The sequence below is a fragment of the Paenarthrobacter sp. 22069 genome (genome assembly GCF_052046035.1).
In the GTDB taxonomy this organism is placed as follows: domain Bacteria; phylum Actinomycetota; class Actinomycetes; order Actinomycetales; family Micrococcaceae; genus Arthrobacter.
Genome location: NZ_JBQEQF010000015.1, coordinates 1 through 56310, shown reverse-complemented (window position 1 = coordinate 56310; position 56310 = coordinate 1). Strand labels below are relative to the sequence as shown.

The 56310-nt window shown below is 65.5% G+C and carries 53 protein-coding genes, 7 tRNA genes and 1 riboswitch (1 of these 61 only partly in view); of the genes, 36 read left to right on the top strand and 24 right to left on the bottom strand.

Annotated features, from left to right (window positions below; translation table 11 throughout):
• The 3 genes from ACTJK0_RS13680 to ACTJK0_RS13670 all read left to right on the top strand — a co-directional run.
• Nucleotides 1-1510: the 3' portion of a succinic semialdehyde dehydrogenase gene (locus tag ACTJK0_RS13680; RefSeq protein WP_440745531.1), read on the top strand. Its footprint begins 59 nt before the window's first position; only the last 1510 of its 1569 coding nucleotides appear in the window; its start codon lies off the left edge, out of view; it ends in the stop codon at nucleotides 1508-1510.
• A gap of 34 nt (nucleotides 1511-1544) precedes the next feature.
• Nucleotides 1545-2354 (top strand): SDR family oxidoreductase, encoded by an 810-nt coding sequence (locus ACTJK0_RS13675; RefSeq protein ID WP_440745530.1) that lies wholly within the window; start codon nucleotides 1545-1547, stop codon nucleotides 2352-2354.
• A gap of 126 nt (nucleotides 2355-2480) precedes the next feature.
• Nucleotides 2481-4259 carry a multicopper oxidase family protein gene (locus ACTJK0_RS13670; protein ID WP_440745529.1) on the top strand — a complete coding sequence of 593 codons (1779 nt, stop codon included), beginning with the start codon at nucleotides 2481-2483 and terminating at the stop codon, nucleotides 4257-4259.
• A 24-nt stretch (nucleotides 4260-4283) separates the two neighbouring features.
• On the opposite strand, the gene ybaK is transcribed toward ACTJK0_RS13670, so the two are convergent.
• From ybaK to ACTJK0_RS13655, 3 genes are read right to left on the bottom strand one after another with little or no spacing between them, the layout of a single operon-like run.
• Nucleotides 4284-4796 carry a Cys-tRNA(Pro) deacylase gene (ybaK, locus tag ACTJK0_RS13665; RefSeq protein ID WP_440745528.1) on the bottom strand — a complete coding sequence of 171 codons (513 nt, stop codon included), beginning with the start codon at nucleotides 4794-4796 and terminating at the stop codon, nucleotides 4284-4286.
• A 10-nt stretch (nucleotides 4797-4806) separates the two neighbouring features.
• The gene (locus tag ACTJK0_RS13660) at nucleotides 4807-5256 is read right to left on the bottom strand and encodes a SufE family protein (RefSeq protein ID WP_110544473.1); all 450 of its coding nucleotides are present in this window, start codon (nucleotides 5254-5256) and stop codon (nucleotides 4807-4809) included.
• A gap of 29 nt (nucleotides 5257-5285) precedes the next feature.
• Nucleotides 5286-6212, bottom strand: coding sequence for a sulfurtransferase (locus tag ACTJK0_RS13655; protein ID WP_440745527.1), 927 nt, complete (start codon nucleotides 6210-6212; stop codon nucleotides 5286-5288).
• 215 nt (nucleotides 6213-6427) lie between these two features.
• Here ACTJK0_RS13655 and zapE point away from each other — a divergent pair, with 215 nt between their 5' ends.
• Nucleotides 6428-7465: a cell division protein ZapE gene (zapE, locus tag ACTJK0_RS13650; RefSeq protein ID WP_440170462.1), complete on the top strand. Its 1038-nt coding sequence runs from the start codon at nucleotides 6428-6430 to the stop codon at nucleotides 7463-7465.
• Here the strand turns inward: zapE and ACTJK0_RS13645 are convergent.
• The 7 genes from ACTJK0_RS13645 to ACTJK0_RS13615 form a co-directional block, all read right to left on the bottom strand.
• A complete protein-coding gene (locus tag ACTJK0_RS13645) occupies nucleotides 7462-8694 on the bottom strand; it encodes a benzoate/H(+) symporter BenE family transporter (protein ID WP_440745526.1) in 1233 nt (410 codons plus the stop codon). The genes zapE and ACTJK0_RS13645 overlap by 4 nt on opposite strands.
• A gap of 140 nt (nucleotides 8695-8834) precedes the next feature.
• Nucleotides 8835-9098, bottom strand: a complete 264-nt coding sequence (locus ACTJK0_RS13640) for an antitoxin (protein ID WP_440745525.1) — start codon at nucleotides 9096-9098, stop codon at nucleotides 8835-8837.
• 137 nt (nucleotides 9099-9235) lie between these two features.
• Nucleotides 9236-9310, bottom strand: a tRNA-Val gene (locus ACTJK0_RS13635).
• A gap of 33 nt (nucleotides 9311-9343) precedes the next feature.
• A tRNA-Gly gene (locus ACTJK0_RS13630) sits at nucleotides 9344-9416 on the bottom strand.
• Nucleotides 9417-9470: 54 nt separating this feature from the next.
• Nucleotides 9471-9542 (bottom strand) — tRNA-Val (locus ACTJK0_RS13625).
• A 38-nt stretch (nucleotides 9543-9580) separates the two neighbouring features.
• A tRNA-Cys gene (locus ACTJK0_RS13620) sits at nucleotides 9581-9651 on the bottom strand.
• A gap of 47 nt (nucleotides 9652-9698) precedes the next feature.
• Nucleotides 9699-9771: transfer RNA gene (locus ACTJK0_RS13615), tRNA-Gly, on the bottom strand.
• Between the two features lie 317 nt (nucleotides 9772-10088).
• On the opposite strand from ACTJK0_RS13615, the gene ACTJK0_RS13610 reads away from it, so the two are divergent.
• The 14 genes from ACTJK0_RS13610 (at nucleotide 10089) to hisF (ending at nucleotide 21405) form a co-directional block, all read left to right on the top strand.
• Nucleotides 10089-10160 (top strand) — tRNA-Val (locus tag ACTJK0_RS13610).
• Between the two features lie 104 nt (nucleotides 10161-10264).
• A complete protein-coding gene (locus ACTJK0_RS13605) occupies nucleotides 10265-11125 on the top strand; it encodes a cytochrome (protein WP_440745524.1) in 861 nt (286 codons plus the stop codon).
• Between the two features lie 77 nt (nucleotides 11126-11202).
• Nucleotides 11203-11805 carry a peptide deformylase gene (gene def / locus ACTJK0_RS13600; protein WP_110544464.1) on the top strand — a complete coding sequence of 201 codons (603 nt, stop codon included), beginning with the start codon at nucleotides 11203-11205 and terminating at the stop codon, nucleotides 11803-11805.
• A complete protein-coding gene (fmt, locus tag ACTJK0_RS13595; RefSeq protein WP_440745523.1) occupies nucleotides 11802-12722 on the top strand; it encodes a methionyl-tRNA formyltransferase in 921 nt (306 codons plus the stop codon). The genes def and fmt overlap by 4 nt, the downstream gene beginning before the upstream one ends.
• The gene (locus ACTJK0_RS13590; RefSeq protein WP_440745522.1) at nucleotides 12719-14308 is read left to right on the top strand and encodes an RsmB/NOP family class I SAM-dependent RNA methyltransferase; all 1590 of its coding nucleotides are present in this window, start codon (nucleotides 12719-12721) and stop codon (nucleotides 14306-14308) included. The genes fmt and ACTJK0_RS13590 overlap by 4 nt, the downstream gene beginning before the upstream one ends.
• A gap of 133 nt (nucleotides 14309-14441) precedes the next feature.
• On the top strand, nucleotides 14442-15119 hold the full coding sequence (rpe, locus tag ACTJK0_RS13585) for a ribulose-phosphate 3-epimerase (protein ID WP_440745521.1): 678 nt from the start codon (nucleotides 14442-14444) through the stop codon (nucleotides 15117-15119).
• Nucleotides 15120-15158: 39 nt separating this feature from the next.
• A riboswitch (FMN riboswitch) is annotated at nucleotides 15159-15307 on the top strand.
• A 242-nt stretch (nucleotides 15308-15549) separates the two neighbouring features.
• Nucleotides 15550-16617, top strand: coding sequence for a bifunctional diaminohydroxyphosphoribosylaminopyrimidine deaminase/5-amino-6-(5-phosphoribosylamino)uracil reductase RibD (gene ribD, locus ACTJK0_RS13580; protein ID WP_440745564.1), 1068 nt, complete (start codon nucleotides 15550-15552; stop codon nucleotides 16615-16617).
• A complete protein-coding gene (locus ACTJK0_RS13575) occupies nucleotides 16617-17279 on the top strand; it encodes a riboflavin synthase (RefSeq protein ID WP_440745520.1) in 663 nt (220 codons plus the stop codon). The genes ribD and ACTJK0_RS13575 overlap by 1 nt, the downstream gene beginning before the upstream one ends.
• The gene (ribB, locus tag ACTJK0_RS13570) at nucleotides 17276-18019 is read left to right on the top strand and encodes a 3,4-dihydroxy-2-butanone-4-phosphate synthase (RefSeq protein ID WP_440745519.1); all 744 of its coding nucleotides are present in this window, start codon (nucleotides 17276-17278) and stop codon (nucleotides 18017-18019) included. The genes ACTJK0_RS13575 and ribB overlap by 4 nt, the downstream gene beginning before the upstream one ends.
• Nucleotides 18016-18750, top strand: a complete 735-nt coding sequence (ribA, locus tag ACTJK0_RS13565; RefSeq protein WP_110544451.1) for a GTP cyclohydrolase II — start codon at nucleotides 18016-18018, stop codon at nucleotides 18748-18750. Before ribB ends, ribA begins: the two co-directional genes overlap by 4 nt.
• Before the next feature lie 32 nt (nucleotides 18751-18782).
• Nucleotides 18783-19271, top strand: a complete 489-nt coding sequence (gene ribH, locus ACTJK0_RS13560) for a 6,7-dimethyl-8-ribityllumazine synthase (protein WP_110544449.1) — start codon at nucleotides 18783-18785, stop codon at nucleotides 19269-19271.
• Nucleotides 19272-19375: 104 nt separating this feature from the next.
• Nucleotides 19376-19639 (top strand): phosphoribosyl-ATP diphosphatase, encoded by a 264-nt coding sequence (locus tag ACTJK0_RS13555; protein WP_009358176.1) that lies wholly within the window; start codon nucleotides 19376-19378, stop codon nucleotides 19637-19639.
• Between the two features lie 86 nt (nucleotides 19640-19725).
• The gene (gene hisG, locus ACTJK0_RS13550; RefSeq protein WP_110544448.1) at nucleotides 19726-20586 is read left to right on the top strand and encodes an ATP phosphoribosyltransferase; all 861 of its coding nucleotides are present in this window, start codon (nucleotides 19726-19728) and stop codon (nucleotides 20584-20586) included.
• A gap of 42 nt (nucleotides 20587-20628) precedes the next feature.
• The gene (hisF, locus tag ACTJK0_RS13545; RefSeq protein ID WP_110544446.1) at nucleotides 20629-21405 is read left to right on the top strand and encodes an imidazole glycerol phosphate synthase subunit HisF; all 777 of its coding nucleotides are present in this window, start codon (nucleotides 20629-20631) and stop codon (nucleotides 21403-21405) included.
• A 70-nt stretch (nucleotides 21406-21475) separates the two neighbouring features.
• Here the strand turns inward: hisF and ACTJK0_RS13540 are convergent, their stop codons facing one another.
• Nucleotides 21476-22120, bottom strand: coding sequence for a TIGR03085 family metal-binding protein (locus tag ACTJK0_RS13540; protein ID WP_110544633.1), 645 nt, complete (start codon nucleotides 22118-22120; stop codon nucleotides 21476-21478).
• Nucleotides 22121-22232: 112 nt separating this feature from the next.
• On the opposite strand from ACTJK0_RS13540, the gene hisI reads away from it, so the two are divergent.
• The 11 genes from hisI (at nucleotide 22233) to pyk (ending at nucleotide 37536) form a co-directional block, all read left to right on the top strand.
• Nucleotides 22233-22685 (top strand): phosphoribosyl-AMP cyclohydrolase, encoded by a 453-nt coding sequence (gene hisI, locus ACTJK0_RS13535; protein WP_440745518.1) that lies wholly within the window; start codon nucleotides 22233-22235, stop codon nucleotides 22683-22685.
• A 105-nt stretch (nucleotides 22686-22790) separates the two neighbouring features.
• Nucleotides 22791-24353, top strand: coding sequence for an anthranilate synthase component I (locus ACTJK0_RS13530; RefSeq protein ID WP_110544443.1), 1563 nt, complete (start codon nucleotides 22791-22793; stop codon nucleotides 24351-24353).
• Entirely contained in the window at nucleotides 24353-24994 is a 642-nt protein-coding gene (locus tag ACTJK0_RS13525; protein ID WP_440745517.1) for a Trp biosynthesis-associated membrane protein, read from the top strand. Before ACTJK0_RS13530 ends, ACTJK0_RS13525 begins: the two co-directional genes overlap by 1 nt.
• Nucleotides 24995-25098: 104 nt before the next feature.
• Complete coding sequence (locus tag ACTJK0_RS13520) at nucleotides 25099-25386, top strand: HGxxPAAW family protein (RefSeq protein WP_440745516.1); 288 nt, start codon at nucleotides 25099-25101, stop codon at nucleotides 25384-25386.
• Nucleotides 25386-26207, top strand: a complete 822-nt coding sequence (trpC, locus tag ACTJK0_RS13515; RefSeq protein WP_440745515.1) for an indole-3-glycerol phosphate synthase TrpC — start codon at nucleotides 25386-25388, stop codon at nucleotides 26205-26207. The genes ACTJK0_RS13520 and trpC overlap by 1 nt, the downstream gene beginning before the upstream one ends.
• 117 nt (nucleotides 26208-26324) lie before the next feature.
• Complete coding sequence (gene trpB, locus ACTJK0_RS13510) at nucleotides 26325-27644, top strand: tryptophan synthase subunit beta (protein ID WP_440745514.1); 1320 nt, start codon at nucleotides 26325-26327, stop codon at nucleotides 27642-27644.
• An 11-nt stretch (nucleotides 27645-27655) separates the two neighbouring features.
• On the top strand, nucleotides 27656-28471 hold the full coding sequence (trpA, locus tag ACTJK0_RS13505; protein WP_440745563.1) for a tryptophan synthase subunit alpha: 816 nt from the start codon (nucleotides 27656-27658) through the stop codon (nucleotides 28469-28471).
• Nucleotides 28472-28474: 3 nt separating this feature from the next.
• Nucleotides 28475-29641: a prolipoprotein diacylglyceryl transferase gene (gene lgt / locus ACTJK0_RS13500; protein WP_440745513.1), complete on the top strand. Its 1167-nt coding sequence runs from the start codon at nucleotides 28475-28477 to the stop codon at nucleotides 29639-29641.
• A gap of 261 nt (nucleotides 29642-29902) precedes the next feature.
• Entirely contained in the window at nucleotides 29903-34516 is a 4614-nt protein-coding gene (gene gltB, locus ACTJK0_RS13495; protein WP_440745512.1) for a glutamate synthase large subunit, read from the top strand.
• Nucleotides 34509-35966 carry a glutamate synthase subunit beta gene (locus ACTJK0_RS13490; protein WP_440745511.1) on the top strand — a complete coding sequence of 486 codons (1458 nt, stop codon included), beginning with the start codon at nucleotides 34509-34511 and terminating at the stop codon, nucleotides 35964-35966. The genes gltB and ACTJK0_RS13490 overlap by 8 nt, the downstream gene beginning before the upstream one ends.
• Before the next feature lie 64 nt (nucleotides 35967-36030).
• On the top strand, nucleotides 36031-37536 hold the full coding sequence (gene pyk / locus ACTJK0_RS13485) for a pyruvate kinase (protein WP_440745510.1): 1506 nt from the start codon (nucleotides 36031-36033) through the stop codon (nucleotides 37534-37536).
• Nucleotides 37537-37647: 111 nt separating this feature from the next.
• Here the strand turns inward: pyk and ACTJK0_RS13480 are convergent, their stop codons facing one another.
• Nucleotides 37648-38253 (bottom strand): ANTAR domain-containing response regulator, encoded by a 606-nt coding sequence (locus ACTJK0_RS13480; RefSeq protein WP_009358190.1) that lies wholly within the window; start codon nucleotides 38251-38253, stop codon nucleotides 37648-37650.
• A 202-nt stretch (nucleotides 38254-38455) separates the two neighbouring features.
• On the opposite strand from ACTJK0_RS13480, the gene ACTJK0_RS13475 reads away from it, so the two are divergent.
• Both ACTJK0_RS13475 and ACTJK0_RS13470 read left to right on the top strand, forming a co-directional pair.
• Nucleotides 38456-38537, top strand: a tRNA-Leu gene (locus ACTJK0_RS13475).
• Nucleotides 38538-38858: 321 nt separating this feature from the next.
• Entirely contained in the window at nucleotides 38859-39476 is a 618-nt protein-coding gene (locus ACTJK0_RS13470; RefSeq protein ID WP_440745509.1) for an Lrp/AsnC family transcriptional regulator, read from the top strand.
• Nucleotides 39477-39563: 87 nt separating this feature from the next.
• On the opposite strand, the gene ACTJK0_RS13465 is transcribed toward ACTJK0_RS13470, so the two are convergent.
• The 9 genes from ACTJK0_RS13465 to ACTJK0_RS13425 all read right to left on the bottom strand — a co-directional run bounded on the left by ACTJK0_RS13465 (nucleotide 39564) and on the right by ACTJK0_RS13425 (nucleotide 47928).
• Nucleotides 39564-40184: an MBL fold metallo-hydrolase gene (locus tag ACTJK0_RS13465; RefSeq protein ID WP_440745508.1), complete on the bottom strand. Its 621-nt coding sequence runs from the start codon at nucleotides 40182-40184 to the stop codon at nucleotides 39564-39566.
• Nucleotides 40181-41287 (bottom strand): S-(hydroxymethyl)mycothiol dehydrogenase, encoded by a 1107-nt coding sequence (locus ACTJK0_RS13460; protein ID WP_440745507.1) that lies wholly within the window; start codon nucleotides 41285-41287, stop codon nucleotides 40181-40183. Before ACTJK0_RS13460 ends, ACTJK0_RS13465 begins: the two co-directional genes overlap by 4 nt.
• Nucleotides 41288-41330: 43 nt before the next feature.
• Complete coding sequence (locus ACTJK0_RS13455; RefSeq protein ID WP_440745506.1) at nucleotides 41331-41555, bottom strand: hypothetical protein; 225 nt, start codon at nucleotides 41553-41555, stop codon at nucleotides 41331-41333.
• A gap of 120 nt (nucleotides 41556-41675) precedes the next feature.
• Nucleotides 41676-43073 (bottom strand): aldehyde dehydrogenase family protein, encoded by a 1398-nt coding sequence (locus ACTJK0_RS13450; RefSeq protein WP_440745505.1) that lies wholly within the window; start codon nucleotides 43071-43073, stop codon nucleotides 41676-41678.
• 52 nt (nucleotides 43074-43125) lie between these two features.
• Entirely contained in the window at nucleotides 43126-44466 is a 1341-nt protein-coding gene (locus tag ACTJK0_RS13445; RefSeq protein ID WP_440745504.1) for an aspartate aminotransferase family protein, read from the bottom strand.
• A gap of 95 nt (nucleotides 44467-44561) precedes the next feature.
• On the bottom strand, nucleotides 44562-44960 hold the full coding sequence (locus tag ACTJK0_RS13440) for a GlcG/HbpS family heme-binding protein (RefSeq protein WP_440745503.1): 399 nt from the start codon (nucleotides 44958-44960) through the stop codon (nucleotides 44562-44564).
• Between the two features lie 95 nt (nucleotides 44961-45055).
• The gene (locus ACTJK0_RS13435) at nucleotides 45056-46009 is read right to left on the bottom strand and encodes a phosphotransferase (protein WP_440745502.1); all 954 of its coding nucleotides are present in this window, start codon (nucleotides 46007-46009) and stop codon (nucleotides 45056-45058) included.
• A 142-nt stretch (nucleotides 46010-46151) separates the two neighbouring features.
• Entirely contained in the window at nucleotides 46152-47279 is a 1128-nt protein-coding gene (gene solA / locus ACTJK0_RS13430) for an N-methyl-L-tryptophan oxidase (protein WP_440745501.1), read from the bottom strand.
• A 34-nt stretch (nucleotides 47280-47313) separates the two neighbouring features.
• On the bottom strand, nucleotides 47314-47928 hold the full coding sequence (locus ACTJK0_RS13425; protein WP_440745500.1) for a TetR/AcrR family transcriptional regulator: 615 nt from the start codon (nucleotides 47926-47928) through the stop codon (nucleotides 47314-47316).
• Between the two features lie 218 nt (nucleotides 47929-48146).
• Here ACTJK0_RS13425 and ACTJK0_RS13420 point away from each other — a divergent pair, with 218 nt between their 5' ends.
• From ACTJK0_RS13420 to ACTJK0_RS13410, 3 genes are all read left to right on the top strand, one after another.
• On the top strand, nucleotides 48147-48944 hold the full coding sequence (locus ACTJK0_RS13420; protein ID WP_440745499.1) for a tyrosine-protein phosphatase: 798 nt from the start codon (nucleotides 48147-48149) through the stop codon (nucleotides 48942-48944).
• Between the two features lie 49 nt (nucleotides 48945-48993).
• Nucleotides 48994-50445, top strand: coding sequence for an APC family permease (locus ACTJK0_RS13415; RefSeq protein WP_110545647.1), 1452 nt, complete (start codon nucleotides 48994-48996; stop codon nucleotides 50443-50445).
• Nucleotides 50446-50622: 177 nt separating this feature from the next.
• Nucleotides 50623-51465, top strand: coding sequence for an SDR family NAD(P)-dependent oxidoreductase (locus ACTJK0_RS13410; protein WP_440745498.1), 843 nt, complete (start codon nucleotides 50623-50625; stop codon nucleotides 51463-51465).
• A gap of 492 nt (nucleotides 51466-51957) precedes the next feature.
• On the opposite strand, the gene ACTJK0_RS13405 is transcribed toward ACTJK0_RS13410, so the two are convergent.
• The 3 genes from ACTJK0_RS13405 to ACTJK0_RS13395 are packed head-to-tail and all read right to left on the bottom strand — an operon-like array spanning nucleotide 51958 to nucleotide 54244.
• Nucleotides 51958-52956: a TDT family transporter gene (locus ACTJK0_RS13405; RefSeq protein WP_440745497.1), complete on the bottom strand. Its 999-nt coding sequence runs from the start codon at nucleotides 52954-52956 to the stop codon at nucleotides 51958-51960.
• Complete coding sequence (locus ACTJK0_RS13400; protein ID WP_440745496.1) at nucleotides 52953-53477, bottom strand: PaaI family thioesterase; 525 nt, start codon at nucleotides 53475-53477, stop codon at nucleotides 52953-52955. Before ACTJK0_RS13400 ends, ACTJK0_RS13405 begins: the two co-directional genes overlap by 4 nt.
• 50 nt (nucleotides 53478-53527) lie before the next feature.
• On the bottom strand, nucleotides 53528-54244 hold the full coding sequence (locus tag ACTJK0_RS13395) for an SDR family oxidoreductase (RefSeq protein WP_440745495.1): 717 nt from the start codon (nucleotides 54242-54244) through the stop codon (nucleotides 53528-53530).
• A gap of 127 nt (nucleotides 54245-54371) precedes the next feature.
• Between ACTJK0_RS13395 and ACTJK0_RS13390 the strand changes: the two genes are divergently transcribed.
• The gene (locus ACTJK0_RS13390) at nucleotides 54372-54848 is read left to right on the top strand and encodes a winged helix-turn-helix transcriptional regulator (protein ID WP_110545725.1); all 477 of its coding nucleotides are present in this window, start codon (nucleotides 54372-54374) and stop codon (nucleotides 54846-54848) included.
• A 482-nt stretch (nucleotides 54849-55330) separates the two neighbouring features.
• Complete coding sequence (locus ACTJK0_RS13385) at nucleotides 55331-56305, top strand: IS481 family transposase (protein WP_440744822.1); 975 nt, start codon at nucleotides 55331-55333, stop codon at nucleotides 56303-56305.
• The last annotated feature ends 5 nt before the right edge of the window (nucleotides 56306-56310 follow it).

Below are 56310 nucleotides of genomic sequence, written 5' to 3'. Positions count from 1 at the left end.
TGCCGGGCTGGTAACGGCAGCGCCGGGCGGGCAAATGCAGCCCTCGCACGCCCCCTTCGACGGCTCACTGTTGGGAGAAGTTCCGGTCTGCAGCGGGAACGACGTGCAGGCCGCCGTCGGCACTGCCCGCCTGGCGCAGCGGGACTGGGCAGGTACGTCCGTTGCCAGCCGGTGCGCCGTCATCAGGCGTTTCCATGCGCTCCTGCTGGACCGTGAGCAGGACGTCCTTGACCTGGTCCAAGCCGAGAGCGGCAAATCCCGGCTCAGTGCCTTCGAGGAGTTCGCGGATGTGGCCCTCACGGCGGACTACTACCGGAGGACTGCCGAAGGGTGCCTTCGCCCGCGGCGGCGGAAGGGCGCAGCACCGGTCCTGACCCGCACCACCGAATACCGCGTTCCCAAGGGCGTGGTGGGCGTCATCAGCCCGTGGAACTATCCACTGACCCTCGCGGTCTCCGACGCCATCCCCGCCCTCCTGGCCGGAAACGGCATCGTCCTGAAACCGGACGCGCAAACACCCTTCACGGCCCTGTTGATGCTCGAATTGCTCCGCCAGGCAGGCCTTCCCGATGGCCTGTTCCAGATCGTCACGGGGCCGGGACCGGATATTGGGCCTGTCCTGATCGGCCTGGTCGATTTCCTGATGTTCACCGGATCGTCCAGGACCGGCAAGACCGTGGCACGCCAGTGCGGTGAGCGGCTGATCGGTTTCTCGGCGGAGCTGGGCGGCAAGAATCCCATGCTCGTGCTGGCCGACGCGGACATCGGCAAAGCCGCCGCCGGGGCAGTGCACGCCTGCTTTTCCAACTCCGGCCAGCTCTGCGTGAGCATCGAGCGGATCTACGTGCACGCTGACGTGTACGAAAGGTTCGTGGCCTCCTTCATAGCTGCGGTGGAGCATATCCGCATGGGTCCGGGCCCGGACTGGAACATCGGCATGGGATCCCTCACCAGCGCGGCGCAGGTTGAGCGGGTGGACCGCCACGTCCAGGACGCGCTCGCCAAAGGAGCCCACCTCCTCACCGGCGGGCGACGAAGGCCGGACCTCGGGCCGCTGTTCTACGAACCGACCGTCCTGGCCGGGGTCACCGAGGACATGCTACTTGCCAGGGAGGAAACGTTCGGGCCGGTGGTCGCCGTGTACCGGGTGCCGGACGACGATGCGGCCGTTGCCATGGCCAACGACTCCGACTTCGGCCTGAACGCCAGCGTCTGGTCTGCACGGCGCGGTGAATCGGTGGGCCGCCGGCTCCTGACCGGAACCGTGAACGTCAACGAAGGATATGCCGCTACGTGGGCATCCCATGATGCGCCGATCGGCGGCATGAAGGACTCCGGCGCCGGCCGCCGCCACGGCCGGGAAGGCATCCTGAAGTACACCGAGCCGCAGACCATTGCCGTGCAGCGGCTGCTCCCGGTGGCACCCGCCGCCCGCATGTCCAACCGGGCCTACGCACGCATCATGAAAACGGCCATCACCCTGATGGGCCGCTTCCCCCGCAACCGGTAGGCGCCCTGCCCCGCCGATATCCAGGAGAACAGACATGGCCAGAGGAACCGGGCTTTCCGGCGCAACAGTCCTGATCACCGGAGGGGGCAGCGGGCTGGGCCGTCGGATGGCCCTCGAAGCTGCGCGGCGAGGTGGCCGGGTGCTGGTCTGGGACCTGGATGCCTGCCGCGGCATGGCCGTACGTGATGAGATCAGGGCGGCCGGCGGACGTGCCGAGGCACAGGCCGTGGACGTGACCGACCGCGGGGCGGTGAACGCTGCCGCCGCTGTTGCCGGGGCCGTGGACATCCTGGTCAACAATGCTGGGGTGGTGAGTGGCCGCAAACTCCTCGAGGCCACGGACCAGGACATCGAGCGGACCATGAATGTCAACGTCATGGCCTTGTACTGGGTTACCCGCGCCTTCCTTGGCGGGATGGTGGGCCGCGGCCGGGGCACGGTAGTAACGGTTGCCAGCGCCGCCGGGCTGGTGGGCGTGGCCCGGCAGACGGACTATTCCGCCAGCAAGTTTGCCGCCTTCGGATTCAATGAGTCGCTCCGCGCCGAGCTCCGCGCCGGACAATCCGACGTCAACACCCTGGTGGTCTGCCCCTACTACATCGACACCGGGATGTTCGACGGCGTACGCACGCGCTGGCCACGCCTCCTTCCCATCCTCCAGGAAGAGCAGGTGGCAGGCGCCGTCCTGGACGCGATCGAGGCCGGCCGGCGGAAGGTGGTCCTGCCGCCCCTCGTGAACCTTCTCCCCGTCCTGAGGATCCTTCCGGTCAGCGTTTTCGACCGGCTCATGGACGTGCTGGGAGTCAACCGCACCATGGACCACTTCACGGGCCGGCAGGGGTAGGGCGGGGAGGGATTCCGGCTGGATCCCGCATGCGATAACGGGGGATCCAGGACCCTATACCGGGCCCCCGAGCGGGTTTATCCTTGCTGCTCAAGGGGGGACACCTGCAATGAAATGGGACCCCACATGCGAATAACACGACGACAGTTGCTACAGGCCGGTGCAGTGGCCGGTGCGGGACTGCTGGCTTCATCCGGTTCGCCGGCCGCGGCGGAACGCGGACCTGCCTCCCGGCAGCAGGACCTGTTCGCTGAACAGCTTCCAACACTGGACGATCTTGGTGTGCTGGACATGCAGAAGGGAGGGAGCACCGCCCTCTGGGTCCGCAACGCCCGCCACAGGTTCCAGGAGCACATGGGCCTGACGGACACCCTGGTTTACCAGGAATCCGGATCGTCGCGGACCTACCTGGGTCCTGTCATCATCGCGCGGAAGGGGACTCCCTTCGAACTGACCGTCCACAATGGCGCCGGTGGGCACCCGCTGGCCTTCGCGATTGACAGCGAACTGGTTCCGGCCGGAACCAACGATGCCAAGTGCCCGCGGACGTCCCTCCACCTTCACGGCGGCAATACGGGCCCGGACTCCGACGGCGGACCGGACCAGGCATTCGTTTCCGGCAGGTCATACACCTACCACTATGGCAACAACCAGGATGCTGCCGGGCTCTGGTACCACGACCATGCACTGGGCTTGACCCGGCTGAATGTCTATGCGGGATTGGCCGGGGGATACCTGCTCCGGGACACCCCGGGCGGATCAGGGGTAGACACCGGGGACGGCACGCACCTGCCCCCGCCGCCCTACGAGGTTCCCCTGATCATCCAGGACAGGATGTTCAATCCGGACGGTTCCTTCGCCTACCCGCCGAACCCGGACCTCAAGGGACCTGACGGCGCCCCGCGCCCCTGGGCGCCGGAGTTCTTCGGCGACGTCGCCACGGTCAACGGCAAGTGTTGGCCGAACCTCGACGTTGCCCGCGGAAAGTACCGCTTCCGCATCCTGAACGGTTCGAATGCCAGGTTCTACGACCTCAAGTTTGACGCCGGAGGCCCGGCGCTGGCTTTCCACCAGATCGGGTCCGACGGCGGACTCCTTAACGCGCCTGTCCGGCTGAACCGGCTGGTCATCGGCCCCGGGGAACGGGCGGACCTCGTGGTGGACTTTGCAGGGCTCCCGGCCGGATCGCGGGTGGTCCTGCGCAACAGCGCCCGCGTACCGTATCCCGATGGGCCTGAATCCATCGCGCGCGGCGGCCTGCCCCTCCCGCAGATCATGCAGTTCACCGTGCAGTCCCGGACCGGCTACACCGTGCCCCTTCCTGCCCGGCTAAGGGAGAAGGACATCACCAGCCTTCGGGAGGCGGCACCGGCCCGCACCCGGCAGATGGCGCTGGTGGAAGTGGCCAACGCCGATGACGTGCCGGTGATGGCCTTGCTGAACAACAGGATGTTCGACAGCCCGGACATCACCGTAGTGAAGAGTGACACGCTGGAAGAGTGGGAGCTCATCAACACCACCGAGGACGCCCACCCGATCCACCTGCACTTCACCCAGTTCCAGGTGCTCAACCGGCAGAAGTTCGACGCCGGCTCCTACCTGGAAGCCACTGGGTTCATTGACCCGGCCACGGGCCTTGTTATGCCGGGGCGGGGAAACAGCGTGGAAGCAGGGCGCTTCCTTATCGGCCGTCCCAAGGAGGCGCCCGCCACCGAGCAGGGGTGGAAGGACACGGTGGTGGCGCTGCCGGGGGAGGTCACCCGGATCCGGGTTCCCTTCGGTGCCGGGGCGGCAGGGGGCGCCCCGCTGGCGATTGGCTCGTCCTTCAAGGGCGAATACGTATGGCACTGCCACATCCTGGAGCACGAGGACAACGACATGATGCAGCGCTACGTGATCACGTAGCGTGTGCTCCCGGACGGCTCGCCGCTAGTGCCGGGAAGTGCCCCCTGCCAGGGAGCTGATGGGCGCGGTGACAGCGTCCGTCAGCCTGGCCAGGTCCGCCGGAGCGAGCTCGATGTCCAGGCCGCGCCGGCCTCCCGAGACCAGCAGTGTGTCGAAGGCCAGCGCGCTGGAGTCCAGGACCGTGGGGGAGGGCTGCCGCTGGCCGAGCGGGGAAATGCCGCCCAGGACGTAGCCGGTACGCCGCTGGGCTGTGGCGGGATCGGCCATTGCGGCTTTCTTGGCACCGAGAGCGGCGGCCATTGCCTTCAGGTCGAGGCTTCCGCTGACCGGGACAATGCCCACCGCGAGCCTGCCCTCCACCTCCACCATCAGGGTCTTGAAGACACGGGAGGGATCGATCCCCAGGGCTTCGGCAGCCTCCGCCCCATAGCTCACTGCGGAAGGGTCGTGGGTATACGGATGAAGCACAAAGGGAACCCCGGCGGCGGTCAGTGCCGCTGCGGCCGGGGTTCCCTGGGTGTTGTTTTTTCGTGCCATTAGGCCCCTGTCAGGCCTGGGTGCGGGAGGCTGCAGCCACCTTGCGCTTGATCCTGCCCAGCATGGCGGTCATGCCGCGCATGCGCAGCGGCGTGATGGCCCGGGTGAGCCCCAGCAGTTCCGGCATGTCGTCCGGCACGGCCAGGATTTCTTCGGCGGACAGGCCGTCCAGGCCCTCATGCAGCACGCCGGCAAAACCGCGCGTGGTGGGTGCCTCGGCAGGTGCCTTGAAGAACAGGTGTACCGCGTCGTCGTCGTTCCCTGTCTCGATGGTGAGGAACAGCGGCGACTGGCACTCCACAACCTGTTCAAGGAGCTCGGGGTGGTCCTTGAGCCGTTCGGGAAGTTCCGGCAGGCCTTCGGAGAACTCCAGCAGCAGCTGAAGCCTCTCGGGTTCGGACACAGCCTGGAAATCGTCCACAATGGCCGCGAGGGCGGAAGGCAAAGCTTGAGTAGTCATCGTTCCAAGTCTACGCGGGCGGGTGTGTTTCAGGCTCCGACGGCGACCGGAACGGAGCCGCGCTCAGTACCCTTCACGATGGGCACGCGCACGGCGTTGCCCCATTCGGTCCAGGATCCGTCGTAGTTGCGTACCGATTCGAAGCCCAGGAGGTACTTGAGGGCGAACCAGGTGTGGCTGGAACGCTCGCCGATGCGGCAGTACGCCACGACGTCGTCGCCCTCGGACAGGCCGGCCTCGCCCAGGTAGATCGCCTCAAGTTCAGCGCGGCTCTTGAAGGTCCCGTCTGCGGCGGCGGCACGGGCCCAGGGAATCGAGGCTGCGGTGGGGATATGGCCGCCACGCAGGGCACCTTCTTCCGGATAGGCCGGCATGTGGGTGCGCTGTCCGGTGTATTCCTCCGGGGAGCGGACATCGATGAGCGGGCCATTGCCCAGGTGCGCCAGTACGTCCTCCTTGAAGGCGCGGATGGGGGCATCGTCGCGCTCCACCACGGGGTAGTCGCCGGGAGCGGGGGACGGCCTGTCCTTGGTAAGTTCCCGGCCTTCGGCAACCCACTTATCCCGGCCGCCGTCGAGAAGCCGGACATCCTGGTGGCCAAAGAGCGTGAAGACCCACAGGGCGTATGCAGCCCACCAGTTGGACTTGTCGCCGTAGATCACAACGGTGCTGTCGCGGGAGATGCCCTTGGAGGCCGCGAGCTTCGCGAAGGCCGCGCCGTCGATGTAGTCGCGCGCCACTTCGTCGTTAAGGTCCGTGTGCCAGTCGATCTTGACGGCGCCGGCAATGTGGCCCGTTTCGTACAGGAGTACGTCCTCGTCCGATTCCACCACGACGAGCCCGCCGTCCGCTGCGGCCCCGCTGTCAATGGCGTCCGCGAGCCATTGAGTGGACACGAGCCGCTCCGGGTGGGCATAGGCTGCAAACTTCTCATTCTGTTCAACCGGGTAGGGCATGGTTTGGCCTTTCAGTAAGAGCACGGGAAACCGTGGAACCGGCATTGGAACCTGTTCCCACCCTAGCCAGCGCCTGTGGCCTTGTCCGTATTCCGTTAACAGGGAGAAATGTTGCCTTGCTCACGCCGGACGGCGCGGGGAAGGCAACCAGCCCGGGCGTCGCCGGCATTGCCGGTATCCTTTCTGGGGACCATCCACCAGCAGAACGGACCACCTTGGTACAGATCGAACAGCTTGCCGCCCGCACCCCGGCAGTTTCGGTGGACGAACTCCTCAAGGGCTTCTACCCGTCGCCCCGCTTCGGGGAGGTCTCCTTTTCGAGCTACCGCCCGGACCCCAAGCAGCCCAGCCAGGCTGCGGCGGTAAGGGCACTGGAGGGATTTGCCGACGGCGTGGGGTCCGGTAACGGGGGCGGCCTCTTCAAAAAGCTGTTCGGCAAGAAGGACGAATCCAGGGCGGGAATCTACCTGGACGGCGGCTTCGGTGTGGGCAAGACGCACCTGCTCGCATCCCTGTGGCACGCATCGCCGGGCCCCAAGGCTTTCGGCACGTTCGTGGAGTACACCAACCTGGTGGGCGCCCTGTCCTTCCGCAAAACGGTGGACGCCCTGAGCAGCTACCAGCTCGTGTGCATCGACGAATTCGAACTGGATGATCCGGGCGACACCGTCCTGATGTCCCGGCTCATGCGTGAGCTGGCTGACGCGGGGGTCAAACTTGCCGCCACGTCCAACACGTTGCCCGGCTCCCTGGGTGATGGCCGGTTCGCTGCTGTGGACTTCCAGCGGGAAATCCAGGTCCTGGCAGACCAGTTCGACGTTATCCGCATCGACGGCGAGGACTTCCGGCACCGTGGCCTTCCGGCCGCACCGGCGCCGCTGAGGAACAGTGAGCTCAACGCGCACATGAAGGCGGAGTTCGACGGGAAGACCGTGGCCCAGGACGAGTTCTCCACCCTCATCCACCACCTGGCCGGGGTGCACCCCAGCCGTTACCGCCAGCTGATCCACGGGATTGACGGCGTGGTGTGGCGCAACGTGGAAACCATCACGGAACAGGCCGTGGCGCTTCGGTTCGTGGTCCTGGCAGACCGGCTCTACGACAAGGATGTGCCCATCCTGGCCAGCGGCGTCCCCTTCGACAAGCTGTTCACCGAAGAGATGATGGCCGGCGGTTACATGAAGAAGTACTTCCGCGCCGTCTCCCGCCTCACCGCACTGGCCCGTGAAGGCCAGAACCACGAGCCCTCCTAAGCGGACGTCTTTCCGGGGCGGATTCCGGGCCGGGGCCGCAGCACCAACCGGACCACAAGCCCTGCCAGCAGGGCCCAGAAGGCCGAGCCGATTCCGGTGAAGGCCAGCCCCGAGGCGGCCATCAGGAACGTGACGGCCGGAGCGATCCGGTCTTCGGGATCGGCCAGGGCTGCTGAAACGGCGGAGGCGAGGGTTCCGAGCAGGGCCAGCCCCGCCACGGCCTCCAGCATCCCTGCCGGTGCCTGGTTAACCACGGCCACCAGTGCAGCGGAAAAAGCAGCGAGCACCAGGTAGGCCAGGCCGGACACAAACCCGGCCACCCACCGCCGGGTCCGGTCGCTGCCGGCCTCCTCGCCCGCCGCCAAGGCAGCGCTCAGCGCTGCGAGGTTGATCGCATGTCCGCCGAACGGAGCCCCCGCAACAGTTCCTGCCCCGGTGACGAGCATCGCCGGCCGCCACGGGGTTTCATAGCCGAAGGACCTCAGGACGGCCACGCCGGGAATGTTTTGCGAGGCCATGGTCACCACGAATAACGGGAGCGCAATGCCCGCCATGGCCTGAAGGCTGAACGCGGGTGTGGTCCACGCCAGTGCGGGCACCATAGCGGCCGGCTCAACGGCTGTTCCTGCCGATGCCAGGGTAATTGCAATGACGCCCAGGGCCACGAGCAGGGCTGCCGGCACGGCCCATCGCGGCGCGAACTTCATCAAGGCAAGCCAGCACAGGATCACCGGCGCGACAAACACCGGAACTGAACCGAGCGCCTTGAAGGGCGCCAGGCAGAGCTGGAGCAGGACGCCCGCCAGCATGGCCTGTGCCAGGGAGGGCGGGATGCGCGCCATCAGCCTGCCGAGCGCCGGCACCAGGCCGGTGATGGCCAGCAGCAGTCCCGCACCAAGGAAGGCGCCGACGGCGCCCGGCCACCCGCCGTCGGGCACCACCGATGCAGCAAGCAGCGCGGCACCCGGAGTGGACCAGGCCAGGGTTACCGGGACCCTGGAACGCCACGCCAGGACAAGGACGCCGAGCCCGACGGCGAGCGTCAATGCCAGCAGCCCGGACGCGGCGTGGGCAGGATCGGCCCCTACTGCCTTGAGTCCGGCCAGGACGACGGCAAAGGATGACGTGAAGCCCACCAGCGCGGTGACGATCCCGGCCACGACTGGCCTGGAATCGATCCGGGCCCGTCCGGCCTTGGTTGTCTGGGCGGGAGCTGGTGACTTGGGCATACCGGCAGGTTACCGGCGCAGCTTTGTGAACCAGCAATCGCCGCTGCAAACACCCTGTTTAAACGCCAAAGGCGCGGGTGCCGCCTCCCGGCGGGACCCGCGCCCCGTTGACGTGCCGGGCAAGGCCCTGGCCAAATCCTTTACGGAGCCCTGTCTACCGGCGGAACCGGATTTTCAGGAGCTGCCGGCGGAACGTGTCCGGCGGCAGGTGCCTGTCCCGGGGTTCCGTTCTTGTCAATGAGCTTGGAAGCGCCATCCTGGATCTTGTCGACGTGACCTGCGTACTTGCCGCCGGTCCTGGTGTCGACGAAATCGCCGGCCTTGGTGATGCCGTCCTTGATGGCCTGCTCGTTGCCGCGGATGAGACCCTGAGCCTTGCCCTTTAGATCGTCAATCAAACCCACGAGCACCTCCCTTCAATCGCGGAGCCAGGTCGCTCCTCGCGCCTTCGATCCTATCGGGGGCCGTAAGGCGTGCCAAGGGAATTCGCCCGCAGCGGATAGGGGATACGAAAAAAGCAGCTCCGAAGAGCTGCTGTGGATGGTGGGCGATACTGGGATCGAACCAGTGACCTCTTCCGTGTCAGGGAAGCGCGCTACCGCTGCGCCAATCGCCCGGAACCGGAAGACCGGCTTATGGGATACATGAGAGCGGACGACGAGATTCGAACTCGCGACATCCACCTTGGCAAGGTGGTGCTCTACCAGCTGAGCTACGTCCGCGTGTGCAGGATGAACCGGTAAACCGGCGGTACTGCGGGCAAGTTGCCTTGCCAGTGGGCGATACTGGGATCGAACCAGTGACCTCTTCCGTGTCAGGGAAGCGCGCTACCGCTGCGCCAATCGCCCATTGAATCCGAAACATCCGGAAACCATGGTTTTCACCGAGGTGGGTACGGGATTCGAACCCGTGTATACGGCTTTGCAGGCCGCTGCCTCGCCTCTCGGCCAACCCACCGTGTTAGCGTCAATTCCGAAGAATGTTTGCTGTGACAGTGTCCTGCGAGCGGACGACGAGATTCGAACTCGCGACATCCACCTTGGCAAGGTGGTGCTCTACCAGCTGAGCTACGTCCGCATTTTGGAGGTCTGATTCCCTGCCGTTTCCGGCATTTCCTCGCGTTCCAACGAGTAAAAACAATATAGGAGGTTCGGGGAAACTCCAAATCGGAAGTGGGCCGCAGGCTGCACAGGTGCCTGCTTCCTTGGATTGGCGGGGTTTTGCAGACTTACACGCATGTAATTCCCGACGGCGGTCCGGGCGCCTTTTACTGCCACATGGCATCTTGGGCAGCGCCTCGGAAGAAGAGTTCGGTCCTTTCCGCAGGGCGGCAGGCGGGCCGGCGCCACGATTTTTGAAAAGGGCCGATGGTGGGCTAGCATTCAAATGCATCGGGGCGATTGGCGCAGTGGTAGCGCGCTTCGTTCACACCGAAGAGGTCACTGGTTCGAACCCAGTATCGCCCACCGCAGAGGTCCGTTTCCGCTCATCAGCAGCGGAAACGGACCTTTTTTGTGTGCGGCTCCTGCCCCCGGAGCTTTTGTCGGCCCCCTGTGAAAGAGTCTTTTCCATGACTGATCCGCTTCTCGCCCACGCCACCGAATACGGCCGCATGTATGCACGGTCAACGTCGGAGCAGTTCTCGGTACCGTCCATCACCACTGTGATCAGCCAGCAGCCGCACGGCCTCGACGGCTGGTTCGGCTACATGGGTGCCAGCAGCCTGGCCAACGATCCTCTCCTCGCGGATTGCCTGGGGAGCCCCGCGAAGATCAAGCAGGCCGTTAACCGGGCGGCCAAGGCTGCCGAAACCTACCGGGATGACGCAGCCAGGCGCGGGGACCGCGTCCATAACTACTGCGAGCAGGTGGCACTCCGGGCGCTGGGCCGACCGCATGCGATGAAAGAGGCCCGCGAGGCGCTGGCCGCCAACGGGGAGGAAGCCTTCGCCGTCCGCTTCGACGAATGGTGGGAGCTCTTCCGGGTGGAGCCCATCGCGCCCGAAATCACAGTCTGGAACAACTCGGTGGGGTACGCAGGGACGCTGGACCTCGTGGCCCGCATCAACGGCCGCGTTTGCCTCATCGACTACAAGACCAAAGGCACCACCCGGGACGGGCTGGTCAAGACCCTGGACGACAAAGTGGTGATGCAGCTGGTGGCCGGCATGAAGGCGGAAGAGAGCCTCGTGGATCCGGAAGCCGGGACCTGGGAGCCCTGGAAGTACGGGGACAACCCGGTGCTGCTGGCCGTCGCCATCGGCGAGACGGAAGTCCGCCCCGTCCGCGCCAACCCCGAGGTCCTTAAGCACCACTGGTGGAAGTTCTGCGCCCTGCGCCGGGTCTGGGAACTGTCGGCGGACACCATCAGCGCCGGTACGGCCCTGCTGCCCATCGCCCCGCCGCCGCTGGCGCAGGCCCGTACGGCATAGCCGGCGGGCCCGCCCCAGGAGACTGCACCTAAACTGGACAGGTTCCCTTTGCCGCCAACCGTGAGGACATACAGCGCATGGCTATTCTGAATATCCGCATTATCGGTGATCCTGTGCTGCGCACAGTTGCCGATCCCGTGACGGATTTCGGACCCGAGCTTGCCAAACTGGTCGCCGACATGACCGAGACCATGGAGGACGTGGACGGCGCAGGGCTTGCCGCTCCGCAGGTCGGCGTCAGCAAGCGCGTCTTCACCTACCGCATTGACGGCGTCGAAGGGCACATCATCAATCCTGTGCTGGAGAACAGTGAGGACTACCAGCCGGACCATGTTGAAGGCTGCCTCTCCATTCCCGGCCTCGGCTTCCCGGTCCGACGCTTCCGCTCCACCCGGGTCACCGGCGTCGACATGCACGGCAACCCCGTCTCCCTCGAGGGCGAGGGCATGCTGGCGCGCTGCTTCCAACATGAAAACGACCACCTTGACGGCATCCTCTACACCGACCGGCTCGAGGGTGAGGACCGGAAGGCCGCACTGCGCTCCATCCGCAACGCCAATTACGACGCCGTCGCCGGACGTACCACGGCCAAGCGCGCCAAGAGCGTGGGGTCGAGTTTTGGCGGGGCAAGCTTTGGCGGGACCAGCGCCCCCGGCTCCAGCTTCGGTGCAGCCGGGTGAGGGTCCTCTTCGCGGGCACGCCCCCAGTCGCAGTCCCATCCCTGGACGCACTTGTCAACGCCGGGTTCGACGTCGTTGCCGTCCTGACCCGTCCTGACGCGCCCGTTGGGCGCAAACGGGTACTGACGCCGTCGCCCGTCGCACAGCGGGCAGCAGAACTGGGCCTTGAAGTCATCCACGCCGCACGGGTTGACGCTGAAGCCATCGACAGGATTTCTGCGGTCCAGCCCGACGTGGCGGCCATTGTGGCGTACGGCGGATTGGTTCCCCCTCCCGCCCTGGCCATTCCACGGCACGGCTGGGTCAACCTCCACTTCTCCCTGCTGCCCGCCTGGCGTGGAGCGGCGCCCGTGCAGCGTGCCGTCATGGCTGGCGACGATGTCACCGGTGCTGTGACCTTCCAGCTTGAGGAAGGCCTGGACACCGGCCCCGTATTTGGCACCTTGACCGAATCGGTCAGGCCAGAGGACACAGCAGGCGATCTCCTTGAGCGACTGTCGCACAGCGGCGCGGTGCTGCTGGCGCAGACACTGTCGGCCATCGAGGCCGGGAAAGCGGCGCCGCAGCCGCAGGCAGGCGATGTCTCGCTCGCACCGAAACTGACGCTGGAGGATGGCCACCTGAACTGGTCCCATCCCGCCCTGGCGATCAGCAGGCAGGCACGCGGCGTCACTCCCGAGCCGGGCGCCTGGACCGTGCTCGATGGGCAGCGGGTCAAACTCGAACCTGTCCGGCTCCGGCCGGAGGTCACGGGCCTCGCGCCCGGAGCGGTGGCCCTGCAGGCGAAGAACGTGCTGGTCGGGACTGGGTCGCATGCGGTGGAACTCACCCGGATCCAGCCCGCCGGCAAAAAGATGATGGCCGCGGCCGACTGGGCCCGTGGCATGGCTTCACTGGAGAGCGTGGTGTTCGAATGAGCGGGTCCGGCGGCAACGTGGGCGGGCGTGCAAGTGCCGGGGGGCACGGCAGCGCGGGAAAGAGCGGGCACGGCGGCAACGGGGGACCTGCCGGCCGCGGCAATGGCGGCCCGCGGGACGCCCCCAGGCGGAACGCCAAGGGGCGCGAACGCAACCGCGGCCCGCAGCGGAGCTTCACCGAGCAGGCGCCGTCGCAGCGCACCAGGCGGGCCGATCCCGCCCGCCTGGTGGCCTTCGAAGTGCTGCGCGCCGTGGCGGAGGAGGACGCCTACGCCAACCTGGTGCTGCCGGCGCGGATCCGGCAGCACCGCCTGGACAAGCGGGACGCCGGCTTCGCCACGGAACTAAGCTACGGAGCCCTGCGCGGCCAGGGCACGTATGACGCCATCCTGGCGCGGTGCGTGGACCGGCCCCTGGCCCAGCTCGACCCTGCCATCCTTGATGCCCTGCGCATCGGCGCCCACCAGTTGCTCGCCATGCGCGTCCCGGCCCACGCTGCGCTGGACCAGACTGTGGGGCTGGCCCGGGCCGTCATCGGGGCGGGTCCGTCGGCCTTGATCAACGCCGTCCTCCGCAAGGTCACCGCCCACTCCCTTGAGGAGTGGCTGGACCTGCTGGTGGACAGCGAGACCGACGAAACGAAAATCGCCTCGCTGAGATACGCGCACCCCGAATGGATCGTCCGGGCCATGCGGCAGTCGCTCGTGGCACACGGACGTTCAGCGGGCGAGATCAACGACCTGCTGGAAGCCGATAACGCCGCCCCGGTGGTCAACCTCGTGGCCCTGCCCGGCCTGGGAAGCCTGGATGAGGCGTTGGACAACGGTGCCACGCCGGGCGAACTGGTGGAAGGTTCCGCGTTGTCCAGTGGTGGGGACCTGGGCCGGCTGGCGTCTGTGCGGGCCGGTACCACCCGTGTGCAGGACGTTGGTTCCCAACTGGTGGCCAGGGCCCTGGCTGCTGTCGATCTCCCTGCTGCCGGTTCGGGTGAAGCGTGGCTCGACCTCTGTGCCGGCCCCGGTGGTAAAGCTGCGCTCCTGGGTGCCCTGGCGCACCAGCGCGGCGCGACGCTCCTGGCCAACGAACCGGCCCCGCACCGTGCCAAACTCGTCAGCCAGGCACTGTCCGCCGTCCCGCACGACAGCTGGCAGGTGCGCACGGGTGACGGCCGCGAGGTGGGGGCCGAGCAGCCCGAACGGTTCAGCCGGGTCCTGGTGGACGTTCCGTGCACCGGCCTCGGAGCGCTTCGCCGCCGGCCTGAGTCGCGGTGGCGGCGCTCTCCCAAGGACATCACCGACCTCGGCCCGCTGCAGCGTGAACTGTTGTCCTCCGCTCTGTCGGCAGTCCGGCCCGGGGGAGTGGTGGCTTACGTGACCTGTTCGCCGCATCCAGCCGAAACCACGGCGGTGGTGGCAGACGTCCTTCGGAAGCGCACCGACCTGGAACTCCTCGACGCCGGGGCAGCCCTCGATACGGCCAGCCTGACCGGCAACCTCGGCGCCGGCCATGAACTGACAGCGCAGCTCTGGCCGCATATCCATCACACTGATGCCATGTTCCTGGCCCTCATCCGGAAAAAGGCCTGACCGGGAAGATGCCTGGCCACGACCTCCTGCCCCCGGCAGTGGGTCCGCTCTGTCCCGGCAGGCGCCCCTGATCCGCCCACTGGATCACGCTTTGTCCATCCGACCCACCCACCTTCAGCGAAAGGCACACCACGTGACGCAATGCTGCATCAACCCGAGCATCCTCTCCGCCGACTTCGTCAATCTTGAAGCCGAACTGCAGCGCATCAGCAACGCCGACGCCGTGCACGTGGACGTGATGGACAACCACTTCGTCCCCAACCTGACCCTCGGGCTGCCCGTGGTCCAGCGCATCCAGGCGGTCAGCCCCATTCCGCTCGACGCCCATCTGATGATCTCCGACGCCGACCGGTGGGCACCCGGGTTCGCTGACGCCGGACTGGCCTCGGTGACCTTCCACGCCGAGGCATCGATTGCGCCCATCAAGCTGGCCCGCGAACTGCGCAGCAGGGGATCGAAAGCAGGAATGGCGCTGCGCCCGGCCACGCCTGTGGAACCGTACCTGGACATGCTGCCGGAGCTGGACATGCTGCTGATCATGACGGTGGAACCTGGTTTTGGCGGCCAGGCGTTCCTGGACATCACCCTGCCCAAGATCCGCCGTGCCCGGGCCGCAGTTGAAGGTTCAGGGCTGGGACTGGCCATCCAGGTTGACGGCGGCATCAGCGAAGACACCATCGCCCGCGCCGCTGAGGCCGGCGCGAACGTCTTCGTTGCCGGCTCCGCTGTCTACGGTGCCGATGATCCCGCCGCGGCCATTGACCTGTTGCGTAAAAAAGGGAGCCAGGCATTACGCCCGGCGACGGAATAACCGGAAGCGCCCGCCGGTTGTGGCACAATAACAACACACATACGTGCTCCGGGGTCGGTGTAAGTCCGAACCGGCGGTGACAGTCCGCGACCCGCGAGCCGGTGGTTCCCCAAGGAACTGCCGGCGGACGGTTGAACCGGTGAAATTCCGGTACCGACAGTTAAAGTCTGGATGAGAGAAGCACGTACAGCTGTAACTGCGGACCCTGCGGTCCCGCAGCGTTCTGCTGTCGTATATCCCCGGAGCCATCGCGGTTCGAGAGGGAAGGAACGACAGGGATGAACCCCCAGCGATGGCTCTTAGATGCCACTACTCCTGCTATTTCCATGGCAGGCACCACCGCCATCAGGGCCGCCGCGTGACGGCCCGTGCGGAGCTCCAGCCCGCCGATGGCGTGCTCACCGCTTTTACGTCCGGGGAAAACCAGGCCATGGCCCTGGCCCTGGAGGCCGCCCTCAAAGGACCCAGGGGAGCGAATCCACTAGTGGGCGCTGTCGTGGTCGACTCCGAGGGCCGGCAGGTGGTCACCGGCTACCACCGCGGTGCCGGTACCGCCCATGCCGAAGCCGACGCCATCACCCAGGCCACCGAAGCCGGACTGGACCTCTCCGGCTGCACCATGGTGGTCACGCTGGAGCCCTGCAACCATGTGGGCCGCACCGGGCCCTGCACGGAAGCCATCATCGGCGCCGGGATCACCGATGTGGTCTACGCCGTCGACGACCCCCACGACCCCGCTGCCGGCGGCGCCGCCACCCTGCGTGCCGCCGGGGTCCGCGTCCGCAGCGGCCTGGCCGCCGAGGAATCCCTGGACCTGAACCGCCAGTGGTTTGAGGCAGTGGCCGCCAAGCGCCCGTTCGTGACGCTGCACATCGCCCAAACCCTGGACGCCCGGATCGCCGCCGAGGACGGAACCAGCCAGTGGATTTCCAGCCCGGAGTCCCTGGCGGACAACCACGGGATCCGCGGCCGCATCGATGCCATCCTGGTGGGCACCCAGACCGTCCTGGTGGACAACCCCCGCCTCACCGCCCGCGATTCATCCGGGCAGCCGGCGCCCAAGCAGCCCGTCCGGGCGGTCATGGGGCTTCGCGACGTTCCGGCTGACGCCGCAATCCTTGGCGGTGACGGGCTTGCTGTCCACCTTCCCACCCGCGATCCCCGTGAGGCCTTGACCTTGCTGTACGGATCCGGCGTCCGGCACGTCATGGTGGAGGGCGGCTCAAGGATCCTCAGCGCCTTCCTGTCGGCAGGCCTGGTTGACGAACTCATCGTGTACCTGGCCCCCACCCTGCTCGGATCCGGAACTCCTGCCCTGAACGGACTGGGGATCACCAGCCTGCCGGACGCCCAGCAATGGGAATGGGACCCTTCCGACGGCGGCGCGGTCCGGACGCTGGGCAGGGACCTACGACTTCACCTCAGACCGCAACGCAGAGTTGCCCTCGACCACCCACCAACCCGCGACACAGCGGAGCAAGCCCAGGGAGGCTACTGATGTTCACCGGAATTATTGCCGAGCAAGGGCAGGTGCTGTCCGTGGAGCGTGACGGGAACACCAGCGCCACTGTCCGGCTGCACGCACCCACTTCCACTGAGGGCCTCGCACTGGGCGGTTCCATCGCCGTGAACGGCGTGTGCCTCACGGCAACCGCCATCGACGGCCAGGACTTCAGCGTGGATGTCATGGGCGAGACCCTGGTCCGCAGCACCATCGGCGAACTCACCGCAGGGGACTCCGTCAATCTGGAACGCTGCGTTCCAGCCGGCGGCCGCCTTGACGGCCACGTGGTGCAGGGACATGTTGACGGCGTGGGTGTCCTGCTGGAACGGGAACCGCAGGGAAACTGGGAGCGGCTGCGCTTCGGTGTCCCCGCCAACCTGGCGCGGTACATCGCCGAAAAGGGCTCGATCGCCATCGACGGGGTCTCCCTCACCGTGACGGCTGTCAGCCCGGCTGCGGAGGCCGAGCCCTGGTTTGAAGTGGGGCTCATCCCCACCACCCTGGCCGAGACCGGCCTGGGGACAAAGACCACCGGAAGCAGGGTGAACCTGGAAGTGGACGTCCTGGCCAAGTACACCGAACGCCTGCTGGCCTTCCGGACCAACAGTGCGGCACCCGGTACCGGCGAAGCCGCACTGGCGGGAGGTGCGCTGTGAACGCCGCCGTGCGGGTAGGCCCGGCCATCGCCACAGATGCTGTCGCCGGCCAGGCGACGGCAGCTCCCGCCAGGGGACTGGACCAGATCGAGGACGCGGTGCGTGCCATGGCCGCCGGCCGGCCCGTGCTCGTGGTCGACAACGAGGACCGCGAAAACGAAGGTGACATCATCTTCGCCGCCCAGCACGCCACGCCTGCACTCATGGGGTGGACCATCCGGTACAGCTCCGGCGTCATTTGCGTCCCGCTCACCGGGGACCGGGCCGACGCCCTGGCGCTGCCTCCCATGACCGCGGTCAACGAGGACGCCAAAGGCACCGCGTACACCGTTTCCTGTGATGCCGCCACCGGCGTGAGCACGGGCATCTCGGCCACGGACCGGGCCCTCACAGCCCGCATCCTGGCCGATCCGCAGGCGTCACCAGCCTCAATCACCCGGCCGGGGCATATTTTTCCGCTGCGTGCCGTTGACGGTGGTGTGCGGGAACGCCAGGGCCACACCGAAGCGGCCGTGGACCTGTGCCGCCTCGCTGGACTGGAACCCGTTGGCGTCATCGCGGAAGTGGTGTACGACGACGGCGAGATGATGCGCCTCGACGGGCTCCGTTCGTTCGCAGCTGAACATGGGTGCCCCTTGATCTCCATTGAGGACCTGGTGGCGTATCTTGAAGCCGGGGCCGGGGGAGCCCAGGGTGAGGATGCCCGGGTGACACCGGGCGAAGAAAAGGAGAAGCGATGACGGCAGCCGCAGCCAGCGACCACAGCCACCAGGAGGGCCCCGCGGGACACACAGGTGTATCCGGCGAGGCGCCCCATCCCGTCAGCGGCGGGCCGATCGTGCAGCTGCCCACCGCCTTCGGCGATTTCGTGGCGCAGGCCTGGACGGACCTGGTAACCGGCGTCGAGCATCTGGCCGTCAGTTCCCCCTCCGAACCCACCGATGGCCAGGCGCCCCTGGTGCGCCTCCACTCCGAGTGCCTGACCGGCGATGTCTTCGGTTCGTACCGCTGCGACTGTGGCGAGCAGCTCGCCTACGCTCTGGAACTGATCCGCGACAACGGCGGCACACTGCTCTACCTGCGTGGCCAGGAAGGCCGCGGGATCGGCCTGGCGAACAAGATCAAGGCCTATGCGCTGCAGGAGGCGGGGTTCGACACCGTGGAGGCCAATGAGCAGCTGGGTCTGCCCGTTGATGCCCGCTGCTACAAGGCCGCCGCCCAGATCCTGGCGGAAATGGGACTGCACGAGGTCCGGCTGCTGAGCAACAATCCGGACAAGCAGAACAGGCTGGCCAAGGCCGGGGTGAAGGTCGTGGAGATGGTCCCCACCGAGGTCCCGTCCCGCGAACAGAACATCCGGTACCTGCGGACCAAGAAGGACCGCATGGAACACCGGCTGCTGCTGGATACCCACACCGCTCCGGTGACGGTCACCGCAGCTGAAGCTCTCTACGACCACGAACAAGACTGAACTCCCAGAGAACGAACGGAATACAAGATCACATGAGTGGACACGGCGCGCCCGACATCGACCTCAGCACCCTCAACCCGGCGGAAACCTCGCAGCTGAAGCTGGCGATCGTTGCAGCCAGCTGGCACACGCAGATCATGGACGGGCTCCTCGACGGCGCCCTGCGGGCTGCCAAGGACGCCGGCATTGCGGACCCCACCGTCCTGCGGGTTCCCGGCAGCTTTGAGCTGCCGGTGGCCGCCGCGCGGCTGGCACCGCACTTTGACGCCGTGGTGGCCCTCGGCGTCGTGATCCGCGGCGGCACGCCGCACTTCGACTACGTCTGCCAGGCTGCGACGTCGGGACTGACCGACGTCAGCGTCTCCACCGGCGTGCCGGTGGGCTTCGGCGTGCTCACCTGCGACAACGAACAGCAGGGCCTAGACCGCGCCGGCCTGCCCGGCTCCAAGGAAGACAAGGGCCACGAGGCCGTCACCGCGGCACTGGCCACCGCCGTCGTCCTCAAGCAGTACCGCAGCTAAGCGGCACCCCGCTGCACGGGCGCGGTGTGTATTCCCTCACATCGCGCCCGTCATGGAACCGCCCGGGAAGCGCCCCCACGGCCGCAGCAAGTAGGCTGGAGGGCGTGAAGAATTTCGAGACGCTGTTCGCTGAGCTCAGCGAGAAGGCAGCCACCCGCCCGGAAGGCTCCCGCACCGTCGCTGAATTGGAGTCCGGTGTTCACGGCATCGGCAAAAAAGTCGTTGAGGAAGCAGCCGAAGTATGGATGGCTGCCGAATATGAATCCGATGAAGCTGCGGCCGAGGAAATCTCCCAGCTGTTGTACCACCTGCAGGTTCTGATGCTCGCAAAAGGCCTGACCCTGGAAGACGTCTACAAGCATCTGTAGCCACCGGCCGGCGCACCTGCCGCCGTGCCCGCCGTGGCCCGCACTGCCTGACTAGACCCAGACCTTCCACCCAGAAAGATTTCCCCATGCTGCGAGTAGCCGTTCCCAACAAGGGCTCCCTGTCCGAAGCCGCCTCCGCCATGCTCTCCGAAGCCGGATACCGCCAGAGGCGGGACAGCCGCGAGCTGGTCATGGTGGACCCCGACAACGACATCGAGTTCTTCTTCCTCCGTCCCCGCGACATCGCGGTGTACGTGGGCCAGGGAACGCTCGACGTCGGCATCACCGGCCGCGACCTCTTGCTGGACGCCGAGGTGGAGGCCGAAGAGCTGCTTCCGCTGGGATTTGCCGCCTCCACCTTCCGCTTCGCCGGGCCGGTGGGCGATTTCAGCTCCGCCGCCGAGCTTGAAGGCAAGCGCCTCGCCACCAGCTACGACGGCCTGCTGCGCAACTACCTGGCGGAACGCGGCATCAACGCCAAGGTGGTCAGGCTTGATGGTGCGGTGGAGTCCTCTGTCCGGCTCGGCGTCGCCGACGCCATCGCCGATGTCGTCGAAACCGGCAACACCCTCAAGGCCGCCGGGATGGAAATCTTCGGCGACCCCATCCTGAAGTCCGAGGCCGTCCTGATCCGGCGCACCGGCAACGGTGGCGCCGCCAACGGCACGGCCAAGGAAATCGACGTCCTCATCCGGCGCCTCCAGGGTGTCCTGGTGGCGCGCCAGTACGTGCTGATGGACTACGACATCCGCAAGGAGCTCGTGGAGAAGGCGGCCGGCCTGACCCCCGGCCTCGAATCGCCCACCGTCTCGCCGCTGCGCGATTCCGACTGGGTGGCGGTCCGGTCCATGGTGCCCAAGAAGGAAACCAACCGGATCATGGATGAGCTGTACGACCTCGGCGCCCGCGCCATCCTGGTCAGCAGCATCCACGCCTGCCGCATCTAACACCGGCCCCCAGCAAAGCACCACAGAATTCCAGGAGTTCCCATGGCAGTAGCAGTAAGGGTCATCCCCTGCCTTGATGTTGACGCCGGACGCGTCGTCAAGGGTGTCAACTTCGAGGGCCTCCGCGACGCGGGCGACCCCGTGGAGCTCGCCCACCGCTACGACAATGCCGGCGCCGACGAACTGACGTTCCTTGACGTCACGGCGTCCTCGGGCAACCGGGAGACCACCTTTGACGTGGTACGCCGCACCGCCGAGGAAGTCTTCATCCCGCTCACCGTTGGCGGCGGCGTCCGTGGGGTGGCCGAGGTGGACAAGCTCCTGCGCTACGGCGCGGACAAAGCCTCCATCAACACCGCGGCCGTGGCACGGCCCGAGGTCATTGACGAGATCACCCGGCACTTCGGTTCCCAGGTGCTGGTCCTGTCCGTCGACGCCCGGCGCACCCGGCCCGGATCAAAGCCCACGCCGTCGGGCTTCGAAGTGACCACCCACGGCGGCCGCACCGGAACCGGCATTGACGCCATCGAGTGGGCCAGGGAAGCCGCGGACCGGGGCGTGGGCGAGATCCTGCTGAACTCCATCGACGCGGACGGCACCAAGGACGGCTTCGACCTTGAACTTATCAAACTGGTCCGTGCCGCCGTCAGGGTCCCCATCATCGCATCCGGCGGCGCGGGAGAGCCCGCGCACTTCCCGCCGGCGGTCGCTGCCGGCGCTGACGCGGTCCTGGCTGCCTCGATCTTCCATTGGGGTCCGGACGACATGATGCACCAGGTCAAGGACGCCATCCGGGAAGCCGGTTACGAAGTGCGCTGACCCCCAACTCACTGGCAGTTGTTGCCGTTTTGAACACTCATAATGACAACAACTGCGAGTCAGTTTGTCTTTAAAGTCCTACTTCGGCTGACTGGAGGAGCGCGACGGCGTCCGGCTGGCCTTCGAACGTGACCAGGGCATGGCGGGTGCGCCCATGTGCGTGCATCAGCAGTTCGCCCGGCTCGCCGACGATGGCCACGGAAACAGGCGCACGCTTGGCGACGTGCCGCGGCCCGGACGGGCGGACCAGGACAATGCCCAGGTCCACGCCGCGGTACAGGATGGCGGCGCGTTTGACCAGTTCATCCCAGAGCGCGTCCGAGTACGCCTCGTCGAGTGCCCGGGGGGCCCACCGGTCCACGGCGCGCCGGACGTCCTCCGTGTGCACGAAGTACTCGATCAGGTTGGCGCTCTCGTCCAGGGCCCGGATGCTCATCGGCGACAGCGCCGGCGGCCCCGCGCGGAAGGTGTTCACCAGCCGGGCGTAGTCCTCGTTGCTTGTCAGCTTTGCCGCAAGCTTGGCGGTGGCCTGGTCCGATGCCTTGGCCAGGCGCTTGATGATCAAACCGAGCCCGACGGCGGCCTTGCGCTCCCGCAGGTAAAGGTGCGCGGCAAGGTCCCTGGTACGCCAGCCCTTGCACAGCGTGGGCGCATCAGGGCCCGCCGCAAGCAGGGTTTCGGCCAGGACTTCTCGGGACGGTTCGACGAAATGCATCACTTGGAAAACTAGCACGAGAGCTGCGCAGTTGGGCAGCACTGGGGCGCCCGGTGGCGTGCCGTTGTTCACAACAGGAGAACGTGTCCGTGAAGGCACTAGACTTGACCCGATGTCTGAGCAGCCAACCCCCGTCCCAACCGCAGGAACAGCCGTGTCCCAAGCCCCGGCGTCGTCCGCGGGATCCGCCCCGGCCGAACCCTCCGCCAGCCCGCTTCCGGAAGAGCTGGCCGCCGCGCTCAAGCGCGACGCCGCAGGCCTGGTGGCAGCGGTGGTGCAGCAGTACGACACCAACGAGGTGCTGATGCTCGGCTGGATGGATGACGAGGCCCTGCACCGCACCATGACCACCGGACGGGTCACGTTCTACTCCCGCTCACGCCAGGAGTACTGGCGCAAGGGCGACACCTCGGGCCACGTGCAGTGGGTCAAGTCCGTAGCCATGGACTGCGACGGCGACGCACTGCTGGTGCGCGTCGACCAGGTGGGTGCCGCCTGCCACACCGGCACCCGCACCTGCTTTGACGGCCGGGCCCTCGACGTAGTGGCCGGCCAGGCAGGCTGACCGGCAGGCGCCGGCAGCGCGNATGGCCGGCCGCGCCACCCAGCAAGCACACTCCAGGTGCCCCCAACGCGGGCCCTTTCGAAGAACAGGCGGACAAGCATAGCCATGCAGGACCTTGGAACCATCAGCCCAAGCCTCGAGGAATTCCGGGAACTTGCCGGCCACAGCCGCGTCATCCCTGTCCGGCTCAAGGTCCTCGCCGACGCCGAAACCCCCATCGGCCTCTACCGGAAGCTGGCCCAGGGCCAACCCGGCACGTTCCTGATGGAATCCGCGGCGGTGGGCGGAGCCTGGTCCCGCTACTCCTTCATCGGCGCCAGGTCGCGTGCCACCTTGACCACCAAGGACGGCCAGGCGCACTGGCTCGGTGAACCGCCCGCAGGCGTACCCGTCAGCGGCAGCCCCGTCGACGCCGTCCGCGACACCATCGACGCCCTCCGCACCGACCGGTTCGACGGGCTGCCGCCCTTCACCTCCGGCCTGGTGGGCTTCCTCGGCTGGGAAACCGTCCGGCACTGGGAACGCCTGGTCAGCCCGCCGGAAGACGACCTGCAGCTGCCGGAGATGGCGCTGAACCTGGTTACCGACATGGCCGTGCATGACAACGTGGACGGCACAGTCCTGCTGATTGCCAACGCGATCAACTTCGACAACAGCTCCGAGCGGGTGGACGAGGCGTGGCACGACGCCGTGGCGCGAGTCAAGGAACTCCTGGCCAAGATCAGCGCCCCCGTGGTGCAGCCCGTCTCCGTCCTTACGCCTGCTGCCCTGGACTTCGCCTCCAGCGTCCAGGAGCGGTGGGACGAGGCCGAATACCTCGCAGCGCTGGACCGCGGCAAGGAAGCCATCGTGGACGGCGAGGTCTTCCAGGTGGTGATTTCACGCCGTTTCGAGATGGAATGCCAGGCGTCCGCGCTGGACGTGTACCGGGTGCTGCGCAACACCAACCCCAGCCCCTACATGTACATCTTCAGCCTGGCCGACGCCGAAGGCCGCGAGTACTCGATTGTGGGGTCCTCGCCGGAAGCACTGGTGACGGTCACGGGCGGCGAAGTCATCACCCACCCCATCGCCGGCTCCCGGCCGCGCGGCAAGACCGTGGAAGCGGACAAGGCCCTCGCCGAGGAACTCCTGGCGGACCAGAAGGAACGCGCCGAGCACCTCATGCTGGTGGACCTGTCCCGCAACGACCTCTCCAAGGTCTGCGTGGCAGGCACCGTGGACGTCACCCAGTTCATGGAGGTGGAGCGTTTCAGCCACATCATGCACCTGGTGTCCACCGTGGTGGGCCGGCTGGCACCCGCGGCCAAGGCCTACGACGTACTCAAGGCCACGTTCCCGGCAGGAACCCTGTCCGGAGCGCCCAAACCCAGGGCGCTGCGCCTCCTCGACGAGCTGGAACCCCACCGCCGCGGCATCTACGGCGGCGTGGTCGGCTACCTGGACTTCGCCGGCGACATGGACATGGCCATCGCCATCCGGTCCGCCCTGATCCGGGAAGGCCGCGCGTACGTGCAGGCCGGCGGCGGCATCGTGGCAGACTCCGTGAACCCCACCGAGGCCCTCGAAACCGTCAACAAGGCCGCCGCCCCGCTGCGGGCGGTCCACACGGCCGGGTCGCTGCACAACATTTCCGCGGACTCCCTCCCCGGCGGGACGGAGTCCTGATGGCGGATCCGGGCATCGCTGCGGACCGCCCCAAAAAAGCCGGGAAGAAACGGCCGGTGCCGGTGTGGGCGCGCAAATCGACCCTGGTCATGCTGATCACCCTCCTGGCCCTGGCCGCCTTCGGCACCACCACCCAGACATGGATTAGCGCCACCCTGGACCCGAACCAGGTGGGCCAGGCCGGCGCACAAAACGCCATCCAGGTCCAAGGCAGCAAGGCAGCCACCACCGTAACGGCCCTGGCCCTCGTGGCCCTGGCCGGCGGCCTGGCCGCAGCCATTGCGGGCAGGATCGCCCGGTGGTTCATCACCGCCATCATCGTCCTTGCCTCCGCCGGGGTGGCAGCCGCCGCAGGCACCGTCCTGGCTGACCCACTGGCGGCGGCGCAGGGGAGCATTGCAGCCGCCACGGGCATCTCCGGCAGCCAGGCCCACGTCGAGCTCACCCCCTTCCCGATGCTCGCCGTCGTCGCCGGCTGCCTGTTGGTGCTGGCCGCCCTGCTGATCCTCCCCGCATCCCGTTACTGGAAGTCGCGGACGAAGTATGACCCGCCCGCCGCCGCGGGGGCTGCGGCACCCGCGGGCCCCGTGGACGAAATCGACAGCTGGGACCGGCTGTCACGCGGTGAGGACCCCACGTAAGGCCAGGGGCTGCCGCCGCGGTCAAGGCGTCGACGCCCGCCGGTACGCGGGGGGCAGCCAAAAAATGGCAGAATGTAAGCAGTATCCATCCTGAGGAGATTTCCATGAGCAAAGCACCTGCGTCCGTTTCCAAGTCAGGCACCCGCACGGTGGCCCCCGGCACCATTGACCACAGCCAGGAACTGGGCCACGGCAACAGCCCGGCCGCCTGGACCTGCGTCATTGTCATGCTGGTCGGCGCGCTCATCGCAGCCATCGCCTTCGTCATCGCCAGCACGCCCATCTTCATTGGCGGCGCCGTTGTCATGGTCATCGGCCTGATCCTCGGTTACGTCATGCGCAAGGCAGGCTACGGCGTCGAAGGCAGCAAGCTGAAGAACTCCGGCCACTGATGGCGACTGTTCTCGATGACATCAACGCCGGTGTCAAGGAGGATATGGAGGCCAGGAAGCGGCTCGTTTCCCTGGCCGAGCTGAAGGACCGTGCCCAGGCCGCGGCACCTGCCCGCGACGCCTGGGCGGCCCTTGGCGGAACCTCCCCAACCCGGGAACAGCTGAAAGTCATCGCCGAAATCAAGCGCCGCAGCCCCTCCAAGGGCGACCTCGCCAGCATCGGCGATCCGGCGTCACTCGCCCGGCAGTACGCTGACGGCGGTGCCTCCGTCATCAGCGTCCTCACCGAGCAGCGCCGCTTCAACGGGTCCCTCGCCGACCTCGATGCCGTGCGCGCCGCCGTCGACACCCCGCTGCTGCGCAAGGACTTCACGCTCGACGAGTACCAGATCTGGGAGGCCCGCGCGCACGGCGCCGACCTCATCCTCCTCATCGTTGCCGCCCTTTCGGATGCGCAGCTTTCCGAGTTCAGCGCGCTCAGCCGGGACCTTGGCATGAATGTGCTGGTGGAGACCCACACGGAAGAGGAAATCGAGCGGGCCGTCGCTGCCAACGCCCGGATCATCGGCGTCAACGTGCGCAATTTGAAGACGCTCGACGTCGACCGTTCCCTCTTCGCCTCACTGGCAGGAATGATCCCCGCGGAGGCGGTCGTGGTGGCCGAATCCGGCGTCCGCGACGCCGACGATGTCACGCACTACGCCGCCAGTGGCGCCAATGCCATCCTGGTGGGCGAGGCTTTGGTCAGCCACGCCACCCCACGGGAGCGGATTGCCGAATTCACTGCGGCAGGTGCCGCAGCCATCGCCGCCCGGGCCTGACCACACCGGGACCCAAACCCCTGCGCGTCCGGCCTGCCGCCGGGCCGCAGGAACACCCGTCCGGCGCCGCCGGAACAGCATGCTTTTGACCGACCAACTCTGAACAGGACAGGAACGATGGCTGACGCACCCTCAGGAAAAGCTGACAACATCACTACGGAAGCATTCCTGCAGGGCGGATCCCTCCGCCACGCCCCGGGGCCGTACTTCGGCAACTACGGCGGGCGATGGATGCCCGAGTCGCTCATCGCCGCCCTGGACGAACTGGAAGAGACCTTCAACAAGGCCAAGGACGATCCCGATTTCCGGGCGCAGATCGCGGACCTGAACAAGAACTACTCGGGCCGGCCGTCCCTGCTCACCGAAGCAAAGCGGTTCTCCCAGCACGCCGGGGGAGTACGGGTGTTCCTCAAGCGCGAGGACCTCAACCACACCGGATCGCACAAGATCAACAACGTCCTGGGCCAGGCATTGCTCGCCAAGCGCATGGGCAAAACCCGCATCATCGCCGAAACCGGCGCAGGCCAACACGGCGTCGCCAGCGCCACCGCGGCAGCACTCCTGGGCCTGGAATGCGTGGTCTACATGGGCGCCGAGGACTGCCGCCGCCAGGCACTGAACGTTGCCCGGATGGAACTCCTCGGTGCCAAGGTCATCCCCGTGACCAGCGGATCCCAGACCCTCAAGGACGCTATTAACGAAGCCCTCCGGGACTGGGTTGCCAACGTTTCGAACACCCACTACCTGCTGGGGACTGCCGCCGGCGCCCACCCGTTCCCCGCCATGGTCCGCTACTTCCATGAGGTCATCGGGGAGGAAGCCCGCGCCCAGATCCTGGAGCAGGAAGGCCGCCTCCCGGACGCCGTGTGTGCGTGCATCGGCGGCGGTTCCAACGCCATCGGCATTTTCCACGGCTTCCTGGACGATCCTTCCGTGAAGATCTACGGTTTCGAGGCTGGCGGCGACGGCGTGGACACGGGCCGCCACGCCGCCACGATCACGCTGGGCAAGCCCGGCGTCCTGCACGGCGCACGGTCCTACCTGATGCAGGACGACGACGGGCAGACCATCGAGTCGCACTCCATCTCGGCGGGCCTGGACTACCCGGGCGTCGGTCCGGAACACTCCTACCTGGCCGATATTGGACGGGTCAGCTACGAGCCCATCACGGACAGCGAGGCCATGGAGGCCTTCCGCCTGCTGTGCCGCACCGAGGGCATCATTCCCGCCATCGAGTCCTCGCACGCCCTGGCCGGCGCCATCAAGGTTGGCGAGCGGCTCGCCGCCGAGGACGCCGATTCAGCCGGCGAAAAGATCATCATCGTGAACCTGTCCGGGCGCGGCGATAAGGACGTGGCCACCGCGGCCGAATGGTTTGACCTGTTGGACAAGAATTCCGCCGAATCCGAAATCGGCAAAGAGGGGGAGCAGCTGTGAGCAGCGCAGAGATGACCAGCAAGTCGGCAGCCGCCATTGACCGGGCCCGGGCGCAGGGACGTTCCGCCCTCATCGGCTATCTCCCCGCCGGGTACCCCAGCGTGGAGCACACCATCGCCGCCGGCATTGCCCTGGCTGAGAACGGTGCCGACCTGATTGAGATCGGCATCCCGTACTCGGATCCGGTCATGGACGGCCAGGTCATCCAGGCCGCCACCACCGAAGCCCTGGCCAAGGGCTTCCACGTCAGCCAGGTCTTCGACGTCGTGGCCGGCATCACCAGCAGGACCGACGCCGCCGTCCTGGTCATGACCTACTGGAACCCCGTGGTCCGCATGGGCGTGGACGAGTTCTCCCGCCGGCTGGCCGAGGCCGGGGGAGCGGGGCTCATCACCCCCGACCTCATCCCGGACGAGGCCGCCGAGTGGGTGGCAGCGTCGGACAAGTACGGCCTGGACCGGGTGTTCCTGGTGGCCCCGTCCTCCACTGCCGAGCGCATGCAGCGGACCGTGGACGCCAGCCGCGGCTTCGTCTACGCCGTCTCCATCATGGGCGTGACCGGTGCGCGGGCATCCGTCAGCACGGCGGCGAAGGACGTTGTGGCAGCGGCCCATGCCGCCGGAGCCGAACGTGTTTGTGTGGGACTTGGCGTCTCCACCGCGGACCAGGTCCGGGAAATCGCCGCGTACGCCGAAGGCGTCATCGTGGGCACCGCCCTGGTGGCATCCCTGCGGGACGGCGGAGTGGACGCCGCCGCCGCCCTCACCAAAGACCTCAGCACGGGTTTGGTGCCGGAAACCGGCCGCACCCAGGAAGCCGGGGCCTAGGCCATGCAGCCACTCCTTCAGGCGGCAGCCCTGGCGCCAGGCCTGGTCCCCGCCAGCATCCCGAGCCCGGACTGGTCCGGCTTTGATATTCCCCTGCCCTGGGGAACCTTGCGGATCCACGCCTACGCCTTGTGCATCCTTGCGGGCATCATCGTCGGCCTGTGGCTGACCTCCGTCCGCTGGGCCAAGCGCGGCGCCCCTGAAGGCAGTGTCTGGGACATCGTGATCTGGGCCATCCCACTGGGCATCATCGGCGGCCGGCTCTATCACGTCGTGTCCTCCCCGGACGCTTACTTCGGTCCCGGCTTTGACGGCACCGGAGACCTCTCGCTGATCCCGCAGATCTGGCGCGGCGGCCTGGGGATCTGGGGTGCCGTGGTCCTGGGCGCCGTGGGGGCCTGGATCGGTTGCCGCCGCAGTGGCGTCAAGCTCAGCGCCTTTGTGGATGCAGCCGCCCCCGGACTGCTCCTTGCCCAAGCGGTGGGCCGCTGGGGGAACTACTTCAACCAGGAACTCTTCGGCGGTCCCACCACGCTGCCGTGGGGGCTGCAGGTCGACGCCGACAGCCCCAACTTCCCGGCCGGCATGCCGGCGGACACCCTGTTCCACCCCACCTTCCTCTATGAATCGCTGTGGAACCTGGCAGGCGTGCTGATCCTGCTCGCCTTGGACCGGCGCTTCCACTTCCGCCGGAGCCGGCTCTTCTGGCTGTACGCCATGTATTACACGCTGGGCCGCGTCTGGATCGAAGCGATGCGGATCGACGACGCCGAACAGATCAACATCTTCGGCATCACGACGCGCCTCAACGTGTGGACCAGCATCTTCGTGTTCCTCGCGGCGCTGATCGCCTTCATACTGCTGGGCCTCAAGGGCCGGCCGGAGCCGGACACCGTCTACCTCCCGGGCCACGGGCCTGTGCGGGACGCCGAGGAGGGACCGGATACCGGGACAGTCACAGAAGTCCGTGATCCGGACGCCGTTGTCTCAGATAGTGATTCGCGTGGTAATCTCCCTGATAACCACAGCGGTTCCAGGCGTACTTCCGACCCCACGGAAGAAGCCGAGGCTGCATCGGCCGGCGCCAAGCCCGGACCTGATGCGACGGTTGCCGGGCACTCCGGCAGCACAGCCACAGGACCCGCATCGGAGGCCGGCACCGGGAAGTAGGGCGCCGGCCGGGCAGGGCAGCAGAGCCACCGCTCGAAGAGCCCGAAACCACAATGTCGTGGCATGGGGCACCGTCCGTACAGCGTGAAACTGCTGTCCGGTGTTGCCTCGGGCAGGGGCCTGCGTAACCGTTAGTTCAGCAGGCTGCGCTGACCTACAATTTCCAGTAATCAACACTTTGTTGTGCCCCTGCAACGGCGCCGACGAGTGGGGCCAACGGTGTCCCTTCCATACGCACGATCAGGAGGAAGGACGTCTCCCATGACCCAAACTCTTAACACTCCCAGCTGGTCCGAACCGGATCAGCCTGAGGCTGCAATGTCGCCGTTCAAGCGCTTTGCCGCCATGCCGGAGGCTGCCGGGCTGTACAACCCGGAACAGGAGAAGGACGCCTGCGGTCTCGCGATCATCGCGACGCTGCGCGGCGAGCCCGGGTACGACATCGTCGATGCCGCACTGACCGCGCTGCGCAACCTTGAACACCGCGGTGCCGTGGGCGCGGACGAGGGAACCGGGGACGGCGCCGGGCTGCTCATGCAGATCCCGGACGAATTCTTCCGTGCCGTCACCGAGTTCGAACTGCCTGCCCCCGGCCAGTACGTTGCCGGCACCGCCTTCCTGCCCGCCGAGCAGCGCGAAGCCGACGCCGCCAAGGCCGGCATCGAGGGCCTGGCCGCCGACGAGGGCCTGAAGGTCCTCGGCTGGCGCGAAGTGCCCGTCGTCGCGGATCTCGTCGGGGCCATGGCGCGCGCCTGCATGCCCTACTTCTCCCAGCCGTTCCTGGCATCCGCCGACGGTGGGGAACTGGACCGCAACGAGCTCGATGCCCGCGCCTGGCGCATCCGCAAGCGTGCCCAGAACAAGTTCGGCGTCTATTTCCCGTCCCTGTCCTCCCGCACCATCGTCTACAAGGGCATGCTCACCACCGCCCAGTTAGAGCCGTTCTACCCGGACCTGTCGGACAAGCGGTTCAAGACCAAGCTTGCCATCGTGCACTCGCGCTTCTCCACCAACACCTTCCCGTCCTGGCCCCTCGCGCAGCCGTTCCGGACCATCGCCCACAACGGTGAAATCAACACCGTCAAGGGCAACCGGAACTGGATGCGTGCCCGCCAGTCCCAGCTCGCCAACCCGCTGCTGGGGGACTCTCCGGAAGAGCTGTACCCCATCTGCACGCCCGGCGCCTCCGACTCCGCGTCCTTCGACGAGGTGGCGGAACTGCTGTGGCTCTCCGGCCGCCCCATTACGCACGCGATCATGATGATGATCCCCGAGGCCTGGGAAAACCACGCCACCATGGATCCAGCCCGCCGCGCGTTCTACGAGTACCACTCGCTTCTGATGGAACCCTGGGACGGCCCTGCCGCCGTTTCCTTCACTGACGGCAATCTGGTGGGTGCCACCCTGGACCGCAACGGCCTGCGCCCCGGCCGCTTCTGGATCACCGAGGACGGTCTGATCGTCTTCGCCTCCGAGGTAGGCGTGATCGACGTCGAGCCCTCCAAGGTGGTCAAGAAGGGCCGCGTGTCCCCTGGCAAGATGTTCCTGGTGGACACCGAAGCCGGCCGCATCATCGACGATGAAGAGGTCAAGGCCGAAGTGGCCGCGGCCAACCCGTGGGCCGACTGGGTCAAGGACAACCTGATCGACCTCGACGAACTGCCCGAGCGCGAACACGTGGTGCACACGGCTGCGTCCGTGAACATCCGCCAGCGAACCTTCGGCTACACCACCGAGGAACTGAAGATCCTGCTGGGCCCGATGGCCCGCACCGGTGCCGAGCCGCTGGGCGCCATGGGTTCGGACACCCCCGTGGCGGTGCTGTCCAAGCGCCCGCGCCTGCTCTTCGATTACTTCGTGCAGTCCTTCGCGCAGGTGACCAACCCGCCGCTGGACGCCATCCGCGAAGAATTGGTCACGTCCCTGACCTGCGCCATCGGCCCCAACGGCAACCTCCTGGACACCAAGCAGGTCCGCCAGCCGCAGGTCCAGCTGCCATTCCCGGTGATCAACAACGACCAGCTCGCCAAGATCGCCAACATCGAGGACGCCGACGGCAACCGCGTGGCTATGAAGGTCCGCGGCCTTTACCGGCCCGAAGGCGGCGAGAACGCGCTGCGCGCACGGCTCACCGAAATCTGCGAGCAGGTGTCCGGCGCCATCAACCGCGGCGTGCAGTACATCGTGCTCTCCGACCGTGACTCCAACGCCCAATGGGCGCCCATCCCGTCGCTGCTGCTGGTCAGCGCCGTGCACCACCACCTGCTGCGCAGTGCCAACCGCACCAAGACCGCCCTGGTGGTCGAGGCCGGCGACGTCCGCGAGACGCACCACGTTGCCGTCCTGATCGGCTACGGCGCCTCCGCCGTCAACCCGTATCTGGCCATGGAGTCCGTAGAGCAGCTGATCGCTGCCGGCGACGTCACCGGTGTTACCCCGCAGGACGGCGTCTACAACCTCATCAAGGGGCTGGGCAAGGGCGTCCTGAAGATCATGTCCAAGATGGGCATCTCCACCGTTGCCTCCTACACCGGGGCCCAGACCTTCGAGGCCCTGGGCCTGGGCCAGGAACTCGTGGACGAATTCTTCGCCGGCACGCACTCCCAGCTGGGCGGCGTGGGCCTGGACGTGATTGCCGCCGAGGTTTCGGCGCGGCACCAGATGGCCTACCCGGAGGGCGGCATCGAGCAGCCTCACCGCCCCCTGCTGGGCGGCGGCGAGTACCAGTGGCGCCGCGACGGTGAGCCGCACCTGTTCAACCCTGAGACGGTGTTCCGGCTGCAGCACGCCACGCGTGAGCGCCGCTACGACATCTTCAAGGCGTACACCAGGGGAGTGGACGACCAGTCCACCAACCTGATGACCCTCCGCGGCCTGCTCAAGTTCAAGAACGAGCGCCCGTCCGTTCCGCTCGAGGAAGTGGAACCCGTCTCCAGCATCGTCAAGCGGTTCTCCACGGGCGCCATGAGCTACGGCTCCATCTCCCAGGAGGCCCACGAGACGCTGGCCATCGCCATGAACCAGCTGGGTGGCAAGTCCAACACCGGTGAGGGCGGCGAAGACGTTGACCGACTCCTGGACCCGAAGCGCCGCTCAGCCGTCAAGCAGATCGCGTCCGGCCGGTTTGGCGTAACCAGCCTCTACCTGACCAACGCCGACGACATCCAGATCAAGATGGCGCAGGGCGCCAAGCCCGGCGAGGGCGGCCAGCTGATGGCGCAGAAGGTCTACCCGTGGGTGGCCCGTACCCGGCACTCGACCCCCGGCGTCGGGCTGATCTCCCCGCCCCCGCACCACGACATCTATTCGATCGAGGACCTGGCGCAGCTCATCTACGATGCCAAGCGCGCCAACCCCTCCGCCCGTGTCCACGTGAAGCTTGTCTCGGAAGTCGGGATCGGCACCGTGGCGTCCGGCGTGACCAAGGCGAAGGCCGACGTCGTACTTGTCTCCGGACACGACGGCGGCACCGGCGCCTCGCCGCTGAACTCGCTCAAGCACGCCGGTGTCCCGTGGGAGCTCGGCCTGGCCGAGACCCAGCAGACGCTGATGCTCAACGGCCTGCGCGACCGCGTCGTGGTGCAGGTGGACGGCCAGCTCAAGACCGGCCGCGACGTCGTCATCGCCGCGCTGCTGGGCGGTGAGGAGTTCGGTTTCGCCACCGCCCCGCTGGTGGTGGAAGGCTGCATCATGATGCGCGTCTGCCACCTGGACACCTGCCCGGTGGGCGTTGCTACGCAGAACCCCGAGCTGCGCGCCCGCTTCAGCGGCAAGCCGGAGTTCGTGGTCAACTTCTTCGAGTTCCTTGCCGAGGAAGTCCGCGAGATCCTCGCGGAGCTCGGTTTCCGGAGCCTGGAGGAGGCCATCGGCCACGCCGAGGTCCTGGACACCCGTGAGGCCATCGACCACTGGAAGGCCGAGGGCCTGGACCTGGATCCGATCCTGCACGGCCTGGAGTTCGACGACGACGCGCCGCTGCGCAACATGACCGGCCAGAACCATGAGCTGGACAAGCACTTCGACCAGCGGCTGATCACCATGGCCACAGAAGCGCTGACGGACCGCAGCCCGGTCAAGATCACAGTGGACGTCATCAACACCGACCGTTCGGTGGGCACCATGCTGGGCCACGTTGTCACCAAGACCTTTGGTACCGACGTCCTGGCCACCGACACCATCGACATCACACTGAACGGCACTGCCGGGCAGTCGCTGGGCGCCTTCCTGCCCGCAGGCATCACCCTGCGGCTCTTCGGTGACTCGAACGACTACGTGGGCAAGGGCCTCTCCGGCGGCCGGATCATCGTCCGGCCGGACCGGACCAACGTGTTCAAGGCGGAGACGAACGTCGTCGCCGGCAACGTCATCGGCTATGGCGCCACCAGCGGTGAGCTGTTCCTGCGCGGCCAGGTGGGCGAACGGTTCCTGGTCCGCAACTCCGGTGCCACCGCCGTCGTTGAAGGCATCGGCGACCACGGCTGCGAGTACATGACCGGCGGCCAGACACTGATCATCGGCCGCACCGGCCGCAACTTCGGTGCCGGCATGTCCGGCGGCACCGCCTACGTCCTGGACCTGGACACTGCCAAGGTCAACAAGGACGCCCTGCAGTCCGGCGAACTCCAGCTCCGCGAGCTGGACGCCGAGGACCGCGACATCGTCCACGGCCTGCTGGTCAAGCACGTGGAAGAAACTGACTCCCAGCTGGCGGCGCGCCTCCTCGAGAACTTCGATGACACCGCCGCCCGCATCACCAAGGTGCTGCCGCGCGATTACGCGGCCGTGCTGCAAACCCGTCTCGACGCCATCGAAGAGGGCCTTGACCCGGACGGCGAAGAAGTTTGGTCTCGAATCCTGGAGGTGACCGGTGGCTGATCCACGCGGATTTCTGAAAGTACGCCAGCGTGAAACCCAGCCGCGCCGTCCCGTTCCCGTCCGCATCATGGACTGGAAAGAGGTTTATGAGGCGCAGGAGAAGGGCACGCTGAAGGCCCAGGCCGGCCGGTGCATGGACTGCGGCATCCCGTTCTGCCACCAGGGCTGCCCGCTGGGGAACCTGATTCCCGAGTGGAACGACCTCATGTGGCGCGACAAGGGCGAGGAAGCGATCGAGCGGCTGCATGCCACGAACAACTTCCCGGAGTTCACCGGCCGGCTCTGCCCGGCACCCTGCGAGGCGTCCTGCGTGTTGGGGATCAACCAGCCCGCCGTGACCATCAAGCAGGTTGAGGTCTCGATCATCGACGAGGCCTGGGACAACGGCTGGGTCAACCCGCTGCCGCCCGCGCGCCTCACCGGCAAGACCGTGGCCGTGGTTGGTTCCGGCCCTGCAGGCCTGGCCGTCGCCCAGCAGCTCACCCGGGTGGGCCACACCGTGGCCGTCTATGAGCGGGACGACAAGATCGGCGGCCTGCTCCGGTACGGCATCCCCGACTTCAAGATGGAAAAGGAGCAGGTGGACCGCCGCGTCGAGCAGATGAAGGCCGAAGGCACCCGCTTCCGGACCGGAGTGGCCGTTGGCACCGACGTGACTTGGGAGCAGCTGCGCAGGCGCTACGACGCCGTCGTGGTCTGCACCGGTGCCACCGTCCCGCGTGACCTGCCCATCCCGGGCCGCGACCTGGACGGCGTCCACTTCGCCATGGACTACCTGGTGCCCGCCAACCGTGCGGTAGCCGGGGAAACCATCGAAAACCAGATTAACGCCCACGGCAAGCACGTGGTGATCCTCGGCGGCGGCGACACCGGTGCGGACTGCCTGGGTACCGCCCACCGGCACGGCGCTGCGTCCGTCACCACCCTCGCGATCGGCAAGCAGCCGCCGTCCGAACGTGCCAGCCACCAGCCGTGGCCGACGTTCCCCAACCTGTTCGAGGTGGCCAGCGCACACGAGGAAGGCGGCGAACGCACCTACCTCGCCTCCACCGTCGAGTTCGTTGGCGAGAACGGCAGGCTGACCGGGGTCAAGGTGGCCGAGACGGAGTTCGTGGACGGCAAGCGCCTGCCCAAGGCCGGCACCGAGCGGATCATCCCGGCCGACCTGGTGTTCCTGTCCCTCGGCTTCACCGGCGCTGAGCCGGCCGGCATCAACGAGCAGGTGCACGCCGAATTCGACGGCCGCGGCAACGTTGCCCGCGACGGCTACTACATGACCAACACCGAAGGTGTCTTCGTAGCCGGTGACGCCGGCCGCGGACAGTCCCTGATCGTATGGGCCATCGCCGAAGGCCGTGCCGCCGCAGCAGCCGTGGACAAGTACCTGATGGGAAGCACCATCCTCCCCGCACCCGTTGCGCCGACGGACCGTGCCATCGCCGTCCTCTAGGGGTGCATCGAGGGTTCACCTCGCCGACAACTTAACCAATGCAAGAGACCAATAGGGTAGGTATATGAGACGCGCAAAAATTGTGGCTACGTTCGGCCCGGCAATTGCCAGCTACGAGAACACCCTGGCTGTGCTGGAGGCTGGCGTTGACGTCGCCCGCATGAACATGAGCCACGGCGACTACACCGTGCATGACAACACCTACGAAAACGTCCGCAAGGCGGCCTCCGACCTGGGCAAGGCCGTGGCGATCATGGCCGACCTGCAGGGTCCCAAGATCCGTCTGGGACGTTTCGTCGATGGTCCGCATGCGCTGGCCGTTGGTGACATCTTCACCATCACCACCGAGGACGTTCCCGGTACCCAGGAGATCTGCTCCACCACCCTGAAGAGCCTCACCGAGGACGTCCGGGTGGGCGACGCCCTGCTGATCGACGACGGCAAGGTGGCCCTGCGTGCCATCGAGGTGGACGACGTCAAGGTCGTCGCCGAGGTGACCGTCGGCGGCATGGTGTCCAACAACAAGGGCATCAACCTCCCGGGCGTGGCCGTCAACGTTCCCGCGCTGAGCGAAAAGGATGAGGACGACCTGCGCTGGGCGATGCGCCGCGGCGTCGACCTGGTGGCCCTGTCCTTCGTCCGCGACGCTTCCGACATTGCCCGGGTGCACGAGATCATGGACGAGGAAGGCCGCCGCGTGCCGGTCATCGCCAAGATCGAGAAGCCGCAGGCCGTTGAGCAGCTGCCGGAGATCATCGACGCGTTCGACGCGATCATGGTGGCCCGTGGCGACCTCGGTGTTGAGCTTCCGTTGGAGGAAGTTCCGATCGTGCAGAAGCGCGCCATTGAGCTGGCCCGCCGCTGGGCGAAGCCGGTCATCGTAGCCACCCAGGTGCTCGAGTCCATGATCGATAACCCGCGCCCCACCCGGGCAGAGGCGTCCGACTGCGCCAACGCCGTCCTGGACGGTGCTGACGCGGTCATGCTTTCCGGTGAGACCAGCGTCGGCAAGTACCCCATCGAGACGGTCAAGACCATGGCCCGGATCATCGAATCCACCGAGGTCCACGGCCTGGAGCGCGTCCCCCCGCTGGGCACCAAGCCCCGGACCCGTGGCGGTGCCATCACGCGTGCCGCCGTCGAAATCGCCGACCAGCTGGACGCCAAGTACATCTGTGCGTTCACCCAGTCCGGCGACTCCGCGCGGCGCCTGTCCCGCCTGCGGCCCATTAAGCCGGTGTTTGCGTTCACCCCGGTGGAGCAGGTCTGGAACCAGATGGCCCTGACGTGGGGCATCCAGCCGGTGCTCGTGCAGATGGTGGACCACACCGACGCCATGACCGCGCAGGTTGACCGCAGCCTCGAGGAAATGGGCCTGGTGGAGGACGGTGACCTGGTGGTCATCGCTGCCGGCTCGCCTCCCGGAAAGGCTGGCTCCACGAACTCCCTGAAGGTGCACAAGGTGGGCGACCTCGCCGACTCCACCCGCGCCGGAGAGCTCGCGAGCAACAAGGAAAAGCTCGGCCCCTGGCCGGAAAAGAAGAAGAGGAACCAGGCCGCCCAGGCCTAGCCTCCAACGTGAAAGGACCCCTGCCGGTTGGCAGGGGTCCTTTTGCGTTGGTGACGTTGGGCTTTCGGTGACCGGGCCGGCGTCGTAATGCCTGTCCGGCCGGCCCGCGGCCTAGTTGACCTGGTTGATGATGGTTTCGGCGACCTCACGCATGCTGAGGCGGCGGTCCATGGAGGTCTTCTGGATCCAGCGGAAGGCTTCCGGTTCCGTCAGGCCCATCTTGGTGGTGAGGAGGCTCTTGGCACGTTCGACAAGCTTGCGGGTGGCGAACTGCTCCTGCAGGTCGGAGACTTCGCTTTCGAGGGCCTTGATTTCCTCGTGGCGGGAGAGCGCGATTTCCAGGGCGGGGATGAGGTCCGCCGGGGTGAACGGCTTCACCACGTACGCCATCGCGCCGGCGTCGCGGGCACGCTCCACGAGTTCCTTCTGGCTGAAGGCGGTCAGCAGCACCACGGGGGCGATGCGGGCCTTGACGATCTTTTCGGCCGCGGAGATGCCGTCCATGACGGGCATCTTGACGTCCATGAGGACCAGGTCCGGCTTCAGTTCCTCGGCGAGCTGGACGGCCTTCTCGCCGTTGTCCGCCTCGCCCACGACGTCGTAGCCTTCGCCGCGCAGGATCTCGATGATGTCGAGGCGGATGAGGGTTTCATCCTCTGCCACAATGACGCGGCGCGCCGGCTGGGACGTGGGCTTGGACTCCGTCTGTTCAGTCACGGGATCTCCTTGAAAAGGTACGGCGGGACAGCACTATCTTAGGTGCCACCGCGGTTGTACTTGGCTTGCAGGGGTTCGTTTGCGGCGACGGCGGCGCGATTCTGGAATTCAGCCTATCTGCATGTAGAGTAATTCCGCGTACGTGAAGCGATCGCGTTGCTCACAGTCAGCTGTGGGCGTACCTTCGGTTCATGTAATCCGCGCCCGAGTGGCGGAATTGGCAGACGCGCCGCACTCAAAATGCGGTATCGAAAGGTGTGTGGGTTCGAGTCCCACCTCGGGCACAGTGTTTCCGCAGGTCAAGCGCCTGTTTCTTCTTTGAGTGTTGACAAAACTTGACAGCAGTAGGTCCTCGGGCGTAGTGGCTCGGCGCTGCTGCGATAGCAGCGATCAGGATGACAACGGACGACGGCGGGAATCCCGCCGTCGTCCGTTGTTTGGTCTTCAGGCTCTATAGGCCCATTGTGCGAGCAGCCGCCCGTCGTCGTCGTTCTTTTGGACGTACACCTACATCCTCATTGGGTCCGCGGACTGCGCCGCGGAGATTTCCAGCCTGCCTCTAAGTTTGCTGAGCCGTTGACCGGGACATAGGGAGTATCCCGGGGGTGAGATCGGCGGCCACGTATCCGGTCCTGAGCTATCTCGGGACCATGCACCAGTGGAATCCCGGCGTCCTGACGCCGGAAGAAATTGAAGCGATGAGCGGAACCCGCTACTCGGAGGCTCCGACCGCACTGGAGCATGTTGAGCAGCTGGGCAAAGAGGACCGGCAGATTCTCCGGGCACTGGAACGCGATGGCCACGCCAGCTATGAGGAACTGGCGCGCATCACTGGACTCTCGGTGCAGACCGCCCAGCGCAGGGTCGCACGGATGCGGCGCGAGGGCACACTGTTCATCCGCGCAGTCTTCGAGCCTGCGCTGCTCGGCTTGCCGGTAGAGGTGCTGCTGTGGATCAAAGTGCCGTTTCCGGAACTGGACCGCGTGGAAGCGGAAATGCTTCCTTCCCCGTCAGTCCGGTACGCTGCGGTCCTCGCCGGTGACTTCCAGCTTGTTGTCGATGCCGTCTTTCCCAGCCGCGCGGCACTCTCTAGCTACCTGAAAGAGTCTGCATGGGCCACCCGGGCGCAGGCCATCGAGCCGGCCGTGGTGGTAGACGCGCTGAAGCGCAGCGGAACGATGGCGTTGTCGTTCGGCGAAGACCTCGGAGGGTACGGCACCTGACGCGTGGGTCGCCCTCGCGGTGTCTTTGAAAAGCGCACCGGATGTTCACGGCTCGCTTTTCACTGGCTTATTGCGTTGTTCCTGCCACTACTGCGGGACCTTCGCCAGCGTTTCCTGCTCTGCGGCGATGGTGGTGTTGTCGCCGTGGCCGGCGCGGACCACCGTTTCCGCGGGCAGCGTCAGGAGCCGTCCGCGGATGGAGGTGAGGATGGTGGGGTAGTCGCTGTAGGACCGGCCGGTGGCGCCGGGGCCGCCGTTGAACAGCGTGTCTCCGGTGAAGACCGTGCCTTCGCTTTCGAGGTAGAAGCAGGTGGACCCCGGGGAGTGGCCCGGGGTATGGATGGCCTTCAGCGTCGCCCCGCCCACCTCGAACACCTCACCGTCGGAGTGGTAAGCGTCCGGTTTCGCGTCCGGGTAGACCTGCTCCCAGAGCACCAGATCCTCGGCGTTCAGGAGGATCGGGGCGCCCAGGGCGTCAGCGACTTCGCGGGCGGCGCCGATGTGGTCGTTGTGCGCGTGCGTGAGCAGGATGGCTTTGACCTTGCGGTTGCGGACCTGGTTGATGATCGCGGCGGCGTCGTGGGGTGCGTCGATGATGACGCATTCCTCATCATTGCCCACGATCCAGACGTTGTTATCCACGTCCCAGGTGCCGCCGTCGAGCGAAAACGTGCCCGAGGTGACCAGGTTCTCGATGGTGACGCTCATGCGGACGCCCCAGCGCGCTGGACCTGGACGACGGACCGCAGCACCTTGCCTTCGTGCATCTTGCCGAAGGCTTCCTCCACCTGGTCGATGCTGATGCGTTCGGACACGAAGGCCTCGAGGTCCAGGTTGCCCTGCTTGTAGTGGGACACGAGCATGGGGAAGTCGCGGGAGGGCAGGCAGTCGCCGTACCAGGAGGACTTCAGCGAGCCACCGCGGCCGAAGACGTCAAGGAGCGGCAGTTCGAGCGTCATTTCCGGGGTCGGGACGCCGACCAGGACCACGCGGCCGGCGAGGTCGCGGGCGTAGAAGGCCTGCTTGTACGTTTCGGGACGGCCGACGGCGTCAATCACCACGTCCGCTCCGTGGCCTCCGGTGAGGGCGCGGATGGCCTCCACGGCGTCCTCCTGCTTGGAGTTCACGCCATGGGTGGCGCCGAGGGACGTGGCCATGCCGATCTTGTTGTCGTCGATGTCCACGGCGATGATCGTCGTCGCACCCGCCAGCCTGGCCCCGGCGATCGCGGCGATGCCCACACCGCCGCAGCCGATCACTGCCACGGACTCGCCGCGCTTGACCTCGCCGGTGTTGATGGCGGCACCGATGCCGGCCATGATGCCGCAGCCCAGCAGCCCCACCGCGGCGGCATCAGCCTCGGGGTCTACCTTGGTGCACTGCCCGGCAGCAACCAGGGTCTTCTCAGCGAAGGCACCAATGCCCAGGGCGGGAGACAACTCAGTGCCGTCCTCCAGGGTCATCTTCTGCGTGGCGTTGTGGGTGTTGAAGCAGTACTGCGGCTGGCCCTTGGCGCAGGCGCGGCACTGGCCGCACACGGCCCGCCAGTTCAGGATCACCCTGTCCCCGGGCGCCACAGAGGTGACGTCCGGGCCGACGGCGCTGACAACGCCGGTGGCCTCATGGCCTAGCAGGTACGGGAAGTCGTCGCCGATGCCGCCCTGCTTGTAATGCAGGTCCGTGTGGCAGACGCCGCAGGTCAGGATGTCCACCAGCGCCTCGCCCCGGCCCGGATCCGGCACCAGGATGGTCTCCAGCGACACCGGAGCATTCTTCTCCCGGACAACAACTGCTTGGACTTTATGAACCATGAATGCGTACCTTCGTTTGTGTTCTTGCTGTTGAACCGGCGGATCAGATGTTTCTGGTGGTGAGATGCCAGATTCTGTGGGTCCCGACGCTGAGGAGTTGGCGGTCACCACTGGAAATTCTGCGGACCCAGATCACGCCGATGTCCGCTGCGGTTTCTTCTACTTGGAGCCCGTCCTGGTAGAAGAGATCTTCTGAGACGGCGACCCTGTCGCCGGCCCGGAGAATGGACCAGTCCTCTACTTCAACTGCATGGGTATGGCGGTTCATTGAATCCTCCGCAATATCGCTTGGCACTACCGCTCGCTGTAACTACGAAGCGGGCCCCAGCCTTGGCCTTCCGCGGTGGGGGCACCGCCTGCGGCGTTGCCCCCACCGGTCAGTGGTGTTTCAGCCGTTGATGACCTGGGGCACGCCGAGGTGTTTGAGTCCTTCGACGCCGAATTCGAGCCCGTAGCCGGATTGTTTCGCGCCACCGAAAGGGATACGTGGGTCGACGGCGCCGTGTTTGTTGATCCAGACGGTACCTGCCTGGATGCGCGTTGCGACGTCACGTGCCGTTGCCAGGTCGGAGGACCAGACGGAGGCGCCGAGGCCGACGTCGAGGGCGTTTGCTTTCTGGATTGCTTCGTCGATGGTGCTGTAGCGGATGATGGGCAGGGCAGGGCCGAATTGTTCTTCGGCGACGAGTGGGTTGTCGTTGTCGACGTCGGCCACGAGGGTGGTGGGGTAGAAGTAGCCGGGCTGGTCAGTGTCCGGGTTTCCGCCGAGGAGGACGCGGGCCCCGGAGGCTTTGGCGGCCTCGACCAGGTTCGCGACGATCTCGTACTGTGCCTTGTTCTGCAGCGGTCCCAGGACGTTGTTTTCGTCCAGGCCGTTGCCCATCGGCATGGCCTTGGCCACATTGGTGAGCTCCTCGCAGACGGCGTCGTAGATGTCGTCGTGGACGTAGAGGCGTTTCAGGGCAGCGCAGGTTTGGCCGGTGTTGATGAAGGCACCCCAGAACAGACCTTCGGCGATGGCCTTCGGGTCGGCGTCGGGCAGGACGATGCCGGCGTCGTTACCGCCGAGCTCCAGGGTGAGCCGCTTGACGGTGTCCGCGGAGGATTTGATGATCGCCTTGCCCGTTGCGGTGGAGCCGGTGAACATGATCTTCCCGATGGAAGGGTGCGAGGCGAGGGCCTCGCCTACATCGCGTCCGCCGGAGACCACGGTGAGGAGCCCTTCGGGCAGGGCTTCGTTGATGGTTTCAACGAGGGCAAGCACGCTGAGCGGGGTGTATTCGGAGGGTTTAACCACCACGGCGTTGCCCATTCTCAGTGCGGGGGCGACCTGCCAGACGGTGATCATCATGGGCCAGTTCCATGGCCCGATGGCCCCGACGACGCCGATGGGCCGGTAATGTAGCTCCGCACGGGTTTCACCGTCATCGACCAGGGTTTCCGCTTCGAGCGGTGTCCCGGCGGCGGCGCGGAGCCAGGCGGCGCAGGCGCCGACTTCGAAGCGGGCGTTGGGGCCGTTCAGCGGTTTGCCCTGCTCGCGGGACAGCAATTGGGCGAGTTCTTCCGCGCGCGCTTCGACGGCGTCGGCGGCCTTCAGCAGTGCAGCGGACCGTGCCTCATGGCCGAGTGTGGCCCAGCCGGGCTGGGCGGCGACTGCCACGTCGATGGCGTGCTGCAGGTCCGCGACCGTCTGGACGGGGGCGTCGCCGACGGGTTCACCGGTGGCGGGATTGAAGATGGTCCTGGTGAAGACGGAGTCCTGGGTAAGGACAGGCGTGGTGTTCATGGCATTCTCCTCATTGAGTGGTTAGTTGTTGTTCCGGGTGAATCCGGGATGGTCACCATTGGTTTTGATCAGCTGGGTCGTTGAGTGTTTCCAGTGCCAGACGGAGTTGCTCGATCATGTGTTGGGCGTGTTCGAGTTCGAAGACGAGCGGTGGCCTCATTTTGAGGACGTTTTCGTGGCGACCGATCTTTCCGATCAGGACGCCGCGGGAACGCATCTCTTCTGTGAGTGCCTTGGTGGCGGCAGGGTCCGGCGTCGCATCGTCGGGATTGACGATTTCCAGGCCAAAGAAGAGGCCCCGGCCGCGTACGTTCTTGATCCTGGGGTTGCCCTTAGTAAGGGCTGCGAGTTCGTCAGCGATGTATTTGCCGAGTTGGTGTGCATTGTCAAGAAGCCCGTTCTCTTCCATGACCTGCAGGACAGCAAGGCCGGCTGCCGACGAAACGGGGTTTCCAGCAAACGTGTTGAAGTAGGTGTTGTTTTCCCCGAATTCCTCCATCAGTGCGTGCGTGGTTATGACGCCACCTACGGGGTGGCCGTTGCCCATCGGCTTGCCAAGTGTCACCAGATCAGGGGTCCTGGCGAAAGCCTGGTGGCCCCACATGTGGTTGCCGGTCCGTCCGAAGCCTGACTGGACCTCGTCCGCGATGATCAGTCCCCCGGCAGCACGGACCCGGTCGGTGACCGCCTCGATGTAGCCCTCGGGGGTCTGCAGGAGTCCCTCGGTTGAGAACAGCGGGTCATACAGGATGGCTGAGACGCCGTAGCCTTCGGCCTGGAGCGAGGAGATGGCTGCGTCGACGTCGCGCAGCGCTTCCTGGAGGAGACGCTTTCGTTTAGCCGGTGTCAGCCCTGCTGCGTCCGGAATACGAAGGGGGCGTACGTGGGCGCCGAGGGGTTCTTTGACCTGGAGGCCGGTGGTCAATTCGGCAAGGGTCGTGGTGTTGCCGTGGTAGCTGTGGTCCGAAATAAGGATGCCGATGTTGCCGGTGTGTTGCCGTGCGATTCGCAGCGCGAGCTCGTTTGCTTCCGATCCGCTGTTGGTGAAAAACACCCGCTCCAAGGGGGAATCAAAGAGCGCCAGCAGCTTTTCCGCGTACTCAACGACGCGGGAGTTGAGGTACCTCGTGTGGAGGTTGACGGTCTGCAGCTGGGCTGTGATTGCTTCGCGGACGACAGGGTTGGAGTGTCCGACGTGGGGAACGTTGTTGTAGACATCCAGGTAGGTCTTGCCGGTGGCGTCGTGGACCCACACGCCTTCGCCGGCGACGATTTCCAGGGGAGTGGCATAGAACAGCGGGGAGTGGCGCCCGATGGTGCGTTCGCGGCGGTCAATGAGGCTTTCTTGAAGGAGCGCGTCGGGTGCCGGTTCTGTGGCTGTTTCGAGTGTCATTGCTGTCCTTGGCCGTTGGTGGGGAATTAAGTCCGGAACATGAGTCGGTGGGTGTTGCCGAGGTCGGGCGGTCGATGGCCGGCCCCGGCAACCGGTTAGAGGGCTTGGGCGCCGGCAGTAGCGACCAGGTGGTCGTTTTCCACGGTGCTGCCGCTGACACCGATGGCGCCGACGGTGACCCCGTCTTTGGTCAGTGGGATGCCTCCGGGAAAGGTGATCAGGCCGCCATTGGATACTTCGATGTTGAACAGCGGTCCGCCGGGCTGCGAGATGGAGCCGATGGCTCCGGTCGGCATGTCGAAGTAGCGCGCCGTGCGTGCCTTCTTGATGGCGATGTCGATGCTGCCAAGCCACGCACCGTCCATGCGGGTGAAGGCCTTGAGGTTTCCGCCGGCGTCTACAACGGCAATGTTCATTAGGGTTTCCGAGGACAGGGCTGCCTCTCGTGCCGCTTCAACTATCTTGTGTGCTTCTTGCTGCGTGATGTCGTTCATCTGTTGCTCCGAAATCTTTTCCTGTTTAAGGGCGTAGTTGTATTGACTGGCGTAGAGCCAGCCCTGGTTAGGTGCTAACGCGCGCGGGGGTTTTGTTAGACGAGAGCTGCCGGTTTTGCGGCTGCCTTTATTAAGTCGGGGAAGTCAGGGGCTGTTATTTCAGTGATCAACCCTTCCCAACAGGTACGCAGTTCCCCTGCGTAGTCGGCGTCGTCGTTGGGTGCGGCGTTGCCCATGGCGGTGATCCACAGTCCGCTGTTGGACCAATGAGCCACTGCCATGAAGAGCCTGGCGCGCGCCATTTTTACCGGGTCAGTGTTGCCGAAGTAGGCCTCAAAGAGTGCGCGTGCCTTCTCTTTCCCGAATCCGTTTTGCGCTGCAATGAATCCAATCTCGTAGCACGGGTCCGAGTTGCCGGCGAGATCCCAGTCGATGATGTTGTAGGTCATCGAGGAGGTGTCCTTGATGATGTTTGCATCCCAAATGTCCAAATGGCAGGGAACAAACTGGGAAGGATCCAGGGCCAGGACGGTCTCCAGACGGTCCATCAGGGCCTGGATGGCTGACGTTCCTGGCGGCAGCTCGATACCTTGTCTTCTGGCGGCCTCCATCCTTTGTCGGGCCAGGTTGAAGGGGTTGATGTCGTTGAGGAACCGGCGGCCGGAGTGATGAAGCCGGTGAAGGGCAGGGACGAGTCGGGTGACGGAGTCATCGTCGTCGCTTAGCCTCGGGTGGCCTCCCGGAACAAAGTCGAGGGCCAGCGCCAAGGGTTCGTTTGAGACTGTTATGACGGGCGCGCCTACGCCGATGTCGGCGGCAATTCTCGTGTTCTCCAGAACCACGTGGGCGGCGGGCAGAACTCCTACCGTTTCCCAGTAGTTGTTCCAGAGCTTGACGACGCAACGACGGGAACCGTCCTCCACGAGGTAGTTCTTATGGGCCTGGCCGCCGGAGAGGGAATGTGCGGTGACGTGACAGCCACCCCAGTCGGGGTTCGTCGAAAGCACCGCCTCAATGCTGGTGATTTCGGTATCAGGGACGATGGTCATTACGATTGGATGTCCTTCGATGTTCGAATGCAGGTGCACTGTGTTGGGGTCGGAGGTAGTCCTGGCTGCACTGTTCGCACTGTTTCACGAGCTCCCACAAGCTCTGTAACGGTGCGGTCAGGACATCTGCCGGTGTCACTGTTTACGCCTTTGCTGTGGCGAAGCGTGAAGGCAGGAACAGGTTTGTTTCGGGGCGGGAAATGCCGTCGACATGATCGGCCAGCATTTCACCAACAACCGCTGCATAGCGGAACCCCCGGCCCATGTCTCCGGTGCCGATGACGACATTGGACGACTCCGGGTGTCCACCAATAACCCAATGGCCGTCCTCCACCTCAGACCACATGCATACGGTGGTCGATACCGGGTTGGTGTCGATGTCCGGGAGCCTGGCGCTGAGGACTTCCTGGATCCGTTCGAGGTCTCCGGGCCTGAGGTCCTGACTAAGGTCCTCGGGATCGATCCAGTTTCCCTTCCCGGGGACAGAGAACTTCCATTCACCGTTAGGCTCGGAGCAACCGTAAGCCGGTGCCTCGTCCGATCCTGGGGGCTTGGCGAAGTAGATGGCCGGCTTCGGTGGCCCGTCCTGGCGGAAATTGGCCAGCACCTGACGGTCCACCTTGTAGGGCAGATCCAGTTGCATCAAATGGTTGGCGCGGGCACCCACGGTGACGACGACCTTGTCGGCCGAGTAGTTACCCTGATCCGTGCTCACGACGATGCCCGAAGCGCTCTCATCCCAGCCTTGAACCGCTTCTCCCGTGCGCAGGGTTGCGCCGAGCCGGCGAGCCTCCGACTGCAGGGCCTTGATGGCGGGGTGAACGAGGGCAACGGTGCCGTTTGGCTCCCATACGGCGACTTCGTCGTCTTTAATCGTGGCCCAAGGGAACCGCTTCCGAGCCGTCGACGCGTCAAGGGCATCGTACTCAAAATCGGACGCGTTCAGGGATGCCACCGTTTTGTCGAACCACATCGATCCGGGTTCACCGACGAACACAGTTCCCGAACGTTCCAACAGCCGGGTCCCGGTTTTCGCGGCCAACTCGTCCCACAACTCAAAGGTCCGCTTTGTGAAGGTGGTGTACTGGGCTCCTGCGCTGCTGGACTGCCGGGCCAGCCGTGTTGCGCCTCCGTGCGAACCGTGCATGTGCGGTGGGGCAAACTTATCCAGGCCGAGCACAGACTTGCCGCGGGCCGCCAAGTGCCAGGCCGCTGATGAACCCCAGGGGCCCAATCCAATGACAATGACGTCGTAGTGTTGTTTTGACACAAATTCCTCCGTTGTGGTTTTTCAGCCCGGTGGGTCAGACCGTGGCTCGTATGAGAAGTCCGTCCATGAGTAGCCGGATAGCCGCGACGGCCGGCTCGGCGTCCGACGGCCTACGTGCAGCAGCAGCCCCGGCAGCGCGGATTGCCCCGGTGATGGTTGCGGCCAAGGCTTCGGTGGGCGCGTCCTCAGGCAAAGTGCCGCTGTCTTTGGCATCCTTCAGATCGCGCGCGATGAGCTCTTCGAAAGAGCGGGAAGTCGAGCCCATGACATCCGAGAGGGCCGACACCAGGTCCGGTCCCATCACCCCGTAGAACCGGCCCTTTGGCTCCTTTGTCGCCTCCACCAGCGCGGTGGCCAGCGCCGTAATTCTTGCACCGGGGTCCGTGAGGGGATCGCGCAGGCTGATGCCCCGTACGTAGACGGCGTCGGCGATCCGCAGATACACCTCACGGACAATTTCGTCCCTTCCGCCCGGGAAGTGGGCATAAATGGTCCCCCTCGAAATACCCGCCTGCTGGCTAAGGACTTCAAGGGCGGTCGAAGCGTACCCCTCCGAACTCAGCAGCTCGGCTGCGGTGTCGAGAATGTCGCCGCGGGTTCTCATACGGTTGCGTTCCCGAAGGGAGAGGGGCTTGTTGGAGGCACTCATTTTCTGCTCCTTCGCGTGGGTGTCCGGTGATCTGCTTCACAGCATTGCACACCCTCTCCTAAAAGTGAACAGTCTGTGCAAAATTTGACGAGTGCAGCCTAGCCCGCATGCCCCCGTCGCGAACATTGAACACCATGCCCGATGTTTGGATTAGTTAAGCAAGAAATATTTGATGTGTTCTATTGCAGGACGAAACATTCAGTGTTTACCTTTTGTGTATGAAACAGGTCACACCAGGCTTGGCTGGCCGTAACTCCCTTGAGGGCGTCCGGAACTTCCGAAGCCTCGGAGGACTGCCAACGCACGGAGGATCCCGTGTCGCTGAAGGCCTGCTGTACAGGAGTGGGCACTTCGGATACTCGACAGCTCCGGACCGTCAAAGGCTGGAGGCGGCGGGCCTGCACTTCATGGATCTGCGAAGTCCTTGGGAATCCGAAGCCGAAGACCGTTGCGTGCCTGTGTTGAAGGCTGTACAAACGCCACTTCAGGCTAAAGACAGCAGGGACGCGTGGCTGTGGTCTGCGGTTCGCGAAGGTCGCGTGAGCGAGCTTGGCAGGACGCTGACGGCTGCGCGGGCTGAAGAGGCAATGCATCGGCTGTATTCCCGTGACATAGCAGGTAACCCGGCGGTATTTGCCAGCTTCCTTCATTCATTGGCTCGAGTTGAGCTGCCTGTGGTCGTCCACTGCTCGGCAGGGAAGGACAGAACCGGATGGGCAATAGCCATCCTTTTGACCATCCTGGGAGTACCTGAAACCGCGATCCTCGAAGACTATGTTCAGAGTTCATCACCGGAGAACCAATACCTCATCAGAGACTCCGCAGGCAGCGTCGCTCGCATCGACAAGCACCTGCGGACAGTCATCGCACCCTTGCTGCAAGCGCGGCAAGGGTACCTCGAAGCCGCATGGCACAGCGTGGAGCACGCCTGGGGATCACGCCACTCCTACTTGGAAGACGGACTCGGCATCACTCCGGCGCTCACAAGCAAACTCAAGGCACGGCTCCTCGTCTGAGGAAGCCCGACCACGGCTACGGCCATTATCTGCCCGAAAGAGAAAACCCATGATTGATAATGTCAGCGAGTTGCCGGCAACGACGCCGTCCAGCACACCCGTCCAACCGCAAGCAGGCCATCTCCGCTCAAATAAACTCGGCGTCTTCGCCATCGCCTTCTTCGTCATCGCAGCGGCGGCCCCCATGGCGGCCGTCGTCGGTACCGGTCCCGTGGTCTTTGCGGCGGTTGGACCTGCAGCCCCATTGATCTACGCGATCGCCGCACTGCTCATCGCACTCTTCGCCGTCGGATACCTGCGCATGAGCAGGCATGTCACCAACGCCGGCGGCTTTGTCGCCTACATCGCCAAAGGCCTCGGTACACCCTGGGCCACCGCAGGAGCAGGTCTGGCCCTGCTGATGTACCTCAGCCTGCAGGTCGGGCTCTGGTCACAGTTCGGCGTCTTCGCCGGGCAGTTGCTGGAGAGCATCACGGGACTCTCCGTGCCCCCGCTCGTCTGGATTGTCGCATTGCTTCTGATCACCACGGCACTCACCATGCGGGGCGTCGACACGAGCATCCGACTCTTGGCCGTCCTCATCATCGGCGAAACCCTCGTCGTTGCTGCTCTGGTCATTGTGCTCGTTGCCAGCAAGGGGCCGGGAGTCTTCACATTCTCCGGCTTCACCGCTGAGAACCTCTTCAGCCCGGGCCTGGGCATTGCATTGCTGTTCGCCTTCCTGTGCTTCACCAGCTTCGAAGCAACCGTGGTGTTCTCGGAAGAAGCAATCAACCCCCGCAAGACCATCCCGCGGGCCCTCTACGCCGTGATCGCCTTTGTCGGAATTTTTTACACGCTCTCCATCTGGGTTATCGGAGGGGCCATCGGGGTGGACAACATCCAACAGGCGGCAACGGATGACCCTGCAGGATTCATCTTCAACCTCGCCTCCGAAAGCGGAGGGAGCGTCTTGAGCATGGCCATGCAGGTCCTCGTCGTGACCAGCTACCTCGCCATGCTGCTGGGCCTGATGAACATGTTCGCCCGCTACCTTTTCGCCCTCAGCCGTGCCGGAGTACTGCCGGCCAGGCTGGCCACCGTTTCCAGGGATGGGAGTCCCGCCACCGCAGCCCTGTCCAACGGCGTGGCCGTCGGCATCGTCGTGGTTACCTTCCTCGTCCTCGGCGCAGACCCACTGACCGTCGTGTTCGCCTGGTTCAGCGCCCTGGCAACGGCGGCTTTCATCACCATCCTCATCGTGGCGTCCGTATCCATCGTCGTGTACTTCGTCCGGACCAAAGACAACACCAGTATCTGGGCGACCAAGATCGCCCCTACGCTCTCCACCCTGATCCTCTCCTATATCGGCTACGTGACGATCGAGAACTACGACTCCCTCATCGGGCCTGACAACGCCGCCGCAAAGTGGCTGCTCATCCTCATTCCGTCCGCGATGCTTGGCGGCCTGGTATTCGGCAGGAGCAAGCGCGACATCGACTACGCCAAAGAAGTTATCTGAAACGGTTAGCGTGCTGCCGCCNCCGCGGGCGGCAGCACGGTAATTCGTTTCCTCCAGGACCACAACGTCTTCACGAGGTGGCCCAGTGGTATGCCCGCATGGTCTTTGAAGTCTGACGATCGGTCCTCCACGAGTAAGCGAAAGCACACACCTTCGAAACAGAACCGGGAGAGCAGAATGACCCCCACACCAGTTGCAGTTATTACGGGCGGAGGAACCGGAATCGGAGCCGCCTCCGCCGCAGCACTCCAGGGCCAAGGGTGGGAAGTTGTCATCTGTGGACGCCGGCGGGAAGCTATCGCCAAGGTCGCTGACATGACCGGCGCCCGCGCTGTCGTCGCGGATGTTGCTTCCGCTTCCGACATGGAACGGCTGGTCGCCGATACCGTGGAGCAATTCGGCGCTATTAGCGGCCTCGTACTGAATGCCGGAATTGTCCGCGCCGGCAGTGCCGGCGAGTTGTCCGATGAAGACTGGAACGCCATGGTCAGCACCAACCTCACCGGGCCCTTCCTGCTAGTCCGTGCCGCCCTGCCGCACCTGATCAAAGCCAGCGGCTCGATCGTAGGGGTGGCCTCAGCAGCAGCGCTTCGCGCGACGGCTGGAATCGCGGGCTACGACGCCACGAAGGCCGGTCTTGCCATGTTGATGCAATCCATCGCGGTCGATTACGGACCGCTCGGGGTGCGCGCCAACGCGGTATGTCCTGGCTGGACCCGGACGGAAATGGCGGATATGGAGATGGGTGAATTTGCTGAACACAGCGGCATCGATCGCGAGGAAGCCTACAGCCTTGCCACGGCGTTCGTCCCTAGCCGGCGCCCGGCCGCGTCCTCCGAGGTCGCCGATGTCATTGCCTGGCTGCTTTCCGACCGGGCGTCATATGTGAATGCAGCCATGATCCCGGTAGATGGCGGACTAATTGCAGTCGAGCCCGGCGCCATCGCCTTCGATCCCCGGGTGAGGATGGGCACCAATACCGCGGCTTCCACGCCAACGACTGCAAGCCACACAACCTAGAACTCAACCCCCAGCCGCCATAGATGCGCGCCTGTTTCTAGGCACGATTTTGGGCTCCCATCCGGACGCCAAAATCGGGCCCTCCTTTAGGAGGGCCCGCCACGTCCAACACCTGCTCCCGGAGGTCAGCAAGACCGTCGGAGGGGAAGAAGTCGACTGGCGAAGGCCCGGGAATAGTCGAAGTACGCCTAAGAATCTGGAGCCTGCTTGGGCCCGGTTGTGGCAGCGAGGGGCTATGTCCACGTGTACCTGGAGCGGGGTGGGGAAGAACGAGCGCGAACCCCGCCCAACGTACGGGTGTTTCGCCTTGTCACGCGCTATTCCACGTCAGGTTGCGTGCGCTTGATCTCCTACGCCAACTGCCCGCTGTCCCTAACTCAGGTCAGGTTCCTACCCTGTGCCCACTAGCACGCATTGCGGTTTTGGCGGAATCTTCAGGCACCAGCAACTTACTTCAGGCCGCCTACTGTTTCCTGGTTCGGTCCAGTTCACTCATGAGCGGGCCATCGCGGTCATTGCGGTGCGGGTGGCGATGGTGAGGGTGAAGGCTGTTGCGAGTCCGAGTAGTGTCCAGGCGTATATTTCGCGGCCGGGGATACTGGTTGTCGCAAGCCAGCGGATGGCGTAGTTGGTGGTCGCGCCCACGGGGAAGGTGAACACCCAGAATGCTGGTGAGAAGGGTAGCTGGCGGTACTGGGGGAGGAGCATGACCTGCAGTAGCGCCATGATTGCCAGGACGCCGGTGAGGCCGAGTTGCACGGTCCCTGTCGGTCCGGGGTGTGACACCATCCAAGCGATGTTCGCCGTTGCGGGCGCAGCCAGGTAAGCGGACAGTCCCGTCTTGGCGGCTGGTGCCAGCGCGTCTCCGGTCATGAGCCGGACGGTGACGACGGTGCCAACGACGAGCCAGAAGAACACGCCGACGCCGAATGTGGCGATGGCGGCGTCGTGGGCGTGAATGCTTGAGAATCCGATGCTCGCAACGAAGGACCCGGCTACGACGGGCAGGAGGTAGCCGGGGTGGATTGACTGCATCGATACCCCGCCGGCGATCCAGTGGGCGAGAAGTTGTGTGGCGACGATGGCCAGGGCGGCGATGAAGGCCACGCATAACCAATCACACCAGGGCGGCAAATACTGGCTGTAGTGGGAGGACAGCAGGATCCCGACGAGTGGGATGAAGGATGCGAACGGACCTGCCACCTCGTGCTTGAGGTCGGAACGGAATGTTCCTTTCCGCCGAAGGCCCCGGACTACGTACAGGACCGTCAGGACCAGCCATAAGGCGGTGGCGGCTCCGTAGAGGGTTTCTTCCGGCCATTGTGGGGATCCGAGAGAGCTCCTCGCAGCGGACCAGGCGCCGCCCAGGCCGGCAAGCCCCAGCGGTACGCCGAAGCGGCTCAACGCATGCATCCCTGGCTTGGGGTTCAGGGGTTCGCCGGGCTCGTGAGCGGCAGGTGCCAGGGCAACGGCAGTCAGACTTTGTGTCATGGTGTAAGCGCTTCCGGTTGGTGGGGAAAGACCAGGAGAGTACTAGTGGCGGTGGCGAGGAGTTCACCCTCGGCCGAGCAGAGACGGCCCTCGGTGGAAATCAGCCGCGAACCAACTTTCACCACGGACCCCTCTGCTCGAAGGGCGCCCTTCCGGAGCGTCACAGGGCGCAGGTACTTCACTGCCAGGTCGATGGAGGTGTAGCCGAGACCTGCTACCAGGGTGGTGTGCGCTGCGCAGCCGAGGGCCGTGTCAAGGATGGTGCAGGCCAGGCCGCCGTGCACCACGCCAAGGGGGTTGTAGTGCGCTTCTCCCGGCCGGCACTCGAATACCACGTGCCCATGTTTAGCTTCGACGAGATCGAACTTCATCAGGGACGCGATTGGCGGCGGCGCTATGCTGCCGTCGCGGAGGCCGGCAAAGTAGTCGAGGCCCGACAGTCGTGGCAGCTGTTCGAGAGCGATAACCGGATTCACCCAGCTGAACGTCTCCGAGCGCTCTGCAGAGTTGTCAGTCAGCACATGTGCCTTCTCCCTGGTTTCTTGGGGGCATCTTCGAACTTCGCCTGGGATCATGCCGTGACATTGGCTGTCAGGGCAGGGTAAAGATCCACGATCGGGCCGGACAGTCCGCGCTTCACCCCTGCGGTGATGTCATCAACGATGACCTCGTAATCTCCTTGCTCAAGCCCATTGAGCGCCTTCCGCACGACTTCCCCGGGGGCGGTTTTTGGAGCATCCACAGCTTCAGCCATGGCCGTGTCGATGTAGGCGACATGCGCCCCCGTGACGTGCGTGCATTGGGGAGCGAGTTCCATCCGGAAGGAGTTGGTCGCCGACCACAGAGCGGCCTTGGATGCGCTGTAGGCGCCGGTGAGGGCGATCCAGCTGAGCGCCGAGTGGATATTGAGGACCGCTGACGTCCCGCCGGCTGCGAGCACCGGCGCGAATTCCCTGGTCAGGGCGCCCGGTCCGAAGAAATTGGTTTCCATCACGTATCGGATCTCGTCGTCGGGCAGTGCCAGAAGTGCGTCCGATTCCACGGCAACGCCCGCGTTGTTGATGAGGACCGTGACGTCCGGAGCCTGAGCGGCGGCGGCACGGATTGAGTTGGGGTCGGTGACGTCCAGGGCGAGAGGGACGATCCGGGTGTCGTTCCATTCCCGGGGGCGGCGGGCTGTCGCGTAGACCTTCGCCGCGCCGCGGGCGAGGGCCTGTTCGACGCACTCCCGGCCGAGTCCTCCATTCGCGCCCGTAATAAGGACGACGGCGCCAGACAGTTGTGGCATGAATTCTCCTGATCTCAGACAGGGCGCCGACGCGGTCGCAGCAGCCTTCGAAAGTCAGGTTAGCCGAGTCAGTTTGATTTTCCAACTAACTAGTATGCTTGGAGAAAGAAATGAAAGCAGGTACGTCATGACATCAGCCGATACGGCCGGGGCGGCGCCCAGGGCGTGTTTCATCGCGGCCGGGCTTGAAGTGCTGGGCGAGCGGTGGGCGCTGCTCGCGCTTCGTGAGATGTCCTTGGGTGTTCATCGTTTCGACCAGATAGCCCGCAACACCGGCGCCTCCCGCGACATCCTCACGGGCAGGCTGCGGATGCTCGAAAGCCACGGTGTCATTGAGCGCGTTCAATATTCCGAGCACCCCCCGCGCCACGAGTACCACCTCACAAGGTCCGGTGCTGAAGTTGCTCCCATTCTGGTCTCACTCGCGGCCTGGAGCAGTACTTGGATGCGCGACGAGACCCCCCGCGCCTCCTTCTGGCACAGTTGCGGGGCCGACCTGAAACCGGTGCTGACCTGCGCGGCATGCGGCGAGGAATTCAAACAGGGGAGCCTGATGCACGGACCGCCTGTTTCCGCGGCCGACCCGATCCCGGTGGAGCAGTAAAAACCAATATGCAGGACGAGGACGGAACACCCCACAGTCGGTCCTTCCGCAGCGGAGCAAAACTGTGGAAACCATCAAGAGGTACAGCAGGAGCTAAACAAAAGATCCGCGTCGAAATCGCCCGCGCGTACTCAGGCTGGCCTGTGTATGTCTGGTTCTTCATGCGCTTACCGCCGGTCCAGCGTGGTTGGGTGACCGAGAAACTCGTGGGCCTCAACGGGGCCCAACTCGTTACCCCCAGCGGAGGCAATTCGAGATCGCCAAACGGGCGTCAGCGTGACCAGACCACTCCCGTTGCCCTGGGGCACAAATAAGAAACCGGGCGAGAATCTCTAGCCGTCGCTCAGGATAGGTTGTGCAGTGCTGGTTGTCCGGGACGCCCGCACTAGGTGTACTGAGTCAGGACGTTGGTTACATCGTGAATAGGTGAGGACCTCTTGGGTTGGTGGTTACCACACACAGCCAACGACTAAGAGGTCCTCATGTCTCACCGTAATGCCCGTCTGACTCCGAATGGTAGGCGGATCCTCGTCGAGCGCGTCCTCGCCGGCCGTCCCGTCGCTCACGTGGCGAAGGAAATGGGCATCTCGCGGACTTGCGCGCACCGCTGGCTCAGCCGGTACCGTGCCCACGGCTGGGACGGCCTCGAGGACCGCAGCTCCCGACCAAGATCCTGCCCCCACGCCACCTCGGCGGAAGTCGTTGCCGATGTCCTGACCCAGCGCGTGGAGCACCGCGAAGGGCCAACGGACCTGGCTTTGCGCTGCCGCACGAGCGCCCGGACGGTCTCCCGGATTTTGGCCAGGGCGGGCATGCCCAGGTTGTGGGATCTGGACCCGGTGACCGGGGAACGGATCCGCGCGTCCCGGGCTACCGACCGCCGCTACGAACGAGACGCCCCAGGGGACATGATCCATATCGATGTCAAGAAACTTGGCCGGATCCCTGACGGCGGGGGGTGGCGGGCCGACCCTTCCCAGAGCGCGGCAAACCACCGCAAGTCGCATCAGAGGATGGGCTTTGACTACGTCCACGTCGCCGTGGACGACTACACCCGCTTCGCCTACGCCGAGGTCCTGCCCGACGAGAAAGGCCCGACCTGCGCCGGGTTCCTCACCCGGGCCGCCGCCGCCATGGCAGCGAACGGCGCACCCGTCCGGCGTGTCATGACCGACAACGCCTTCGCCTACCGGCTCTCCCGCGACTTCCAGGACGCCTTGGCTGCTTTGGGTGCCAAACATATCCTGATCAAACCCCGCCATCCCTGGCAGAACGGCAAAGCAGAACGCTTCAACCGCACCCTCCAGGAATGCTGGGCCTACCGCCAACCCTTCACATCCAACCAGGCCCGCACCGACGCGCTGCAGCCCTGGCTAAACTTCTACAACAACCACCGGCCGCACGGCAGCCTCGGAGGCAAACCACCCATCAGCAGGTGCAACCAACCTACTGGCTGAGTACA

Coding starts and splice junctions, on each gene's coding strand:
- ACTJK0_RS13675 (WP_440745530.1), top strand. CDS start 1,545: ATGGCCAGAGGAACCGGGCTTTCCGGCGCAACAGTCCTGATCACCGGA.
- ACTJK0_RS13670 (WP_440745529.1), top strand. CDS start 2,481: ATGCGAATAACACGACGACAGTTGCTACAGGCCGGTGCAGTGGCCGGT.
- ybaK (WP_440745528.1), bottom strand. CDS start 4,796: ATGGCACGAAAAAACAACACCCAGGGAACCCCGGCCGCAGCGGCACTG.
- ACTJK0_RS13660 (WP_110544473.1), bottom strand. CDS start 5,256: ATGACTACTCAAGCTTTGCCTTCCGCCCTCGCGGCCATTGTGGACGAT.
- ACTJK0_RS13655 (WP_440745527.1), bottom strand. CDS start 6,212: ATGCCCTACCCGGTTGAACAGAATGAGAAGTTTGCAGCCTATGCCCAC.
- ACTJK0_RS13645 (WP_440745526.1), bottom strand. CDS start 8,694: ATGCCCAAGTCACCAGCTCCCGCCCAGACAACCAAGGCCGGACGGGCC.
- ACTJK0_RS13605 (WP_440745524.1), top strand. CDS start 10,265: ATGACTGATCCGCTTCTCGCCCACGCCACCGAATACGGCCGCATGTAT.
- def (WP_110544464.1), top strand. CDS start 11,203: ATGGCTATTCTGAATATCCGCATTATCGGTGATCCTGTGCTGCGCACA.
- ACTJK0_RS13590 (WP_440745522.1), top strand. CDS start 12,719: ATGAGCGGGTCCGGCGGCAACGTGGGCGGGCGTGCAAGTGCCGGGGGG.
- ribD (WP_440745564.1), top strand. CDS start 15,550: ATGGCCCTGGCCCTGGAGGCCGCCCTCAAAGGACCCAGGGGAGCGAAT.
- ACTJK0_RS13575 (WP_440745520.1), top strand. CDS start 16,617: ATGTTCACCGGAATTATTGCCGAGCAAGGGCAGGTGCTGTCCGTGGAG.
- ribA (WP_110544451.1), top strand. CDS start 18,016: ATGACGGCAGCCGCAGCCAGCGACCACAGCCACCAGGAGGGCCCCGCG.
- ribH (WP_110544449.1), top strand. CDS start 18,783: ATGAGTGGACACGGCGCGCCCGACATCGACCTCAGCACCCTCAACCCG.
- hisG (WP_110544448.1), top strand. CDS start 19,726: ATGCTGCGAGTAGCCGTTCCCAACAAGGGCTCCCTGTCCGAAGCCGCC.
- hisF (WP_110544446.1), top strand. CDS start 20,629: ATGGCAGTAGCAGTAAGGGTCATCCCCTGCCTTGATGTTGACGCCGGA.
- ACTJK0_RS13540 (WP_110544633.1), bottom strand. CDS start 22,120: ATGCATTTCGTCGAACCGTCCCGAGAAGTCCTGGCCGAAACCCTGCTT.
- hisI (WP_440745518.1), top strand. CDS start 22,233: ATGTCTGAGCAGCCAACCCCCGTCCCAACCGCAGGAACAGCCGTGTCC.
- ACTJK0_RS13530 (WP_110544443.1), top strand. CDS start 22,791: ATGCAGGACCTTGGAACCATCAGCCCAAGCCTCGAGGAATTCCGGGAA.
- ACTJK0_RS13525 (WP_440745517.1), top strand. CDS start 24,353: ATGGCGGATCCGGGCATCGCTGCGGACCGCCCCAAAAAAGCCGGGAAG.
- ACTJK0_RS13520 (WP_440745516.1), top strand. CDS start 25,099: ATGAGCAAAGCACCTGCGTCCGTTTCCAAGTCAGGCACCCGCACGGTG.
- trpC (WP_440745515.1), top strand. CDS start 25,386: ATGGCGACTGTTCTCGATGACATCAACGCCGGTGTCAAGGAGGATATG.
- trpB (WP_440745514.1), top strand. CDS start 26,325: ATGGCTGACGCACCCTCAGGAAAAGCTGACAACATCACTACGGAAGCA.
- trpA (WP_440745563.1), top strand. CDS start 27,656: ATGACCAGCAAGTCGGCAGCCGCCATTGACCGGGCCCGGGCGCAGGGA.
- lgt (WP_440745513.1), top strand. CDS start 28,475: ATGCAGCCACTCCTTCAGGCGGCAGCCCTGGCGCCAGGCCTGGTCCCC.
- gltB (WP_440745512.1), top strand. CDS start 29,903: ATGACCCAAACTCTTAACACTCCCAGCTGGTCCGAACCGGATCAGCCT.
- pyk (WP_440745510.1), top strand. CDS start 36,031: ATGAGACGCGCAAAAATTGTGGCTACGTTCGGCCCGGCAATTGCCAGC.
- ACTJK0_RS13465 (WP_440745508.1), bottom strand. CDS start 40,184: ATGAGCGTCACCATCGAGAACCTGGTCACCTCGGGCACGTTTTCGCTC.
- ACTJK0_RS13460 (WP_440745507.1), bottom strand. CDS start 41,287: ATGGTTCATAAAGTCCAAGCAGTTGTTGTCCGGGAGAAGAATGCTCCG.
- ACTJK0_RS13455 (WP_440745506.1), bottom strand. CDS start 41,555: ATGAACCGCCATACCCATGCAGTTGAAGTAGAGGACTGGTCCATTCTC.
- ACTJK0_RS13450 (WP_440745505.1), bottom strand. CDS start 43,073: ATGAACACCACGCCTGTCCTTACCCAGGACTCCGTCTTCACCAGGACC.
- ACTJK0_RS13445 (WP_440745504.1), bottom strand. CDS start 44,466: ATGACACTCGAAACAGCCACAGAACCGGCACCCGACGCGCTCCTTCAA.
- ACTJK0_RS13440 (WP_440745503.1), bottom strand. CDS start 44,960: ATGAACGACATCACGCAGCAAGAAGCACACAAGATAGTTGAAGCGGCA.
- ACTJK0_RS13435 (WP_440745502.1), bottom strand. CDS start 46,009: ATGACCATCGTCCCTGATACCGAAATCACCAGCATTGAGGCGGTGCTT.
- ACTJK0_RS13425 (WP_440745500.1), bottom strand. CDS start 47,928: ATGAGTGCCTCCAACAAGCCCCTCTCCCTTCGGGAACGCAACCGTATG.
- ACTJK0_RS13420 (WP_440745499.1), top strand. CDS start 48,147: ATGAAACAGGTCACACCAGGCTTGGCTGGCCGTAACTCCCTTGAGGGC.
- ACTJK0_RS13415 (WP_110545647.1), top strand. CDS start 48,994: ATGATTGATAATGTCAGCGAGTTGCCGGCAACGACGCCGTCCAGCACA.
- ACTJK0_RS13410 (WP_440745498.1), top strand. CDS start 50,623: ATGACCCCCACACCAGTTGCAGTTATTACGGGCGGAGGAACCGGAATC.
- ACTJK0_RS13405 (WP_440745497.1), bottom strand. CDS start 52,956: ATGACACAAAGTCTGACTGCCGTTGCCCTGGCACCTGCCGCTCACGAG.
- ACTJK0_RS13395 (WP_440745495.1), bottom strand. CDS start 54,244: ATGCCACAACTGTCTGGCGCCGTCGTCCTTATTACGGGCGCGAATGGA.
- ACTJK0_RS13390 (WP_110545725.1), top strand. CDS start 54,372: ATGACATCAGCCGATACGGCCGGGGCGGCGCCCAGGGCGTGTTTCATC.
- ACTJK0_RS13385 (WP_440744822.1), top strand. CDS start 55,331: ATGTCTCACCGTAATGCCCGTCTGACTCCGAATGGTAGGCGGATCCTC.